This is a genomic window from Pseudomonas sp. Choline-02u-1 (assembly GCF_002836515.1).
GTDB lineage: Bacteria > Pseudomonadota > Gammaproteobacteria > Pseudomonadales > Pseudomonadaceae > Aquipseudomonas.
This window is the reverse complement of record NZ_PJBC01000001.1, coordinates 168,112-223,775: the sequence shown is the minus strand read 5'-3', so window position 1 is coordinate 223,775 and position 55,664 is coordinate 168,112. Positions and strand designations below refer to the sequence as shown.

The 55,664-nt window shown below is 61.4% G+C and carries 56 protein-coding genes (1 of these 56 running past the window's edge); 31 read left to right on the top strand and 25 right to left on the bottom strand.

The annotated features are described in order from the left end of the window. Positions 1-81 precede the first annotated feature (81 nt). From CXF97_RS01125 to CXF97_RS01065, 13 genes are all read left to right on the top strand, one after another. Entirely contained in the window at positions 82-1,023 is a 942-nt protein-coding gene (locus tag CXF97_RS01125; protein WP_101155365.1) for a VOC family protein, read from the top strand. 9 nt (positions 1,024-1,032) lie between these two features. Beyond that, entirely contained in the window at positions 1,033-1,395 is a 363-nt protein-coding gene (locus tag CXF97_RS01120) for a Rieske (2Fe-2S) protein (protein ID WP_101155363.1), read from the top strand. Positions 1,396-1,529: 134 nt separating this feature from the next. Then, entirely contained in the window at positions 1,530-2,663 is a 1,134-nt protein-coding gene (locus CXF97_RS01115; RefSeq protein WP_101155361.1) for an FAD-dependent oxidoreductase, read from the top strand. A gap of 56 nt (positions 2,664-2,719) precedes the next feature. Further along, entirely contained in the window at positions 2,720-4,417 is a 1,698-nt protein-coding gene (locus CXF97_RS01110; RefSeq protein ID WP_101155359.1) for a DUF1302 domain-containing protein, read from the top strand. 12 nt (positions 4,418-4,429) lie between these two features. After that, on the top strand, positions 4,430-5,818 hold the full coding sequence (locus CXF97_RS01105; protein WP_101155357.1) for a DUF1329 domain-containing protein: 1,389 nt from the start codon (positions 4,430-4,432) through the stop codon (positions 5,816-5,818). Positions 5,819-5,877: 59 nt separating this feature from the next. Then, complete coding sequence (locus CXF97_RS01100; RefSeq protein ID WP_101155355.1) at positions 5,878-6,975, top strand: YCF48-related protein; 1,098 nt, start codon at positions 5,878-5,880, stop codon at positions 6,973-6,975. Between the two features lie 4 nt (positions 6,976-6,979). After that, positions 6,980-9,454, top strand: a complete 2,475-nt coding sequence (locus tag CXF97_RS01095) for an RND family transporter (RefSeq protein WP_101155353.1) — start codon at positions 6,980-6,982, stop codon at positions 9,452-9,454. After that, positions 9,444-10,691, top strand: coding sequence for an MFS transporter (locus tag CXF97_RS01090; protein WP_101155351.1), 1,248 nt, complete (start codon positions 9,444-9,446; stop codon positions 10,689-10,691). Before CXF97_RS01095 ends, CXF97_RS01090 begins: the two co-directional genes overlap by 11 nt. 13 nt (positions 10,692-10,704) lie before the next feature. Beyond that, positions 10,705-11,286 (top strand): cupin domain-containing protein, encoded by a 582-nt coding sequence (locus CXF97_RS01085; RefSeq protein WP_101155349.1) that lies wholly within the window; start codon positions 10,705-10,707, stop codon positions 11,284-11,286. After that, positions 11,283-12,266: a fumarylacetoacetate hydrolase family protein gene (locus CXF97_RS01080; protein ID WP_101155347.1), complete on the top strand. Its 984-nt coding sequence runs from the start codon at positions 11,283-11,285 to the stop codon at positions 12,264-12,266. The genes CXF97_RS01085 and CXF97_RS01080 overlap by 4 nt, the downstream gene beginning before the upstream one ends. A gap of 9 nt (positions 12,267-12,275) precedes the next feature. Beyond that, on the top strand, positions 12,276-13,277 hold the full coding sequence (locus CXF97_RS01075) for an NAD-dependent epimerase/dehydratase family protein (protein WP_101155345.1): 1,002 nt from the start codon (positions 12,276-12,278) through the stop codon (positions 13,275-13,277). Continuing rightward, positions 13,255-14,049 (top strand): cyclase family protein, encoded by a 795-nt coding sequence (locus CXF97_RS01070; RefSeq protein ID WP_101155343.1) that lies wholly within the window; start codon positions 13,255-13,257, stop codon positions 14,047-14,049. The genes CXF97_RS01075 and CXF97_RS01070 overlap by 23 nt, the downstream gene beginning before the upstream one ends. 20 nt (positions 14,050-14,069) lie before the next feature. Beyond that, positions 14,070-15,716, top strand: coding sequence for an arylsulfatase (locus tag CXF97_RS01065; protein WP_101155341.1), 1,647 nt, complete (start codon positions 14,070-14,072; stop codon positions 15,714-15,716). Between the two features lie 62 nt (positions 15,717-15,778). On the opposite strand, the gene CXF97_RS01060 is transcribed toward CXF97_RS01065, so the two are convergent. Continuing rightward, entirely contained in the window at positions 15,779-16,405 is a 627-nt protein-coding gene (locus CXF97_RS01060) for a helix-turn-helix domain-containing protein (protein WP_101155339.1), read from the bottom strand. A 46-nt stretch (positions 16,406-16,451) separates the two neighbouring features. Here CXF97_RS01060 and CXF97_RS01055 point away from each other — a divergent pair, with 46 nt between their 5' ends. Continuing rightward, the gene (locus CXF97_RS01055) at positions 16,452-17,147 is read left to right on the top strand and encodes a B3/4 domain-containing protein (RefSeq protein ID WP_101155337.1); all 696 of its coding nucleotides are present in this window, start codon (positions 16,452-16,454) and stop codon (positions 17,145-17,147) included. Between the two features lie 163 nt (positions 17,148-17,310). Here CXF97_RS01055 and CXF97_RS28340 read toward each other — a convergent pair whose 3' ends face one another. The 4 genes from CXF97_RS28340 to CXF97_RS01020 form a co-directional block, all read right to left on the bottom strand. Continuing rightward, complete coding sequence (locus CXF97_RS28340; RefSeq protein ID WP_157830848.1) at positions 17,311-18,261, bottom strand: hypothetical protein; 951 nt, start codon at positions 18,259-18,261, stop codon at positions 17,311-17,313. Continuing rightward, complete coding sequence (locus CXF97_RS27875; RefSeq protein ID WP_157830847.1) at positions 18,230-18,919, bottom strand: hypothetical protein; 690 nt, start codon at positions 18,917-18,919, stop codon at positions 18,230-18,232. Before CXF97_RS27875 ends, CXF97_RS28340 begins: the two co-directional genes overlap by 32 nt. 45 nt (positions 18,920-18,964) lie before the next feature. Beyond that, the gene (locus CXF97_RS01025; protein WP_101155331.1) at positions 18,965-19,702 is read right to left on the bottom strand and encodes an SDR family oxidoreductase; all 738 of its coding nucleotides are present in this window, start codon (positions 19,700-19,702) and stop codon (positions 18,965-18,967) included. A 127-nt stretch (positions 19,703-19,829) separates the two neighbouring features. Then, entirely contained in the window at positions 19,830-20,711 is an 882-nt protein-coding gene (locus tag CXF97_RS01020) for an AraC family transcriptional regulator (protein WP_101155381.1), read from the bottom strand. Between the two features lie 258 nt (positions 20,712-20,969). Here CXF97_RS01020 and CXF97_RS01015 point away from each other — a divergent pair, with 258 nt between their 5' ends. Together CXF97_RS01015 and CXF97_RS01010 are read left to right on the top strand one after the other, a co-directional pair. Beyond that, positions 20,970-21,734 (top strand): SDR family NAD(P)-dependent oxidoreductase, encoded by a 765-nt coding sequence (locus CXF97_RS01015; protein ID WP_101155329.1) that lies wholly within the window; start codon positions 20,970-20,972, stop codon positions 21,732-21,734. Between the two features lie 174 nt (positions 21,735-21,908). Beyond that, complete coding sequence (locus tag CXF97_RS01010) at positions 21,909-22,823, top strand: AraC family transcriptional regulator (protein WP_101155327.1); 915 nt, start codon at positions 21,909-21,911, stop codon at positions 22,821-22,823. 6 nt (positions 22,824-22,829) lie between these two features. On the opposite strand, the gene CXF97_RS01005 is transcribed toward CXF97_RS01010, so the two are convergent. Next, positions 22,830-23,900 (bottom strand): aromatic ring-hydroxylating dioxygenase subunit alpha, encoded by a 1,071-nt coding sequence (locus CXF97_RS01005; RefSeq protein WP_101155325.1) that lies wholly within the window; start codon positions 23,898-23,900, stop codon positions 22,830-22,832. Between the two features lie 34 nt (positions 23,901-23,934). After that, positions 23,935-24,888, bottom strand: a complete 954-nt coding sequence (locus CXF97_RS01000) for a PDR/VanB family oxidoreductase (RefSeq protein WP_101155323.1) — start codon at positions 24,886-24,888, stop codon at positions 23,935-23,937. A gap of 290 nt (positions 24,889-25,178) precedes the next feature. Here CXF97_RS01000 and CXF97_RS00995 point away from each other — a divergent pair, with 290 nt between their 5' ends. Then, positions 25,179-25,646, top strand: a complete 468-nt coding sequence (locus CXF97_RS00995) for a MarR family winged helix-turn-helix transcriptional regulator (protein ID WP_101155322.1) — start codon at positions 25,179-25,181, stop codon at positions 25,644-25,646. Here the strand turns inward: CXF97_RS00995 and CXF97_RS00990 are convergent. Together CXF97_RS00990 and CXF97_RS00985 are read right to left on the bottom strand one after the other, a co-directional pair. Continuing rightward, positions 25,621-26,583 carry a LysR family transcriptional regulator gene (locus tag CXF97_RS00990; RefSeq protein WP_101155320.1) on the bottom strand — a complete coding sequence of 321 codons (963 nt, stop codon included), beginning with the start codon at positions 26,581-26,583 and terminating at the stop codon, positions 25,621-25,623. The genes CXF97_RS00995 and CXF97_RS00990 overlap by 26 nt on opposite strands. A 93-nt stretch (positions 26,584-26,676) precedes the next feature. Continuing rightward, positions 26,677-27,387, bottom strand: a complete 711-nt coding sequence (locus tag CXF97_RS00985; protein WP_101155318.1) for an SDR family NAD(P)-dependent oxidoreductase — start codon at positions 27,385-27,387, stop codon at positions 26,677-26,679. A 266-nt stretch (positions 27,388-27,653) separates the two neighbouring features. Between CXF97_RS00985 and ycaC the strand changes: the two genes are divergently transcribed. Beyond that, positions 27,654-28,283 carry an isochorismate family cysteine hydrolase YcaC gene (gene ycaC / locus CXF97_RS00980; protein WP_016774235.1) on the top strand — a complete coding sequence of 210 codons (630 nt, stop codon included), beginning with the start codon at positions 27,654-27,656 and terminating at the stop codon, positions 28,281-28,283. A 570-nt stretch (positions 28,284-28,853) separates the two neighbouring features. Here ycaC and CXF97_RS00970 read toward each other — a convergent pair. The 3 genes from CXF97_RS00970 to CXF97_RS00960 all read right to left on the bottom strand — a co-directional run bounded on the left by CXF97_RS00970 (position 28,854) and on the right by CXF97_RS00960 (position 31,106). Further along, on the bottom strand, positions 28,854-29,552 hold the full coding sequence (locus CXF97_RS00970) for a tRNA (adenine(22)-N(1))-methyltransferase TrmK (RefSeq protein WP_305881863.1): 699 nt from the start codon (positions 29,550-29,552) through the stop codon (positions 28,854-28,856). A gap of 130 nt (positions 29,553-29,682) precedes the next feature. Beyond that, entirely contained in the window at positions 29,683-30,732 is a 1,050-nt protein-coding gene (locus CXF97_RS00965; protein ID WP_101155312.1) for an NAD(P)-dependent alcohol dehydrogenase, read from the bottom strand. A gap of 146 nt (positions 30,733-30,878) precedes the next feature. After that, positions 30,879-31,106, bottom strand: coding sequence for a hypothetical protein (locus tag CXF97_RS00960; protein ID WP_101155310.1), 228 nt, complete (start codon positions 31,104-31,106; stop codon positions 30,879-30,881). 163 nt (positions 31,107-31,269) lie between these two features. Here CXF97_RS00960 and CXF97_RS00955 point away from each other — a divergent pair, with 163 nt between their 5' ends. Then, entirely contained in the window at positions 31,270-31,479 is a 210-nt protein-coding gene (locus tag CXF97_RS00955; RefSeq protein WP_076563378.1) for a DUF2945 domain-containing protein, read from the top strand. Here CXF97_RS00955 and CXF97_RS00950 read toward each other — a convergent pair. The 5 genes from CXF97_RS00950 to CXF97_RS00930 form a co-directional block, all read right to left on the bottom strand. Then, positions 31,476-32,729 carry an FAD-binding oxidoreductase gene (locus CXF97_RS00950; protein ID WP_101155308.1) on the bottom strand — a complete coding sequence of 418 codons (1,254 nt, stop codon included), beginning with the start codon at positions 32,727-32,729 and terminating at the stop codon, positions 31,476-31,478. The two genes, CXF97_RS00955 and CXF97_RS00950, sit on opposite strands and share 4 nt — an antisense overlap. Beyond that, the gene (locus tag CXF97_RS00945; protein ID WP_101155306.1) at positions 32,719-34,311 is read right to left on the bottom strand and encodes an aldehyde dehydrogenase (NADP(+)); all 1,593 of its coding nucleotides are present in this window, start codon (positions 34,309-34,311) and stop codon (positions 32,719-32,721) included. Before CXF97_RS00945 ends, CXF97_RS00950 begins: the two co-directional genes overlap by 11 nt. 64 nt (positions 34,312-34,375) lie before the next feature. Further along, on the bottom strand, positions 34,376-35,323 hold the full coding sequence (locus tag CXF97_RS00940; protein ID WP_101155305.1) for a dihydrodipicolinate synthase family protein: 948 nt from the start codon (positions 35,321-35,323) through the stop codon (positions 34,376-34,378). Positions 35,324-35,377: 54 nt separating this feature from the next. Next, positions 35,378-36,304, bottom strand: a complete 927-nt coding sequence (locus tag CXF97_RS00935; RefSeq protein WP_101155303.1) for a 4-hydroxyproline epimerase — start codon at positions 36,302-36,304, stop codon at positions 35,378-35,380. Between the two features lie 22 nt (positions 36,305-36,326). Then, positions 36,327-37,952, bottom strand: a complete 1,626-nt coding sequence (locus tag CXF97_RS00930; protein ID WP_101155301.1) for an APC family permease — start codon at positions 37,950-37,952, stop codon at positions 36,327-36,329. A 220-nt stretch (positions 37,953-38,172) separates the two neighbouring features. Between CXF97_RS00930 and CXF97_RS00925 the strand changes: the two genes are divergently transcribed. Continuing rightward, the gene (locus CXF97_RS00925) at positions 38,173-38,943 is read left to right on the top strand and encodes an AraC family transcriptional regulator (protein WP_101155299.1); all 771 of its coding nucleotides are present in this window, start codon (positions 38,173-38,175) and stop codon (positions 38,941-38,943) included. Here CXF97_RS00925 and CXF97_RS00920 read toward each other — a convergent pair. Then, entirely contained in the window at positions 38,940-39,536 is a 597-nt protein-coding gene (locus CXF97_RS00920) for a LysE family translocator (protein WP_101155297.1), read from the bottom strand. The two genes, CXF97_RS00925 and CXF97_RS00920, sit on opposite strands and share 4 nt — an antisense overlap. A 54-nt stretch (positions 39,537-39,590) precedes the next feature. Beyond that, entirely contained in the window at positions 39,591-40,427 is an 837-nt protein-coding gene (locus CXF97_RS00915; RefSeq protein WP_101155295.1) for an AraC family transcriptional regulator, read from the bottom strand. 682 nt (positions 40,428-41,109) lie between these two features. Here CXF97_RS00915 and CXF97_RS00905 point away from each other — a divergent pair. Next, the gene (locus CXF97_RS00905) at positions 41,110-41,328 is read left to right on the top strand and encodes a hypothetical protein (protein ID WP_101155291.1); all 219 of its coding nucleotides are present in this window, start codon (positions 41,110-41,112) and stop codon (positions 41,326-41,328) included. Positions 41,329-41,407: 79 nt separating this feature from the next. Here the strand turns inward: CXF97_RS00905 and CXF97_RS00900 are convergent, their stop codons facing one another. From CXF97_RS00900 to CXF97_RS00890, 3 genes are read right to left on the bottom strand one after another with little or no spacing between them, the layout of a single operon-like run. After that, positions 41,408-42,646: a nucleoside permease gene (locus CXF97_RS00900; RefSeq protein WP_101155289.1), complete on the bottom strand. Its 1,239-nt coding sequence runs from the start codon at positions 42,644-42,646 to the stop codon at positions 41,408-41,410. Positions 42,647-42,689: 43 nt separating this feature from the next. Next, a complete protein-coding gene (locus CXF97_RS00895; protein ID WP_371918355.1) occupies positions 42,690-43,772 on the bottom strand; it encodes a sugar phosphate isomerase/epimerase family protein in 1,083 nt (360 codons plus the stop codon). Continuing rightward, positions 43,762-44,952: a Gfo/Idh/MocA family protein gene (locus CXF97_RS00890; RefSeq protein WP_101155287.1), complete on the bottom strand. Its 1,191-nt coding sequence runs from the start codon at positions 44,950-44,952 to the stop codon at positions 43,762-43,764. The genes CXF97_RS00895 and CXF97_RS00890 overlap by 11 nt, the downstream gene beginning before the upstream one ends. Positions 44,953-45,132: 180 nt before the next feature. Between CXF97_RS00890 and CXF97_RS00885 the strand changes: the two genes are divergently transcribed. Next, complete coding sequence (locus CXF97_RS00885; protein WP_101155285.1) at positions 45,133-46,146, top strand: LacI family DNA-binding transcriptional regulator; 1,014 nt, start codon at positions 45,133-45,135, stop codon at positions 46,144-46,146. Between the two features lie 5 nt (positions 46,147-46,151). Here the strand turns inward: CXF97_RS00885 and CXF97_RS00880 are convergent, their stop codons facing one another. Then, positions 46,152-48,533: a DUF3772 domain-containing protein gene (locus CXF97_RS00880; protein ID WP_101155283.1), complete on the bottom strand. Its 2,382-nt coding sequence runs from the start codon at positions 48,531-48,533 to the stop codon at positions 46,152-46,154. 164 nt (positions 48,534-48,697) lie between these two features. Here CXF97_RS00880 and CXF97_RS00875 point away from each other — a divergent pair, with 164 nt between their 5' ends. The 6 genes from CXF97_RS00875 to CXF97_RS28145 all read left to right on the top strand — a co-directional run bounded on the left by CXF97_RS00875 (position 48,698) and on the right by CXF97_RS28145 (position 51,852). Continuing rightward, the gene (locus CXF97_RS00875; protein WP_101155281.1) at positions 48,698-49,207 is read left to right on the top strand and encodes a CinA family protein; all 510 of its coding nucleotides are present in this window, start codon (positions 48,698-48,700) and stop codon (positions 49,205-49,207) included. Continuing rightward, the gene (locus CXF97_RS00870) at positions 49,204-49,722 is read left to right on the top strand and encodes a hypothetical protein (protein WP_101155279.1); all 519 of its coding nucleotides are present in this window, start codon (positions 49,204-49,206) and stop codon (positions 49,720-49,722) included. Before CXF97_RS00875 ends, CXF97_RS00870 begins: the two co-directional genes overlap by 4 nt. 7 nt (positions 49,723-49,729) lie before the next feature. Beyond that, a complete protein-coding gene (locus CXF97_RS00865) occupies positions 49,730-50,185 on the top strand; it encodes a DUF421 domain-containing protein (RefSeq protein WP_101155277.1) in 456 nt (151 codons plus the stop codon). An 86-nt stretch (positions 50,186-50,271) separates the two neighbouring features. Beyond that, positions 50,272-50,499, top strand: a complete 228-nt coding sequence (locus CXF97_RS00860) for a PLD nuclease N-terminal domain-containing protein (RefSeq protein ID WP_024012535.1) — start codon at positions 50,272-50,274, stop codon at positions 50,497-50,499. Between the two features lie 40 nt (positions 50,500-50,539). Next, the gene (locus CXF97_RS00855; RefSeq protein WP_101155275.1) at positions 50,540-51,709 is read left to right on the top strand and encodes a zinc-dependent alcohol dehydrogenase; all 1,170 of its coding nucleotides are present in this window, start codon (positions 50,540-50,542) and stop codon (positions 51,707-51,709) included. Next, positions 51,706-51,852 (top strand): hypothetical protein, encoded by a 147-nt coding sequence (locus tag CXF97_RS28145; RefSeq protein ID WP_178081127.1) that lies wholly within the window; start codon positions 51,706-51,708, stop codon positions 51,850-51,852. The genes CXF97_RS00855 and CXF97_RS28145 overlap by 4 nt, the downstream gene beginning before the upstream one ends. Positions 51,853-51,902: 50 nt before the next feature. On the opposite strand, the gene CXF97_RS00850 is transcribed toward CXF97_RS28145, so the two are convergent. Continuing rightward, the gene (locus tag CXF97_RS00850) at positions 51,903-53,075 is read right to left on the bottom strand and encodes an MFS transporter (RefSeq protein ID WP_256589659.1); all 1,173 of its coding nucleotides are present in this window, start codon (positions 53,073-53,075) and stop codon (positions 51,903-51,905) included. Positions 53,076-53,233: 158 nt separating this feature from the next. Between CXF97_RS00850 and CXF97_RS00845 the strand changes: the two genes are divergently transcribed. Beyond that, positions 53,234-53,689, top strand: coding sequence for a helix-turn-helix domain-containing protein (locus CXF97_RS00845; RefSeq protein ID WP_101155272.1), 456 nt, complete (start codon positions 53,234-53,236; stop codon positions 53,687-53,689). A 25-nt stretch (positions 53,690-53,714) separates the two neighbouring features. Here CXF97_RS00845 and CXF97_RS00840 read toward each other — a convergent pair whose 3' ends face one another. After that, entirely contained in the window at positions 53,715-54,578 is an 864-nt protein-coding gene (locus tag CXF97_RS00840; RefSeq protein WP_101155270.1) for an MBL fold metallo-hydrolase, read from the bottom strand. A 92-nt stretch (positions 54,579-54,670) separates the two neighbouring features. Here CXF97_RS00840 and CXF97_RS00835 point away from each other — a divergent pair, with 92 nt between their 5' ends. Together CXF97_RS00835 and CXF97_RS00830 are read left to right on the top strand one after the other, a co-directional pair. Further along, complete coding sequence (locus tag CXF97_RS00835; protein WP_101155268.1) at positions 54,671-55,012, top strand: helix-turn-helix transcriptional regulator; 342 nt, start codon at positions 54,671-54,673, stop codon at positions 55,010-55,012. A gap of 167 nt (positions 55,013-55,179) precedes the next feature. Then, positions 55,180-55,664: the start of an FAD/NAD(P)-binding oxidoreductase gene (locus CXF97_RS00830; protein ID WP_101155266.1), read on the top strand. Its footprint extends 760 nt past the window's final position; 485 of the gene's 1,245 nt are visible here — the first part of the coding sequence; the start codon lies at positions 55,180-55,182; its stop codon lies off the right edge, out of view.

Sequence of the window (55,664 nt, the reverse complement as noted above, 5' to 3'; positions counted from 1 at the left end):
ACCGGGTTGCAGCCTGGCCCGACGCACTTTGGCGTCTGCGGCGGCGGTGACCGGATCATAATTTCAATGGAGTGGTAAGCCATGAACATCATTGGCCTTGATGCCCTGATCTTTGGCGTCGATGACATCCAAGCCTGCACCGATTGTTTACGCGATTACGGCTTGGCGCCGATCGGCGTCGACAGTCACGGCGGGCGTTTCGAAGCACTCGACGGCACCGCCGTGATTCTGCGCCGCGCCGACGACCCCGATCTTCCGGCGGCTATCGGCCCCGCGCCGTCGATTCGCGAAACCGTTTATGGCGTCGGCGCGCTCAGCGACCTGGACGCCATCGAAGACGAACTGGCCCGCGACCGCCCCGTCAGCCGCGACGCCCAGGGCGTGCTGCACAGCGTCGATGACATGGGCTTTGCGATTGCCTTTCAAGTCAGTGTGCGCAAGGCCTACAGCGCCCCGGCTGATCTGACCAACGCTGCCGGCCATGCGCCACAGCGTCCGCTCAATCAGCCCGGCATCAGTCCAGAGATGAGCGCCATCCCGCGCACCCTGTCGCATGTGGTGTATTTCGTCCCTGACGCGGCCAAGGCCGAGGCGTTCTACGCCCAGCGTCTGGGCTTTCGCACCACCGACACCTTCATCGGCGCCGGACCGTTCATGCGTCCGGCCGGCTCTGATGATCACCACTGCCTGTTCATGATCCAGACACCGCCGCACATGAAAGGCTGCGAGCACTTCACCTTTCACATGGGCAGTGGCACCGAAGTGCTGTTGGCCGGCACGCGCTTCGAGCAGAAGGGCTGGACCAGTTTCTGGGGCCCGGGGCGTCACCTGTTTGGTTCGAACTGGTTCTGGTACTTCAACAGCCCGCTGGGCTGTCATATCGAATACGACGCCGATATGGACAAGCACGATGACGCCTGGGAGGCCCGGCGTGCGCCGCTGTCGGCGGACAATTCGCAGCTGTTCCTGTTCGGCAGCAAGGAAAAGTGGGCACCCGGCGGCCCGCCACCGAAGCTTGGTTGAGGCCGTGCCATGAGTGAGCGCGAGTGGCCGTTGTGTCGCCTGGATGAATTGCTGGAAGGGCAGGCGCGTGGCTTCGATCCGTTGCAGCAGGGCCGCGACAGTCTGTTTGCTCTGCGCCATGACGGTCAGGTGCGGATCTATCGCAACCGTTGCCCACATCTGGACGTGCGCATGGAGTACCGCAAGGACCGTTTTCTGTCGGCCGATGGCCAGTTGATCGTCTGCTATGCCCACGGCGCGCAGTTCCTGCCGAGTACCGGCGAATGCGTCTACGGCCCGTGTCTGGGGCAGTCGCTGGAGGCATTGGCCTCGCGCGAAGAGGACGGTTGGTTGTGGGTGTTGCTGCCCGAGCCGAGGCCAGTGTCGGGGTAAATCGAGGTATCGCGTACGGCGATACATCGCATCCCCACTCGCGATTAGTCAAATCCCTGCTTTGCCGGGAAGCTTCACCCAACGACGCAGTGCCCGACGCTGCTTCGATCACAAGAATAAAAAGAGAGTGAGCCATGAGTGCAGTGAACAACGTTCTGATCGTGGGCGGTGGTATTGGCGGCTTGTGCGCGGCCATCGCGTTGCGGCGCAAAGGCATCGAGGTCGACCTGATCGAGCTCAAGTCCAAGTGGACGGTCTACGGCGTCGGGATTATTCAGCAGAGCAACGTGGTACGCGAGATGGCCAAACTGGGCGTGCTCGACGGTTATCTCGATGCGGCTTACGCCTTTGAAGATGTGGCCATCTACGGCCCGGGCGGGCAGCAACTGGCGCGTATTGCGGGGCAGCGTCTAGCCGGCCCGCAGTACCCGGCCAACGTCGGTATTTCGCGACTGGCACTGCACAAGGTGCTCAGCGAAACTGCCCTTGGGCTTGGCGCGAAAGTGCGTCTTGGCCTGAGCGTCGAAACGCTGGACGACAACGGCCAGCAGGTCGACGTGCTGTTCACCGACGGCAGTCGCGGTGTCTACGACCTGGTTGTCGGGGCCGACGGTCTGTTCTCGAAAGTGCGCAGCCTGGTCTTCGGCGACACCTACACCCCGCGTTTCACCGGCCAATCGGTATGGCGCTACAACTTCCCCCGCGCACCACAGATCGATCACTTGGCCAACTACCAGAGCGCCGAAGGCAACGCCGGGCTGGTGCCGCTGGCCGGTGATCTGATGTACCTGTTTCTGACTTCGCACGAGCCGTCCAACCCATGGATGGACCCGGCCGATCTCGCCCCGCAGATGCGCCAACGCCTGCAAGGCTTTACCGGCCTGATTGGCGAACTGCGCGAGCAAATCACCGACAGCGGCCAAGTCGTTTACAAGCCGATGGAAGTGGTGTTCGTCGATGAGCCGTGGCATCGCGGGCGGGTGCTACTGATTGGCGATGCCGCTCACGCCACGACTCCGCACCTGGGCCAGGGTGCTGGCATGGCCATCGAAGATGCAATCGTGCTCAGCGAAGAACTCACCCGCGATTCGTCCGCCATGAGTGTCGAGGCGCAGTTGCAGCGCTTCATGGCGCGGCGATTCGAACGTTGCAAATACATCAGCGACAGCTCGGTGCTGGCCGGCGACAAGGAGATGCAGCACGACCGCAGCTTCGATCGCATCGGTCTGGTCAAGCAGATGCTCGCGCGTACGGCGGAGCCCATCTAGCCGTTCAAACGCCCCACCCACAGCAGTTACCACTATAAAAACAAGAGGTTAACGCGATGGTTAGTTCTACGACTGCGGCGCTTGCGCGTCGCCGGGTCTGCTCGTCTGCACCCTTCGGTTTGAGTATCGCTGCCGTGCTGGTGCTGTGCAGCCAGGCGGCGCAGGCGTTCGACATCGATACCGGCAACCCGGATTTCAAATTGCGCTGGGACAACACGGTGAAGTACAGCGCCGCGTGGCGCACGCAAAACCCGAGCAGCAAATTGTCCGAAGGTCAGGTTGCGCTGAATCAGGACGACGGCGATCGCGCATTCAAGAAAGGCCTGATCTCCAACCGTACCGACATCCTGTCCGAACTCGATCTGTCGTATCGGGATTTCGGCGCACGCTTGAGTGGCGCGGGGTGGTACGACACTGAGTATCAAGGCAGCAACGACAACAACGATCCGTCTCGTGCCAACGCGCGCTCGGTGGATTACGACGAGTTCACCGATGACACCCGTCACCTGCACGGTGGCGACGCGGAAATTCTCGATGCTTTTGTGTACTGGAACGGCGAACTGGCCGACCGCGCGACCTCGGTGCGCGCCGGGCGTCACGGCCTGATCTGGGGCGAGAGCCTGTTTTTCGGCGCCAACGGCATTGCCGGCGGCATGGCCCCGGTCGACGTGGTCAAGGCGCAGTCGGTGCCGAACACACAGTTCAAGGAAATCACCCGACCGGTCAATCAACTGTCGGGTACGTTCCAGCTGACCGACGACGTCTCGCTCGGTGGCTACTATCAGCTCGAATGGGAAGAGACACGCCTGCCGGCGGCGGGAAGCTATTTCTCCACCAGCGACACCATCGGCGAGGGTACCGAGCGGCTGATTGTCGGCGCACCGTTTCCGGCGTTTCTCGGCGGCAATCCAGCCAGCCCGGCGGCGTTTTTCCATGGCAATGACAAGGAAGCACGCAGTTCGGGGCAGGGCGGTCTGCAGCTCAAATACAGCGCCGAAAGTGTCGAATACGGCCTCTACGCGATCCAGTATCACGACAAGACGCCCAAGCTGTACCTGAAGCCCTCGGCCGGCGCGCCCAACTTCAGCAGCGGTCAGATTGGCGAGTATTACTGGGTCTACCCGGAAGACATTCGCGCCCTCGGCGCCAGTTTTGCCACAACCATGGACGAGTACAGCTTCGCTGGTGAGGCGTCGATGCGCTGGAACATGCCGCTGATCTCCAACGGCCAGACCGTGTTGCCAGGCGTCGTCGCCGACAACGATGACGACGCGCTCTACGCGGTGGGTCGCACGGCCCACGTCAATCTCAACGTGATCGCCTCGTTCGGCCCGAACTTTCTTGCGCGCGAATCCGGACTGGTCGGCGAAGTGGCGTGGAACCGCCTGCTCAGCGTGACCAAAAACCGCGCCGCACTCGACCCCAACGCTACCGACGATGGCCTTGGTTTCAAAGTGGTGTACACGCCGACCTACCGGCAGTTCTTCTCCGGCATCGATATCAGCATCCCGGTGGGCGTCAGCTACTTCCCCTTGGGCAAATCGGCGGTGGTCAGCTCGTTCGGCCCGGACAACGGCGGCGACATCAACCTCGGCATCACCGCCACTTACCTTGACCGCGTCACCGCCGGCCTGACCTACACCCATTACTACGGGGCCGAGGACACCAACCTCAACGGCCTCAGCCAGTTCAATTACAAACAATCGCTGAAGGATCGGGATTACCTGGCCTTTTCCGTCAAGACCACGTTTTAAGAGGACTTGCGCATGACTGTTCATCACCATCACCGCGCCTTTCGACTCAAGGCTGTGTGCTTTGCACTGCTGGGTTCGCTCGTTGTTCTGAGCCAATGCGCAACCGCCGCCACTGCCGAGGAAGCGGCGAAACTGTCGACGACCCTGACGCCGATGGGCGCCGAGCGTGCCGGCAACGCTGACGGCAGCATTCCGGCATGGCAGGGCGGTTACACCAGGGTCGATCCGTCGTACAAACCGGGCGGCAAGCGCAGTGACCCCTTCGCGGCGGACAAACCGCTGTTCAGCATCACCTCGAAAAACCTCGCGCAGTACGCCAGCAAACTCAGCGATGGCAGCAAGGAAATGTTCAAGCGTTACCCTGAAACCTATCGCATCGACATCTATCCGACCCGGCGCTCGGCCGCCGCACCGCAGTGGGTGTATGACAACACGCTGAAAAACGCGACCCGCGCCAGACTGGTCGAAAGCAGCGCCGGGCCAGTGCCGGAAGGCGCATTTGGCGGCATTCCGTTCCCGATCCCGCGCAACGGCGCCGAGGCCATGTGGAACCATGTGCTGAACTGGCGCGGCACCTCGCTGGCCATGCATTTTCGCCATTACCTGATGACCGCTGACGGCAAGTCGGTAATGACCACCGATGGCCAGGCGATTCAGGACATGCCGTATTACTACCAGGACGGCTCACCCGAGACATTCGCTGGTGATTACTGGCTGTTCCGTCTGCTCAACGTCGGTCCGCCGCTGCGTGCCGGTGAGCAGATCATGGGCCGCACCAACATCAACGGCGACAAGTCACAGGCTCACGTTTACCTGACTGGCCAGCGCCGAGTGCGCAAATTGCCCAACGCCTGCTGCGACACGCCGACCCCGGCTACCGCTGGCGTGATGTCGTTCGATGAGTTGAGCGTGTTTCAGGGGCGCATGGATCGCTTCGACTGGAAACTGGTCGGCAAGCAGGAAATGTACATCCCTTACAACACCAACAAGGTTCTCACCGCCAACAAGCCCGAAGACCTGTTTTCGGCGCATCACATGAATCCTGATTACGTGCGCTGGGAGCTGCATCGCGTGTGGGTGATTGATGCCGAACTGGCACCGGGCAAGCGTCATCAGTTGCCGAAGGGCCGCTACTACCTCGACGAAGACACCTGGCAAGCGATGCTCGGTGATCGCTGGGACGCCAACGGCCAACTGGCCAAGACCCTGTGGTCGCTGCCGGCAGTGTTGCCGGATCTGCCGGCGCAGGCGCAACTGTCTTCGGGGTTCTATGACCTGACATCCGGCGCCTGGTTTATCCAGAACGTCTACACCGGCCTGCCCGAGCAGTACGGCGTGGTCGATCGCTACAAGCCTTCGGAGTTCTCGCCGGCGGCGATGGCGGGTGCGGGCGTTCGCTGAATCGGGCCAGATCGCGGCGCAGGTCGCGGTCCGGTTTCACACAGGTTTTCGAGGTGGGTATGAACAGAATCTGTCAGCTGATGGGCTTGCTGACGTTGGCGTTGCCTTGGGCGTTGCCCTTGAGCGCCGCCGAGGCGGCGGTCGGCGATGTGTTGAGCACGCCGGCAATGCATGCGCCGCAGGCTGAACGCGCGGTATTGCTCGACCTGGCGCGTGCCGGCGCGCGGCTGGTGGCGGTCGGCGAACGCGGCATTGTCTTGCTCTCCGATGACAATGGCGCCACCTGGCGCCAGGCATCAGTGCCAGTGTCGGTGAGCCTGACGGCGGTGCAATTCGTCGATGCCGATCATGGCTGGGCGGTCGGCCATGGCGCAGCAGTGCTGATGTCCGCTGACGGCGGTGAAACCTGGTCGCTCCAACTGGACGGCCGTCGCGCCGCGCAGCTCGAACTGGACGCCGCCCGCACAGAAATGGCCAATGCCAGCGACACCGATGCCGCTGCCGTGCGGCTGCAAAACGCTGAACGCCTGATCGCGGAAGGTGCGGACAAACCGTTTCTGGCGCTGACATTCACCGATGCCCGCCACGGCTTGATCGTTGGCGCCTATGGCCTTGCGTTCAGAACCGAGGACGGCGGGGCGAGCTGGCAGTCGCTGATCGGCCAGATCGACAACCCGGCAGGCGCGCATTTGTATGCGCTCGCCGCGCACGGTGCGCAGTGGTTCATCGCCGGCGAACAGGGTTATCTGGCGCGCTCCAATGATGGCGGACATTCTTTCGCTGCTCTGGACAGTCCTTACAGCGGCAGTTTCTTTGCTGTTCAGGTGCGCGACGACGGCACCTTGCTCGCGGCGGGTTTGAAGGGCAACGCCTTCGTGTCCCGCGACAACGGCAGCAGTTTTGTTCCGGCGCCAGTGCCGATGCCAGTGTCCTTCAGTGACGCGATCCGCACCGTCGACGGCCAGTTGCTGTTGGTCAATCAGGGCGGCGCACTTTTCCGCACTCAAGCCGATGCGCAGGCACAGCTAAAGCCTTACGGCGCGCCGTTGGGCAAACCGGTCGCCAGCGTTGTGCAGGCCGCCGACGGCAGTCTGGTGCTGGCCGGGTTCACCGGGTTGACGCGCTTGGCAGCGCCCACCGTTATTGCTTCGGAGTGAGGTTATGAATTCATTCGACAACGCCACGGCCAGCCTGGCGAGTTTCGATCCGCGCTCCGGTTCGCTGGTGGAACGCACGCTGTTCAACCATCGGCTGTGGGTCTTGCTGGTGTGTCTGGTCACTACGCTGCTGCTGGGTTATCAGGCCATGCGCATCGAACTGAATGCCAGTTTCGAAAAGATGATTCCGACGCAACAGCCGTACATTGCCAATTACCTTGAGCACCAGAAACAGCTCAGCGGTCTGGGCAATTCGCTGCGCATCGTCGTCGCCAATCGTCAGGGCGATATCTATGACGCCGACTACCTGAAAGCCCTGCAGGCCTTGAGCGACAAGCTGTACCTGCTGCCTGGTGTCGATCGCGCCTATATGAAGTCGTTGTGGACACCCGCGACCCGCTGGGTCGCGGTGACCGAAGACGGGCTGGATGGCGGCCCGGTGATCCCCGACGATTACGCTGGCACTCAGGCGAATCTCGATGCCTTGCGCCGCAACGTGCAACGCTCCAACGAACTCGGGCAACTGGTAGCGTTCGACCAGACCTCAAGCATCATTTACGTGCCGCTGCTGGCAACCACCAGCGATGGCCAGGCGCTGAATTATTCGCTGTTGTCCGAGCAACTCGAAGCGCTGCGCAGCGAATACCAGAGCGACAAAATTGGTATCCACATCACCGGTTTCGCCAAGAAAGTCGGCGACCTGATTGAAGGGCTCAAGCAGATTCTGTTGTTTTTCGCCGTGGCGATTCTGATCACCACCGCTGTGCTGTTCTGGTACACCCGCTGTCTGCGCAGCACCGTGCTGGTGGTGTTCTGCTCGCTGGTGGCGGTGGTCTGGCAGCTCGGCCTGTTGCCGCTGCTCGACTATCAGCTCGATCCCTATTCGGTGCTGGTGCCGTTTCTGGTGTTCGCCATCGGCATGAGCCACGGCGCGCAGAAAATGAACGGCATCATGCAGGACATCGGCCGTGGCATGCACCGCGTGGTCGCCGCGCGTTTCACCTTTCGCCGGTTGTTCCTGGCCGGGCTGACCGCGCTGCTGTGTGATGCCGTGGGGTTTGCGGTGCTGATGCTGATCAAGATCCAGGTGATTCAGGATCTGGCAGTGATCGCCAGTATTGGCGTGGCGGTGCTGATTTTCACCAACCTGATCCTGCTGCCGGTGTTGCTGTCCTATGTCGGCGTCACGCCACGCGCCGCGCAACTGAGCCTGAAAAGCGAGCAGGGCGAACAGGCCGGCCAGCGCCGCCATGGCTTCTGGCGTTTTCTCGATCTGTTCACTCGGCGGCGCTGGGCCAGCCTGTGCATCGCGGTCAGCCTGGCGCTGGCGGCGCTTGGATTTATCGTCAGCCTGCAACTGAAAATCGGCGACCTCAATGCCGGTGCCCCGGAGCTGCGCGCCGACTCGCGCTACAACCAGGACGACGCTTTTCTGACCCGGCACTACGGTGCCAGCAGCGACCTGTTCGCAGTGATGGTCAAGACGCCGCCCGGGCAATGTGCGCGCTACGACATTCTGGCCAAGGTCGATGCACTGGACTGGCAACTGCGTGCGCTGCCGGGGGTGGATTCGACCAACTCGCTGGCGTTGCTCAACCGACGCATGCTGGTCGGCCTGAGCGAAGGCAGCGCCAAGTGGTACGAACTGCAGAACAATCAGGCGATGCTCAACATGATCACCGCCAGTGCCCCGCGCGGTTTGTACAACGAGGATTGCAGCCTGCTGACGTTGTACGCCTACCTGACCGACCACAAGGCCGAAACTCTCACGCGGCTGGTCGAGCACGTCGAGCAATTCGCCGCTGCGAACAACAATCAGGATGTGCAGTTTCTCCTCGCCGCCGGCAATGCCGGCATCGAAGCGGCGACCAACATCGTCGTCAAACAGGCCAACCGCGAGATGCTGTTCTGGGTCTATGGCGCGGTGATCATCCTGTGCCTGATTACCTTCCGTTCCTGGCGCGCGACGCTGTGCGCGGTGATTCCGCTGATGGTTACCTCGATCCTCTGCGAGGCGCTGATGGTCTGGCTGAACATCGGGGTCAAGGTGGCGACTTTGCCGGTGATTGCCCTCGGCGTGGGTATCGGCGTCGATTACGCGCTGTACGTGATGAGCATTCTGCTCGGCCATTTGCGCCAGGGGGCGAGCCTGTCCGAGGCCTATTACCGAGCGCTGGTGTCGACTGGCAAAGTGGTGATGCTCACCGGAATTACCCTCGCGATTGGTGTGGCGACGTGGATTTTTTCACCGATCAAGTTCCAGGCCGACATGGGCGTGCTGCTGGCATTCATGTTCGTCTGGAACATGGTCGGCGCATTGGTGCTGCTGCCAGCGCTGGCGTATTTCCTGCTACCGGCTCAGCGCACTCAACGCGGCGCCGAAGCTTCGGTCGAGGTGATCAGCGTGGCGCAACCGCCCAGTGCTGTGGTCGCCAACGTTCATCCATCGCGACAACGGGAGATCTGTCATGGCCGTTGAATCTGCAGTGCCAGACCACCGCCGTGAAGCCGGCCTGATGCAATCGCTGCTGTTGCTGCTCGGCAGCTGTCTGCCGGTGCTTGGCGCGGTGTTGCTCGCGCCGGTATTGCCGCGCATGCAGGCGCATTTCGCCGAGGTATCGGGGAGTGCGGTGCTGGTGCCGATCGTGCTGACCCTGCCCGCGTTGATGATTGCCTTGCTCGCGCCGTTTGCCGGGATGATCGCTGATCGCCTCGGGCGCAAGCCGCTGTTGCTGGCCAGCATGGCGCTCTATGTGCTGTGCGGCGTCTTGCCATTGTGGCTCGAGTCGTTGCCGGCGATCGTCGCCAGCCGCGCCGGCATCGGTCTGGCCGAGGCGGGAATCATGACTTGCTGCACGACATTGATGGGTGATTACTACAGCGGCGCGCGACGTGAACGCCTGTTCGCTTTGCAAATGGTCGCGACCTCGTTGTCAGCAGCGGTGTTCATCGCCCTCGGCGGTTTTCTCGGCCAGAACGATTGGCGCACGCCGTTCGCGCTGTACGCGGTGGGGCTGATCTTTCTGCCGCTGATGGCCTGGCAACTCTGGGAGCCGCAACCGCGTGTGCCCATGGCGGCAACCCTGGCGCAGCCGGTGAAACGTGCTTTCCCCTGGCGCGCGCTGACGCCGATGTATGCGCTGGCCCTGCTGGCCGGGCTGAGCCTGTTCATCGTGCCGGTGCAGGCCGGTTATCTGCTCAACCTGCTGCACGTCGATGCGCCGCAGCAGATCGGCATGACCATGGGCGCCAACCAGCTCGGCGTGCTTGTCGGGGCCTTGAGTTTTCGCCTGCTCAGCGGCTTGCGCAGTCAGCATTTGCTGCTGATTGCCTTTGGGCTGGCCGGTGCTGGCGGCTTGCTGATGGCCGGCGCGAACAGCCATGTGCAAGTGGTGGTTGCGGTGCTGGTAAACGGTTTGGGCATCGGTTTGATGTTGCCAACGCTGATCACCTGGATCATGGCGCAAGTCGGTTTCGAGCAGCGCGGGCGCGCTGCCGGTTGGTTTACTGCAGCGATTTTCGCCGGTGAATTCGTCAGCCCGTTGGTGGTGCTCGCCATCACCGCCGGCGCTGTTTCCGTTTTGCCACAAGCCTTGGCCGTCATCGGTTGGCTGCAATTGGTGGTGGCGCTGTTTTGTCTGTCCGTACCGAGGCTCGGCGGTTTGTTGCCGGGTGCGGCTGTCAGCAGTCAAGACTCCATCGGCAACGGCCATTGAACGAGGAATTTCCATGCAAGCGCTTCCCCCCTTCAAACGCGTGGTCACCGGGCATGATGCCGATGGCCGCGCAGTGATCGCCAGTTGCGGCCCGACCGCCAGCGTATTCGCCCTGCAAGCGGTGCCCGGCACGGTGTTTCATGAACTGTGGAACAGCAGCGCCAGCCCGGCTGTCCTCGACAACGGCGGCGACCCGACGGACAAACCGTTGCAACTGAGCCCCGACCCGCACGGCAGCGTGATCCGCGTGGTCGACATTCCGCCGGACAGCATGCAGAACCAGATCAGCGCCGTGGATGCAGCGGCAGTGTTCGCCGAGATGGGTCAGTCCGAGGCCGGCACTGGCGATGCCAGCGTCCGGCACAGGTTGATGCATCGCACTGAAACCCTCGATTACGGCATCGTTACCGAGGGCGAAGTGTGGCTGGTGCTCGACGATCAGGAAGTCCAGCTCAAACGCGGCGACGTGGTGGTCCAGCGCGGCACCAACCACGCGTGGAGCAACCGCACCGAGGCCATGGCTCGCATGGTTTTCATTCTTCTCGACGGGCGCTTTGCCGCCCAACTGCAACAACGCCAGGGAGCCTGGGCATGAAACTCGCCACAGTAAAAAACAACACCCGCGACGGTCGGCTGGTCGTCGTTTCGCCCGATATGATTCACGCGCTGGACGCCAGCGCTGTCGCGCCGACCCTGCAATACGCCATTGAAAACTGGCCGCTTGTCGAGCCGCGCTTGCAGGCCCTGGCACGGCAGCTGGAAGCGGGCGACGCCCGCCACGCAACGGACTTCGATCCCGCCCAGGCCATGGCGCCGTTACCGCGTGCCTATCAGTGGTGCGACGGTTCGGCGTTTCTCAGCCACGGCGCGCTGATGCAGAAGGCGTTCAACCTTGAGCCCATTGAAGGCGCCGATCGCACGCCGCTGATGTATCAGGGCGCCGGCGATGATTTCATCGGCCCGCGCGATGACATCGAGTTGCCCAGTGAAAGCCAGGGCATCGATTTCGAAGGTGAGTTTGTCGTGCTGGTTGACGACGTGCCGATGGGCTGCTCGGCTGAAGACGCTTTGGCGCACATCAAACTGATTCTGCAGATCAATGACATCAGCTTGCGGGCCCTGGCGCCACGGGAAATGCGCACCGGTTTCGGCTTCCTGCAGGCCAAGCCATCGTCGAGTTTTGCGCCGCTGGCGATCACCCCGGACGAACTTGGTGAGGCGTGGCGCGACGGCCGGGTGCATTTGCCGCTGCAGGTCGAGTGGAACGGCGAACGCTTCGGCCAGCCCCACGGCGGGCAGATGGATTTTCACTTCGGTGAACTGATCGCTCACGCCGCACTGACACGGCGTCTGCGCGCCGGCACGCTGATCGGGTCAGGGACCGTCTCTAACGCTGAGCGCAGCGCCGGCTCGGCATGCATCGCCGAGCGGCGCGCCATTGAAATGATCGAGCAGGGCGCTGCGCAAACCGGCTTCATGCGCTTCGGTGATCGGGTGCGCATGGACGTTACGGGCAGCACTGGTCGCTCGCTGTTCGGTGCCATCGACCAGCGCGTCGTCAAAGCCCATGGCTGAGGAACGCCCATGCGTTTATTGATCACCGGCGCCAATGGTTTCGTCGGCCGTGAACTGCTGCGCTGTTTGCTCTCGCGGGGCAGTTTGCGTGGGCAAGTCATTCGTTCGTTACTGGTGCTGGACACCGAAGTGCAGGGCTTGCCGGACGATCCGCGCCTGCGTCGGCACACCGGCAGCGTGACCGACGCGGCATTGATGCGCCGGGTGCTCGCCGATGGCATCGACGTGGTGTTTCATCTGGTGAGCATTCCCGGCGGCGCGGCGGAACACGATTATGAGGCGGGCTATCAGGTCAACCTGCTGGCGAGCCTGGAACTTCTCGACCAATTGCGCAACAAGGCGCGCCCGCCGGTGCTGGTGTATGCCAGCAGCGTCGCGGTGTACGGCGCCGACCTGCCAGCGAGGATGAACGAGCAGGCCGCGCTGCGCCCGCAATTGTCGTACGGCACGCATAAGGCGATGGTCGAGCAGGCGTTGATCGATCTGGCCCGGCGCGGCGAAGTGGATGGCCGCGCGGTGCGCCTGCCGGGAATTGTCGCGCGGCCGCGTGAGCCCAACGGTTTGCGCTCGGCCTTCATGAGCGACCTGCTGCGCGCCTTTGCCGAAGGCGTCGACTACTGCTGCCCGGTGTCACCGGAAGCAACCGCGTGGTGGATGTCGGCGCGTTGCTGCGTGAACAACCTGATCCACGCCGCCGAACTGCAGAGCCATGCCGCGCAACAGCGAGTCTGGCAACTGCCGGTGCTGCAGTTGTCGATTGCGCAAGTGATCGATGCGCTGGCGGCGGCCTATGGCGAGCAACGCCGCTCGTTGATCAATTTTGCGCCCGACGCTGACCTGCAAGCGCTGTTCGGACGTCTGCCGCCATTGAAAACCCCCCAGGCCCGCGCGGCGGGCTTCAGCCATGACGGCAATGTCGCCGCACTGCTGCGCAACGCTTTGAATCCCGCCCCTTATCGGCATTTGCCCCTGCCCGGAGAGACTTCCCATGTCACAGCCCATCGCGCGTAAACGTCGTCTTGTCGATCTTTCGGTGACGCTCGACAACAACCCTTACACGGACCCGCCGCCGCTGCTGCCGAAGATCGATTACATGGATCACCAGCAAGGCTGGCCGGAAATGGCCGCGATGTTCCCTGGCCTGCAACTGGAGCAGATGCCCGGCAACGAATCCTGGGCTGCCGAGCGCCTGAGCATTACCACTCACAGCGGCACGCACATGGACGCGCCGTGGCATTACGCCTCGACCACCGACGGCGGTGCGCCAGCCTTCGGCATCGACGAACTGCCGCTGGAGTGGTGCCTGCAGCCGGGGGTGAAACTGGATTTTCGCGACCTGCCTGACGGCCATGTGGTCACTGCCGCCGAGGTGGAAGCCGAGCTGGCGCGCATCGGGCATGACCTGCAAGCGCTGGATATCGTGCTGATCAACACCCGCGCCGGCGCGCTGTTCGGCCAGTCGGGTTATCTGGATGCCGGCGTCGGCATTGGCCGCGAGGCGACGCTGTATCTGCTCGAACGTGGGGTGCGGGTGGTTGGCACCGATGCCTGGAGCTGGGACGCACCGTTCAAATACACCCGCGAACGGTTCGCCGCCAGCGGCGACGCCTCGATCATCTGGGAAGGGCACAAGGCCGGGCGCGATATTGGTTACGGGCAGATGGAGAAACTGGCCAACCTCGAGCAACTGCCGGCCAGCGGTTTTACCGTGTCGTGCTTCCCGTACAAGATCAAACATGCTTCGGCAGGGTTTGTCCGCGCGGTGGCGATCTTCGAAGACTGACCAATAACAAGAGAGTCCCTATGCCTGTTTTGCGAACGTTGTGGCCCGTGCTCTGCGCGGCGCTGACCCTCGGCAGCGGTGCCGCGCTGGCCGCTGCCGGTGCTGCGGCCAAGCCGAATATTCTGCTGATCGTTGCCGACGATCTGGGGTACTCCGACCTCGGCAGTTACGGCGGCGAGATCCAGACGCCAAGCCTCGATCAACTGGCCCGCGAAGGCTTGCAGTTCACCAGCCTGTACGCGACGCCGACCTGTTCGATCACCCGCTCCATGTTGTTGTCCGGTACCGACAATCATCTGGTCGGCCTCGGTACCATGGCCGAAGCATTACAGCCGTTTCAGCGCGGCAAACCAGGATATGAGGGTTATCTGAATGAGCGCGCCTGGTCGGTCGCCGAGCTGTTGCAGCGTGGCGGTTACCACACGCTGATGGCCGGCAAATGGCATTTGGGCCTGGACGCGAACCAGGGCCCGGATCAGCGCGGTTTCGCCCAGTCGTTCAGCTTGCTTGAAGGCGGCGCGCCGCACTTCAAACCGGCGACTGACGACCCGGCGAAGATCGAGCAGGTGCATTACCGCGAGAACGGTCGGGCCGTGCAGGTGCCGGAGAATTTTTACTCCACGGATTTCTACACCGACAAGCTGATCGGCTATCTGCAGAACGTCAGACAGGACGGCAAGCCGTTCTTTGCCTACGCCGCCTACACCGCGCCGCATTGGCCGTTGCAGGCACCGCAAGCGTATCTGGACAAATACCATGGGCGGTTCGACGACGGTTACGACAGCGTGCGCCTGTCACGGCTCGAGCGCATGAAAAAGCTCGGCCTGCTCGCTGCGGATGCGCAGCCGGCACAACCGCTGCCGGTCAACTCGAAACTGCCGGGTTGGGAACAATTGAGTCCGGAACAGCGCAAGATCGCCGCGCGCAAAATGGAGATCTACGCGGCCATGGTCGACAACCTTGATGACAACATCGGCCGCTTGCTTGACTACCTGCGCAAAAGCGGCCAATACGACAACACCTTGATCGTGTTCATGTCCGACAACGGCGCGGCGGGCGAGAACCACGCGCAGTTCTATCCACCGGGGCCGCGTACCGATAACAGCCTGGCCAACCTGGGACGTGTGGGATCACAAGCCGACTATGGCTTGCGTTGGGCCGAGGTCAGCGCCGCGCCGTTCCATCTGTTCAAAGGCACCACGGCCGAGGGCGGCATCAGCGTGCCGGCGATCATTCAGCTGCCCAAGGCGTTGCGCCGCCAAGGGATCGAGCGCGGCGTGGCACGGGTTGACGACCTGGCGCCGACCTTTCTCGAGATCGCCGGCATTGCCGTGCCGAATGATGCTGGCAAGCAGCCGATTACCGGACGGTCATTGATGCCGATGCTGGCGGGCGAGGGCAGCCCGCATGACAAAGGAGCGCTGGCGGGTGAGCTGTTTGGCAATGCCTATTACCGTGAGGGTGATCTGAAGTTGCTGGGGATGCGTCCGCAAGTGGGAATGGGCGACACCGCGCAGCCGGTGCAGTGGCAGTTGTTTGATCTGGCACGGGATCGCGGGGAGACGACTGATCTGGCGGGGGCGCAGCCGCAGACAGTTGAGCGGTTGAAGGCAGCGTGGATGGTGTATGCGCGGCGGGTCGGGGTGGTGTTTCCGGCGCGCAATTGATGGACGTTTCTCGGGGCTGAGTGGTGCCGGGACCGTGCCCTGCCTGGCCCGGCTTACAGAGGCTAGGGCGAGGCAGTTTCGCGGGCACCCTGATGCAGCTCAGTCACCGACATGGTGAAAACCAGTTTCGACCGCCCATGGTTGGCGTACCCATGCGCCACGTCCGTACGCGCTACCGCCGAACACCCAGGCCCGACGACCAGTTCGACATTGCCAACCGTCAGATGCAACGTGCCTTTCTCGACGTGAAAAAGTTCTGTGGTGCCGTTCGGGTGCCCGGCGGAAGAAAACGACTCGCCGGGAAACAACTCCCAGCGCCACAATTCGAGCATGTTCGGGCCGCTGGTTCCGGCCAGCAATCGCGCCGATCCGCCCAGCTCACCGGTCCACAGCGTTGGGATGTCCTGGCTGCCGATCAGGTGCGCCGCTGGTGTATCTGCGACGTTGACGAAGTCCGCCACTGACAAGCCCAGCGCGGCAGCGATCTTGCACAGGGTCGCGATGCTCGGGTTGGCCGAGCCTTTCTCGATTTCCACTACCATGCCTTTGCTCACGCCGGAGCGCCGGGACAGTTCGTCAAGGGTGATGCTCTGTTGTTTGCGCGCCTGTTTGAGCGTGCGGGAAACCGCTGCGCTGACAGTCTGGACGTCGGCGCCGGCCTCGGTCGGTATATTGACTTTCTTGGTCATTGGTCGCTAGCATCGCCTGAAATTCGGGTGTGAGGGGGATTCTGGGATGCTGTCTGTCGTGCCGTCAATCGATCCGGCTGTTGCGCAACTGGCGCCGGGCTTCAGAGCGCTGAGTATTGTCGTGCGAGCGGCGCCGATTACTCAGGCTTACGTGGCCGGTGAAGCACTGGCCAAAGCCTGTCAAATCGTCGCTGCCGGTGGTCCGGCGTGGGCGCCTGCGCATTTGCAGGCCTGGGCCGATGTCTTTCGTTTGTTCGGCGCCAAACCGCAGCGCACGCCTTGTTCCGCCGAGGCTCTGCGCAAACGTGTGTTGCGCGACGGCGACTTGCCGAGCATCGATCCGGTGGTCGACCTGTACAACGCCATCAGCCTTGAATACGCAATCCCCGTCGGTGGCGAAAATGCCGAAGCCTATGTTGGTTCGCCACGTCTGGTCGTCGCCGATGGCAGCGAACCGTTCGACACGATGAAAGAGGGCGTGTCCGCGCATGAATTTCCGGACGCTGGTGAAGTGGTCTGGCGCGATGACCAAGGCGTGACCTGCCGGCGCTGGAACTGGCGCCAGGGCGTGCGAACCCGCCTCGATGCGCAGGCCCGGCATATGTGGTTCATCCTCGAAAGCCTGCCGGCGATGCCGCTGGAGGCGCTGACCGAGGCGGGCGACAAACTCATCGAAGGTTTGCAACAGATGATGCCCGGCGCCGAGATTGAAAGCATGTTGATCGGGCCGGGCGCGCGGTAGGTTGGATGTAAAGGCGAACCCGCTTGGCCAGCAGCACCGCGATTCCCTGTGGGAGCGGGCTTGCCCGCGAAGGCGGCGGCAGGTTCAGCGTCATCATCGCCTGACACTCCGCTTTCGCGAGCAAGCCCGCTTCCACAATGATTCAGCGGCCAATCGACCATCTTCAGCGCCACCCGAATCCCTGTGGGAGCGGGCTTGCCCGCGAAGGCGGCGGCAGGTTCAAGATCATCATTGCCTGACACTCCGCTTTCGCGAGCAAGCCCGCTCCCACACTGGTCCGGAGGCAAATCGACCATCTCCAGTGCAACCCGAATCCCTGTGGGAGCGGCAAATCGACCATCTTCAGCGCCACCCGAATCCCTGTGGGAGCGGGCTTGCCCGCGAAGGCGGCGGCAGGTTCAAGATCATCATTGCCTGACACACCGCTTTCGCGAGCAAGCCCGCTCCCACAATGATCCGGAGGCAATTCGACCATCTCCAGTGCAACCCGAATCTCTGTCGGAGCGGGCTTGCCCGCGAAGGCGACGGCACGTTCAAGATCATATTTGCCTGACCCGGCGCTTTCGCGAGCAAGCCCGCTCCCACAATGATTCAGCGGCCAATCGACCATCTTCAGCGCCACCCGAATCCCTGTGGGAGCGGGCTTGCCCGCGAAAGCGGCGGCAGGTTCAAGATCATCATTGCCTGACACACCGCTTTCGCGAGCAAGCCCGCTCCCACAATGATTCAGCGGCAAATCGACCATCTTCAGCGGCACCCGAATCTCTGTGGGAGCGGGCTTGCCCGCGAAAGCGGCGGCAGGTTCAAGATCATCATTGCCTGACACACCGCTTTCGCGAGCAAGCCCGGTCCCACAATGATCCGGAGCCAATTCGACCATCTCCAGTGCAACCCGAATCTCTGTGGGAGCGGGCTTGCCCGCGAAGGCGGCGGCACGTTCAAGATCATATTTGCCTGACCCGGCGCTTTCGCGAGCAAGCCCGCTCCTACAATGATTCAGCGGCAAATCGACCATCTTCAGCGCCACCCGAATCCCTGTGGGAGGGGGCTTGCCCGCGAAGGCGGCGGCAGGTTCAAGATCATCATTGCCCTGACACACCGCTTTCGCGAGCAAGCCCGCTCCCACAATGATTCAGCGGCAAATCAACCATCTTCAGCGCCACCCGAATCTCTCTGGGAGCGGGCTTGCCCGCGAAGGCGGCGGCAGGTTCAAGATCATCATTGCCTGATGCACCGCTTTCGCGAGCAAGCCCGCTCCCACAATGATCCGGAGGCAATTCGACCATCTTCAGTGCAACCAAAATTCCTGTGGGAGTGGGCTTGCCCGCGAAGGCGACGGCACGTTCAAGATCATATTTACCTGACCCGGCGCTTTCGCGAGCAAGCCCGCTCCCACACTGGTCCGGAGGCAATTCGACCATCTCCAGTGCAACCCGAATCTCTGTGGGAGCGGGCTTGCCCGCGAAGGCGGCGGCACATTCAGCATCATCATTGCCTGACACACCGCTTTCGCGAGCAAGCCCGCTCCCACACTGGTCCGGAGGCAATTCGACCATCTTCAGCGCTACCCGATTCCCTGTGGGAGCGGGCTTGCCCGCGAAAGCGGCGGCAGGTTCAAGATCATCATTGCCTGACACACCGCTTTCGCGAGCAAGCCCGCTCCCACAATGATCCGGAGGCAATTCGACCATCTCCAGTGCAACCCGAATCTCTGTGGGAGCGGGCTTGCCCGCGAAGGCGGCGGCAGGTTCAAGATCATCATTGCCTGACACACCGCTTTCGCGAGCAAGCCCGCTCCCACAGGTTTGTTGCTGGTCTCAGTAAGGGCTTGCCGTTGGACGCACGATCAGTTCGCTGACGTCGACTTCTGCCGGTTGTTCGACGGCGTAGGCAATCGCGCGGGCGATGGCTTCGGCGGGGATGGCGATCTTGCGGAATGACTTCATCTCGGCGCGGCCGCCTTCGTCGGAAATGCTCTCGGCCAGTTCCGATTCAGTCACGCCCGGTGCGATGACGGTGACGCGGATATCGCCGCCCACTTCCTGACGCAAGCCTTCGGAAATCGCCCGTACGGCATATTTGGTCGCGCAGTACACCGCCGCAGTAGGGCTGACCGCGTAGGCGCCGATCGAAGCGATGTTGATGATCTGCCCGGCGCGCTGGCGCTGCATCAATGGCAGGCTGGCGGCGATGCCGTGAAGTACGCCACGGATGTTGACGTCGATCATGCGGTTCCACTCATCGACCTTCAGCGCGTCCAGCCGCGACAACGGCATGACCCCGGCGTTGTTGACCAGCACATCGACGCGGCCGTAATGCTCGACGGCGAAATCAACGAAGCGCTGCACATCCTGCTGATCGGTGACGTCCAGTGCGCGAAATTGCGCGTGGCCACCGGCGGCGTTGATGTCATCGGCGATCACTGCCAGACGCTCGGTGCGCCGTGCGCCCAATACCACTTTGGCGCCACGCTCGGCGAGCAGGCGTGCGGTGGCTTCGCCGATGCCGCTGCTGGCGCCGGTAATCGCGATTACTTTGTCTTGAATGTTCAGCATGATGTCGTCCTCTTCGCTGTGCCCGGGAGTGGGCCTGGAAGAAGATTAAGCGCGGCAGCGCATAGGCAATTAACCGATTCCTCCTCGGCATTTGCCCAATTCTGCTGCGTCGTTTTTCAACCGAACTTCAACCGCCACGAGGCGTATCGCGGTAGGTGCTCGGCGTAACTCCAACTTCGCGGCGAAAAATCTGGGAAAAGTGGCTTGGGCTGGAGTAGCCGACTTCCAGGCCAATGTCGATCACGCTGCGCGTCGTCTCCAGCAACAACTGACGCGCGCGGCTCATGCGCAGGCGGATGAAGTATTGCGAGGGCGATAAACCGGTGGCGCGCTTGAAGGTGCGGCTGAAGTGGTAGTCGCTCAGCTCGGCGATGACGGCCAGTTGACTGAGGCCGAAATCCTCCGCCAGATTCGCATTCATGGCTTCGATTACCCGGCGCAGTTTGTAGGCGGGCAGGGCGTTGTCGCGACGCGGGTTGCTGTCCGGGTCGAGATAGTGACGCAGCAGATGGATCGCTAAAGCCTGAGCCAGGCAGTGCACCAACAGTGCGCTGGGCTGGCGTTGTTCTGTAAGTTCGACTCGCAGTTGCTCAAGGATGAAGCTGACGTGTTCATCACGCGCACCGGAAACGTCAGCGAAGGTCACCGCTCCGGCCTGTTCGCCGAAAGCTTCGCGCGCCGCTTCTTTGATCAGGCCCAGGCCGAGATAAAGGTGCATCACTTCGAACACTTCACAGCCTTCGGTCTGCCAGCGCATTTCGTAGGGTTCGCGGGTGTTGGTCAGGAAGAAATCGCCCGCCGTGACCTGGCTCGCCTGCCAATCGCCACCCAATGAACGCTCCTCGACCCGCGCAGTGCCGGCCAGAACCAGGACCAGCAGCGGTTCGGCCACGCAGGGCACGCGAATCGGCTCGAGCAGAGTCTGATGGCGGAACAACTGCACCACGGCATCCTTGAGTTGCGGCCGGGGCGGCGCCGTTTCCGCGACACCGGGCAAATGCTTCGGCATGGCTTCGGCGGCGATGCGCGCGGGTTGGCTGATTGTCGGTGTAGCAGAGCTGGCAGAGGGCACAGGACGCTCCATCAAAAGCTTCGGCTGCGAATGATTTTGAAGGTTAGGGCGGGTAAACGAGAAACTCCAGCGCAAAACTCCGACAGTCCCGGCAATCGCCCGAAAGCCCGGCGGCGGACAGTGCGCGACAGTGAAGCCGTGTTCACGACTGCGCCATCAGGTGCAACACCGATTCGCTATCGAGGAGTCAAGACCATGACTGATTTCAATCACACCCTGCCACAAGAAGTTGCCGGTAAAGTTGCACTGGTCACGGGGGCAGCCAGTGGCATCGGCAAGGCGATTGCGTTGATGCTGCATGCCCGCGGCGCCAAGGTGATTGCCGAAGACCTCAACCCGGCTGTCGAGGAATTGGCCCGTCCCGATCTGGTGCCGCTGGTGGCAGACATCACCGAGGACGGCGCGGCCGAACGCGCGGTGGGCCTTGCCGTTGAGCACTTCGGCCGCCTCGATATTCTGGTCAACAACGCCGGAATCATCATCAACAAAGCGGTGATCGACATGAGCCGCGACGACTGGGAGAAAATCCAGGCGGTGAATGCCACGGCAGCCTTCCTGCACTGCCGCGAAGCGGTCAGGGCAATGATCCCGAACAAGTCCGGTGCGATCGTCAATATCGCTTCCTATGCCTCGTACTTCGCCTTCCCCACGATTGCCGCCTACACCGCCTCGAAAGGCGCGCTGGCACAACTGACCCGCACGCTGGCGCTGGAGGTCATCGAGCACGGCATTCGCGTCAACGCCATCGGCGTCGGCGATGTGGTGACCAATATCCTCAATGATGTAGTCGAGGACGGACCGGGCTTCCTCGCGCAGCACGGCGAGGCGGCGCCGATCGGCCGTGCGGCGCAGCCGAAGGAAATTGCCGAGATCGTGGCCTTTCTCGCCTCCGACCGTGCCAGTTTCATGGTCGGCGCGGTGGTCATGGCTGATGGCGGCATGACGGTCACGGCGGGCTGACAGTTATGCGGTAAACCCTGGGCGCGCGGGATCACGCGCCCAAGGTTTACCCTGTTCTGACTAACGCAGAATCAGGCAAATCTGCAGCATCTTTGATCTAGCCGCCCTTTGCTGAAACTGGCTAATCTTCATCCGCAGTTGACCCACCTTTCGTCTGCTTGCGAGGCCTTTTGCATGGACAACGACGCTTCCATCCTCCACGACACGGCGGTCTATCGCGCCGAGCTGGTGCGCCTGCTGACTCAGCGCTTCGATGCGCCGGGCACCTACGAAACCGCGATTGCGCCGCTGCACGTGATCCGTCTCGATGGCCCGTCCGAGCTGATTCACGTTGTGCACCGGCCAGCGCTGTGCCTGATCGTGCAGGGGCGCAAGGAAGTCGGGCTGGGTGACGAACGTTTCCTCTACGACCCGCTGAATTATCTTGTGGTCTCGGTGACATTGCCGGTGTCTGGCCGAGTGATCGAAGCCTCGCCCGAAGCACCCTACTTTTGCGTACGGCTGGATTTCGACCCGGCGCAACTGACGCAACTGATTGCCGAGTCGCCGCCGACCGGGGTGCCGCAGGAAACCGGGCGCGGGATGTTTCTCGACAAGATCGACGTGACTCTGCTCGACACCATGCTGCGTCTGGTGCGTCTGCTGGATAATCCGCGCGACATCGGCATGCTCGCGCCGATGGCGTTGCGCGAGCTGTATTACCGCCTGCTGCGCGGCAAGCACGGGCATCTGCTGTATGAAATCGCCGTCAGCGATTCGCAGACGCACCGGGTCACGCGGGCCATCGACTGGCTGAACAGACATTTTACCGAACCGCTGCGCATCGACGCGCTGGCGCAGGTGGCCAACCTGAGCAATTCGGCGCTGCACCATCGCTTCAAAGCCGTCACCGCGATGAGCCCGCTGCAATATCAAAAACAGCTGCGCCTGCAGGAGGCGCGGCGGCTGATCATCAATGAAGGGCTGGACGTATCCAGCGCCTGTTACCGCGTTGGCTACGAAAGCGCTTCGCAGTTCAGCCGCGAATACAACCGCCAGTTCGGCTGCCCGCCGTCGAAGGAACTCAGTCGCCTGCGCCAGACTGGCTGAAGGGGCTCACGCCTGACGCAGTTGCTCGATGATTCTCCGGGCGCGGTTGGCGCCGACGTCGACGTGAATGTCGATCATCGGTCGTGCACCGAACCGGCAGAGGTTGCGGTACTGCGCTTCGATCACTTGCTTGTCCTCATCGAAGGTCAGGATGGTCTGCTCGACGACTTTGTCCTTGATCGCCTGCGGATCGCTCGCCGGATTGGTGGCGATGGTCCAGAAATAATGACTGGTGGTCGCGGTTTCCGGTGTCACGCCATGAAAGCCGCGCATATGAAAACCACCGCGCTCGGGATCGTCCAGCGAGCCGCTGCCGGCATCTACCGCACCGGTCCAGATGCGCAGATGACTGACGTGGAATTCGATTTCCTGCCAACGGTCGACGGTGCCTTTGAACGGGTAGGCGGCGGTATAGGTCGGCGGTGGCACCGAATCCGGCATATGGCGCACCACGCGGACCACGTTGCCTTCACTTTCCACTGTCATCCGCGCGTTCATATGGATGCTGGCGTTGCCGCCGATGGTGCGCAGATGCACATAGCCCAAGTGACTCAAGTCCATCAGGTTGTCGTGAATCAGCTGATACGGCGCCTCGTAGTGATAGACGCTGCCGTCGAACAGGTATTGGCCGCTGCTGTGCACGGCGTAGGGCGGCGGTTCGCAATCGGGCTCGGGCTGCGCCGCGCTGCCGAACCAGATCCAGACGATCTGGTCCTGTTCGCGCACATGATAGGCCGGCACCTTGGCCTTGCTGGGGATCTTGTCCTGCCCGGGTATTTCCACGCACCTGCCGGCGTCGTCGAACAGCAGGCCGTGGTAGCCGCAACGGATGCCGGAGGCTTCAAGCGTGCCGTTGGATAACGGTAGGGCGCGATGACAGCAACGGTCTTCGAGGGCAGCGACGGTTCCGTCGGATTTGCGAAACAGCACCACCGGGTGGTTCAGCAAGGTCCGACCCAGCGGTTTGTCTTCAAGCTCCCAACCGAGGGCGGCGACGTACCATTGATTCAGCGCATACTCGGGCAGAGCAGGGGCTGCAAGTTCGCTGGCGAGTGATTCGGGCGTGGACGTGATCATGAGCTTCTCCTGTCGAGCCAATTGTTTTAGTTGTTCAAAGATCGAGCACCAGGCGCGTCGTCCTGGCCCGCGAGCAGCACGGGGTGAATTGATCGTTGGCGGCCTGTTGGGCGGCGCTGAGGAACTGGTCGCGATGCTCGGGGATGCCGCTGAGCACGCGGGTCATGCAGCTTCCGCAAATGCCTTGCTCGCAGGATGAGTCGATGGCCACACCGGCCTCGTCGAGCACTTCGAACACGCTGCGGTCGGCCGGGATCTGGAAGATCTGCCCGCTGCGGGCGAGTTCGACTTCGAAGGCCGTATCGGCCCTGTGATCGATGGGCGCGGCGGCGAAGAACTCCCGATGGACTCTGTGTGCAGGCCAGCCTGCATGCTGCGCGGTGTCGATGATGTGACTCATGAATCCGCCTGGGCCGCAGACGTACAGGTGACTGCCTGCGTCGGACAAGGCGAGCAGCGCCGCGGCGTCGAGCTTCTGCGCCTGCGTGCCACTGTCGTCATGCAGGATGACCCGCTCAGCGAACGGGGCTTGTGCCAGCAGCGGCAGAAACGCTGCGCGATCGCTGGAGCGAAAGCAGTAATGCAGCTCGAAAGGCACGTCTTGCGGAGCCAGGGCATAAGCCATCGCCAGCATCGGGGTGATGCCGATGCCGCCGGCAAACAGCAAATGTCGCGAGGCGGTGGGCTCAAGCGCGAACAGGTTGCGCGGGGCGCTGATCGTCAGCATTTGCCCGGTGAGGATCTGCTCGTGCATGGCCTGTGAGCCGCCACGGGATTGCGGGTCCTTGAGCACGCTGATCAGATAGCGCTGGCGCTCTCTGGGGTCATTGCACAAGGAATATTGGCGGACCATGCCGCCGGCCAGATGAACATCGATGTGCGCGCCCGCTTCAAACGGCGGCAACACGGTGCCATCCGCGGCGCTTAATTCAAAACTGCAGATGCCTTCGGCTTCGCAGGTTTTGCCGGTGACGATGACGTTGAGCATGACCTGTCCCTCCACACTGAAGTGGCTGCTGAAAAAAGACTCGTGGGATTAGCGGGGGGAAGGATCAGCCGGGGGCGGGCGGCGGCAAGGTGATCGCCGAATTTGGCCAATCGACGCCCGCGCAAATGAAAGGATTCATGACCAAAACCTGATAATTATTTTTATGACGCGAGCGACGGCCTATCATTCAGCCAGAATCGCCCGCAACGTTCGGCAGGGAAATCCTCTGATTATTTAGTTGCGGTGTCAACCAATAATCTGGCGTTTCGTCGTTTTCGGGTAAATCTTCGATGTCTGCAGAACCGCAATTGAACCTGTCTCGTTATGTTCCCGCGTTGTTGAATTTCCTTTCCAACAAGCTCTCGGCGGGCGCTTCGCAGTGCTATCGCAAGCACTTCGGTATTGGCGTGGTCGAGTGGCGCATGCTCTCGATGCTGGCGGTGGAAAACGACATCACCGCCAACCGCATTTCGCAAACCATCGGCCTCGACAAGAGCGCGGTCAGCCGCTCATTGCAGGCGCTGGAGAAAGCCGGGCATATCCGCAGTCAGGTCGACACGAAGGATGCGCGGCGCAATACGGTCAGCCTCACCGCCAGCGGCAAGGCACTGCATGCACGTGTGCTGAAAGTGGCATTGGAGCGTGAGCGGCGTTTGCTCAGCGGCTTGTCGGAAGCGGAAGTCGATACGCTGATCGAACTGCTGGGGCGCCTGCATGCGCAGGTGCCGAACGTTAACGAGTACGATCCGGCGCAGTGAGCAACGACGCACTGTAAGAGCCAGCCCATTCATCACGAAATCCCAGCAGAAAATCCATAAACGCCCGCACCCGCTGCGGCACATAGCGGCCGTGCGGGTAGAGCAGGGTATACGGCCGTGAACGCCCGGCGTACGGCTGCAGCACTTCAATCAGGCGGCCATCGGCGAGTTCCTGCTCGACGATGAATCGATAAGTCTGAAACAGCCCGGCGCCGTGTTTGGCCAGCGTCACACCGCCGAGCACATCGTCGGAGCAGGAATAGCCGCCGTCGGAAATCACTTCCAGGTCTCGGCCGTTTTCCTGAAACAGCCAGGAAATCCGCCGACCACTGCTGGGCAATTCGAACTGGATGCACTCGTGCCCGATGAGATCCTTTAGCGTCTGTGGCGTGCCGGCTCTTTGCAAATATTCGGGGGTGGCGACCACCACCAGGCTGGCATCTTCCAGCAGGCGAGCGATCAGGGTCGAGTCCGGTTGCGCGCGAACGCGTATCGCCAGGTCGTAGCCCTCTTCGACGAAGTCGATATTGCGATTGCCCAAATGCACGTCGACCGTGACCTCGGGGTACAGCGCACGAAACTTCGGCAGCAGCGGCAGGATGCGGTGATGTCCGTAGGTGGTTGGCAGGCTGATGCGCAGTCGCCCCGACGGCGAGGTCTGCGCGCCCATGACTTCCTGCTGCGCTTCGACCAGTTGCGTCAAGGCCTGGCTGCATTGTTCGAAGAAGCTGCGCCCGGCGTCGGTGAGGCGGATGCTGCGCGTGGTGCGGGTGAACAGTCGCGAACCGAGGCGTTGTTCCAGACGCAAAATCGACCGGCTGACAGCCGCCGGCGTGACCCCGGCCCGTTGCGCGGCAGCCGTGAAGCTGCCGGCTTCGGCAGCCAGGCAGAACAGTTCGATACTGCCTAACTGCAAGTCTTCAAAATGGCGTTTCATTGTGGCTCGCACCGAGGTTCGACGGACGTTCATCCTCTGTGTACCACAACCAGCGACACCGCCGGTATCCACCGGCGGCATTGCCGGTTTCGCTCAATGGCCGGCGCTCTGACCACCGTCGACATGCAGGATCTCGCCCGTGACGAAATTTGCGCCGTCGAGGTAGAGGATCGCTTGCACGATGTCGTCGATTTCCCCCATGTGGCCGACCGGATGCAGGCTGCCCAGGGCCTGATGGGTGTCCTCGGCGTGCATCGGCGTCTTGATGATGCCCGGCGACACCGCGTTGACCCGAATGCCGCGCTTGGCGTACTCGATCGCCAGGGATTTGGTCGCGGCGTTGATGCCGCCCTTGGTCAGCGACGCCAATACCGAAGGCACGCCATCGATTGCATGATCAACCAGGCTGGTGGTCACGCTGACGACGTGGCCGCTGCCGTGTTTTTCCATCTCGGCGATGGCCAGTTGCGATATGTAGAAGAAGCCGCTCATGTTGGTCGCCACGACTTGGGCATAGTCCGCCTGGCTGTAAGCGGTGAACGGCTTGGCCAGAAAGATTCCGGCATTGTTGACCAGCGTATCGACACGACCAAACCGGGCTACTGCAGCGCGAATCACTCGCTCGGCGGTTTGCGGATCGGCGATGTCGCCAGCGACCGTCAGAACATCCGGGTCACTCGACTCTTTGATCGAGCGCGAGGTTGCGACCACTTGATGGCCAAGGGCGCGAAAGCCTTCGACCAGACCTGCGCCGATGCCTTGCGAGGCGCCGGTGATGACAACTACTTTTTTCGATGTGCTCATGATGGTTTCCTCTGTCGCCGGCCCCGTCGGGATGGCGGGTGGCTGTTGGAGGCGACTTTAGGAAGTTGCGCGGAGTTGATAAATGGGGGCGGAGGTACATCATTTGTACTGCGGTGTATCGAATCGGGTCGGGGCGGTAGTGATTGTCCTGTTCAAGTAGACGGTGAAACGCTTTTCAGCCGATTTATCCCTTTGCTGTGCGTCAGTAATCTGTACCCAACTTGAACGCAACAACAAAACTTCAAACTTGAAAAGGGACGTACACCATGACCACTCCAACCTACAACCGCCTGAACAAAGACGACGCTATCGTGCTGCTGGTTGATCACCAGACCGGTCTGATCTCACTGGTGCAGGACTTCTCGCCGAACGAGTTCAAGAACAACGTGCTGGCACTGGCGGATCTGGCCAAGTTTTTCGACCTGCCGACCATCCTCACCACCAGTTTCGAACAAGGCCCGAACGGCCCGCTGGTGCCAGAGTTGAAAGAGATGTTCCCGGACGCGCCGTACATCGCTCGCCCTGGCCAGATCAACGCCTGGGACAACGAAGATTTCGTCAAGGCGATCAAGGCTACCGGCCGCAAGCAGATCATCATTGCCGGTGTGGTGACGGATGTGTGTGTCGCGTTCCCGACCCTGTCGGCACTGGCAGAAGGGTTTGACGTGTTTGTGGTGACCGATGCCTCCGGCACGTTCAATACCACCGTGCAGCAAGCCGCGTGGAGCCGCATGACTCAGGCCGGCGCGCAGATGATGAACTGGTTCTCGGTGGCCTGTGAGCTGCACCGCGACTGGCGCAACGACATCGAAGGCCTGGGCAACCTGCTGTCGCAGCGGATCCCCAACTACCGCAACCTGATGAACAGCTACTCGGCGTTGACGCAGCAGAAGTAAGTTCACCGCCCACGAAAAAGCCTGCTTTCAACAGCAGGCTTTTCATTTTTCAAACGGAAACCAGAGTTCGACTAGCCCTGTGGAAGCGAGCAGGTGCTGCAACAAAATTTCACGCCAATCCCGAAACCCCTATGGGAGCGGGCTTGCGCGCGAAGACGGCGGCACAGTCACCAACGATGACAACTGACAGATTGCCTTCGCGAGCAAGCCCGCTCCCACAGTTGGCAGGTGCTGCAGCAAAATTTCACGCCAATCCCGAAACCCCTGTGGGAGCGGGCTTGCCCGCTAAGTCGGCGGTACAGTCACCAACGATGACAACTGACATTGCCTTCGCGAGCAAGCCCGCCCCCACAGTTGGCAGGTGCTGCAGCAAAATTTCACGCCAACCCCGAAACCCCTGTGGGAGCGGGCTTGCCCGCGAAGACGGCGGCACAGTCACCAACGATGACAACTGACAGATTGCCTTCGCGAGCAAGCCCGCTCCCACAGTTGGCAGGCGCTGCAGCAAAATTTCACGCCAATCCCGAAACCCCTGTGGGAGCGGGCTTGCCCGCGCAGACGGCGGCACAGTCACCCAAGCAATTCGCTGATCCACTGCACCTCTTGCCTCAGCGCCCCGATTTTGTCCTCGGGTAACGCCTGTTGCGCTTGCGTGAACTGCCCCAGCGTCTTCTGCCGCTGACTCAGCCTGCGTTGCCACTTTCGCACAAAGGCAGGGGTGCGCATCTGCAGCTGCAGGGGGCCGAAAAACAGTTCCCTGGCATCGTAATTCACCGGATCAGAGGCACGCTCGGCAACGATGATTTCGTAGTCGAAGCGGTTCTCGTGCAGCACCTCCTCACAGACGATGCGGTAGCCGTTATTCATCAACCACTGACGCAACGCTTGCTCGCCGCCGTTGGGCTGCAGGATCAGCCGTTCGTGGCCATTGAGGTGAGCTTTACCGCTCTGGAAAATATCGCGAATGGTTTCGCCGCCCATGCCGCACAGGGTGATGGCGGTGATCGCATCTTCAGGGCTGATCGCTGCCAGACCATCAGCCAGGCGCACACTGATGTGGCTGTGCAGGTCGCTGTCATTGACGGTGCGTTGCGCTGCATGGAACGGCGTGCGCGCGACCTCACCAGCCACCGCCGCTGTAATCAGGCCCCGGCGCATCAGGGCTACCGGCAGATAAGCGTGATCGGAGCCGATATCGGCCAGCCGTGCGCCGACCGGCACATGGGCAGCGACGCGTTCAAGGCGCATGGACAATGTCTGTTGGTTCAACGGCGACCCCTGTTCACCCAACGGTGGAAAAAGGGGTGCGACTCTGGCGAGCAACGCTGGCGCTGTCAAATCGCGCCGATGGAATCCCTTAAGCCATCGGCAGCACGTCGCTGCCGATGGACGTTGGCGATTAGCCGGCGAGGGTTGCGTTGTCGATGACGAAGCGATATTTCACATCGCCCCTGAGCATACGCTCGTAGGACTCATTGATCTGGTCGGCACGGATCAATTCGATGTCGGAAACGATGCCGTGCTCGGCGCAGAAATCGAGCATCTCCTGAGTCTCGGGAATGCCGCCGATCATCGAGCCGGCAATGGTCCGCCGCTTGGTGATCAGGTTGAACACGTTTGGCGAAGGATGCGGCGAAGCAGGCGCACCGACCAGGGTCAAGGCACCATCACGCTTGAGCAGAACCAGGAACGCGTCAAGATCGTGTGGCGCGGCGACGGTGTTGAGGATGAAGTCGAAGCTCTTGGCGTGTGCTGCCATTTCCTCGGCATTGCGCGACACCACCACTTCGTCCGCGCCCAGTGCCTTGGCGGCTTCACGCTTGGATTCGGAAGTGGTGAATGCGACGACGTGGGCGCCCATGGCGTGGGCCAGTTTGATGCCCATGTGCCCCAAACCACCGATGCCGACCACGCCGACTTTCTTGCCGGGGCCGGCGTTCCACTGGCGTAGCGGCGAATAAGTGGTGATGCCAGCGCAGAGCAGTGGCGCGACGGCGGCCAGTTGCGTTTCGGGATGACGAATACGCAACACGTAGCGCTCGTGCACGACAATGTTTTGCGAGTATCCGCCGAGGGTCCAGCCTGGTGCGTCGGGGGTCGGAAAGTTGTAAGTGCCGATCATGCCGTCGCAGTAGTTTTCCAGGCCGGAGTCGCAGTCGTCGCAGTGCTGGCAGCTGTCGACGATGCAACCGACACCGACCAGATCGCCGACCTTGTAGTCTTTGACGTGATTGCCAACCGCTGAGACGCGGCCGACGATTTCATGGCCGGGGACGCAGGGGAATTGCGTGCCTGCCCATTCCGCGCGCACCTGATGCAGGTCGGAATGGCAGATGCCGCAGAAGGCGATATCGATCTGCACGTCATGCGCCGCCGGGGCTCGGCGGTTGATCTGCATCGGCTCAAGAGGTTTGTCGCCAGCGTGGGCGCCGTAAGCTTGTACCAGCATGTGAGCATCCTCCATGGGTTGTCGGACGCTCATTGTTGCGCGGGGGTCCGAGCGCGAGGTAGTGCATTTCTGTGAAATGCTTGCCTGATTCTGCCGTTGACGCATAAGCCAAAGGCAGCCGTAGGGCGACGGCTGCGATTGAAGGCTCACCGCGGATTGGGCTGATCGTCCATCTCGGCGTTATCGGTTTCCTGCCGCACCTGCTCGGGGTCCAATCCGGCATCGTCATTATCCAGCGGGATTTCACCTTCGTTGTCGGGCAGTTCGTCGATGCCGCGCTCCTTCATCGGATCCACCTCGGTACGCCCCGGACTCAGCGGATCCGGTGTGGTTGGGAGTGGATCGTCACCTTGCTTGCCTTGATCATTATTCATCTCACACCTCCTCGTTACGGTTTTACGGCTCGTGCACGTTGGAGGTGCGGACAATTTTCGCCGTTCGATTTTTTTGCCTGCCGATGGTCGCCTCGCAGAAATGCGGAATTTCTCCAGCGCGCACGGCTCCATAAACCAACAAGCCAGAGGCGAGGACGCAATGATGAGCAGCTCATTCAAGGTCGGCGATGCGGTGCGCTGGAATTCCGAGGCCGGCGAGATTCACGGCAAAGTGGTCAAGGTGCACACCCGCGACACCGAGTTCATGGGCCGCCACCGCCCGGCCTCGAAAGACGCGCCGCAGTACGAGGTCAAGAGCGACAAGACCGGCCATCTGGCCATGCATCACGGCGACGCGCTGAAGCACGTTTAGAAACGCGCCAGTCGGTAGGGCTCGGTATTGGGCAACGCGAGGGTGGCGCCTGAAACCATTTTCCCGATCATCTCAGCTGTGACCGCCGCCTGGGTCAGCCCAAGATGCTGATGACCGAAGGCAAGCAAGACCTTGCCGTCGCAGACCTGATCGATCACTGGCAGCGAATCCGGGAGTGATGGTCGAAACCCCATCCACGGCGTCGCGCCATCAGCGTTCAGATCCTTGCGGAACAGGCCTTGGCTCAAGCGCTGCAACTGCCAGGCGCGCGCCATGTTTGCCGGTCGCTCCAGCCCGGCGAACTCGACCGTGCCGGCCAGGCGCAGGCCTTCGCCCATCGGCGTCATGATGAACTTGCGTTCCAGTGAGGTGACGGGGAAGGGCAGGCGATCATGCTCGTGTGGCAGCATCAGGTGATAGCCTCGCTCGGTGTCCAGCGGTACCTGCTTGCCGGTCAGCGCGGTGGTGAGTTTCGCCGAATGCGCACCGCAAGCCAGTAACACGTGGCTGGCCGTTACACCGCCGTTGCCGGTCACCAGTAGAACGCCGTTTTCCTGCACGTAGCCGCCCTGAACCCGTTGCTTGAGAAAACTCACGCCGCTGCTGCGAGCCGTCTCGACCAGCGCACACACCACCCGATACGGGTCGAGAAAGTGCCCGGTGCGCGGGAAAAACAGTCCGCCCTGAATCTGTTCGCTGAGCTGCGGCGCCGTTTCGCGGATCGCCCCGGCCTGCCAGTAATCGACCGGTACCTGCTGCTGATGCAGTCGTGCCTGCAAGGCTTCGATGGCTTGCCGGGATTCGGGTTTTTCAAAGACCAGTAACGAGCCGTCAACCCTGAGCAGATCCGCGCGCTGGATATCACCGAGCAAGCGCTGCCACGCATCCAGGCTGCTGTCATTGAGCGCGCGCAGGCCTGCAACGGTTTTCTGGAAAGGCTCAGGCCGCAGATTCAGCAGCAACCGGGTGAACCACGGCAGGGCGCGCGGCAGATATTTCCAGTCCAGGCGCAGCGGCCCCATCGGGTCCATCAGCATGGCCGGCAAGCGTTTGAGGATCGACGCGTCAGCAATCGGGAACACCTGCTCGGTGGCCAGATGCCCGGCATTGCCGAACGAAGCGCCATGCCCCGGTTCCTGCTGATCGATGACCACCACGCGCAAACCCTGACGCGCCAGGCGCAGTGCGCAAGCCACACCAATGATTCCAGCGCCGACCACGGCGACGTCGTGCGAAGGGTTATTCGCCATGGCGTGTCGCTTCCCGATGGCCATCAAGCAGACGTCGCAGGTGCAGTGGATTGGTCTGTTGCAGCGCCGTCGGCAGCAAGCTGTCGGGGAAGTCCTGATAGCACACCGGCCGCAGGAAACGCAGGATCGCCGCAGTGCCGACCGAGGTGCTGCGCGCATCCGAGGTCGCCGGGTAAGGCCCGCCATGAACCATCGCCTCGCAGACTTCCACGCCGGTCGGCCAGCCATTGACCAGCAAGCGCCCGGCCTTGCGCTCGAGGGTTGGCAGCAACGTGCGCGCCAAAGCAAGGTCGGCGTCATCCATGTGTAACGTCGCCGTCAGTTGGCCTTCAAGGTGTGCGCAGACCTGACGAATTTCTTCCTCGCTGCTGCATTGCACGATCAGCGATGCAGCGCCGAAGACCTCGGCTTGCAAACGCTGATCGGCAAGAAAATCCGCCGCGTCGGTACTGAAGACTTGCGCTTGACACTGATTCGGGCCGTTGCCGGGTTGGCCAGCCGCTACCGCGCGTGCACCAGGATTGTCTTGCAAAGCCGTCACGCCTGCTTGATAGGCGCCGAAAATGCCGGGTGTGAGCATGGTTTGCGCCGGGCTGCGGGGGATCAGATCAGCCACCGCGCTGAGAAACTTATCGAGCGCTGGGCCGTGACGGGCAATCAGCAATCCCGGGTTGGTGCAGAACTGCCCGGCGCCGAGTGTCAGCGACGCGACAAATCCTTCGGCCAACGCCTGCGGCCGATTTTCCAGCGCGGCAGGAAACAGCACTACCGGGTTGATCGAGCTCATTTCCGCATACACCGGAATCGGCTCCGGCCGCGCTTGCGCGGCTTTCATCAAGGCCAGCCCGCCGCTGCGCGAGCCGGTGAAACCGGCGGCTTTGATGCGCCAGTCGCCGACCAGCGCAATACCCACTTCGTACCCGCAATCGAACAACAAGGAAAACACGCCCTCGGGCAAACCGCAGGCCTTGACCGCTTGAGCCACTGCGCGGCCGACCAGTTCACTGGTGCCGGGATGGGCGCTGTGCGCCTTGACGATCACCGGGCAACCGGCCGCCAGTGCTGCAGCGGTATCGCCACCGGCCACGGAAAACGCCAGCGGAAAGTTGCTCGCGCCAAATACCGCCACAGGCCCCAGGGCAATCTGCCGTTGCCGCAAGTCAGAACGGGGCAACGGTTGGCGTTGCGGTTGCGCGTTGTCGATGCGCACGTCGAGCCATTCACCGGCGCGCACCGTGCGAGCGAACAGGCGCAATTGCTGGCAAGTGCGCCCGCGTTCACCCTCAAGGCGTGCGCGCGGCAAACCGGTTTCGGCGTGGGCGCGTTCGATCAGTTCGTCGCCAAGGTTTTCGATGTGCTCGGCAATGCTGTCGAGGAATGCGCCACGGGTGCTCAGGCTGGTTTCGCGATAGGCGTCTTGCGCCGCCCAGGCCAGGGCGCTGGCCTGTTCGACCTGTTCGGCTGACGCCCCGGCGTACTGCGGTTCGAGTGCCTGGTTAGTCGCCGGATTGATCCCGCAAAAGGCTGGACGATTGCCCGCCACGGCTTGCTGGCCGATCAGCATATTGCCCGTCAGAGTCATGGTGTCTTCCTGTGAAAATCAACGAGGCCTGCCGCGAATCGTGTTGACTCGCGGCAGGTAGTAGTCAGGCGAAGTTCTGCTCGGCCGACCAGTTTTCGTACCAATGACGGAACAGCGAATATTGCTTCTCGGCATAGCGCCGTTGCGAGTCGCTCAGCACGTCAGTTTCGTTGAAGTGCAGGGTGTATTCCTTGTCGCCGTTGAGCACCATCAAATGCTTGTAATACAGCACCAGATCGCAACCTTCGTCGAACGACGACAGTACCGCCAGCGCCGACTCCAGCTCCCGCGCCTGGCGCCGGGCCTTGGCATCGCCTTGCGCGGCCTGCTTGCTCAGCGCAACCAGTTGCAGCACTTCGCGGGGCAGGGCGTTGCCGATGCCGGTGATGGCGCCGGTGGCGTTGCAGTTGACGAAACCGTGCACCACTTGCGTGTCGACGCCGACCATCAGCGTCACGTCGTCATCCTTGGAAGTGATGTTCTCAGCTGCGTAGCGCAGGTCCGCGCCGCCGCCGAATTCCTTGAAACCGATGAGGTTCGGGTACTCACGGCGCAGTTCGAAAAACAGGTCGGCGCGGGTGGCGAAGCCGTAATAAGGGCTGTTGTAGATCACCGCCGGCAAGTTCGGTGCGGCTTGCAGGATGGCGGCGAAGTGAGCCTTTTGCGCCGTCGCCGAAGCGCCACGGGACAGCACGCGCGGGATGACCATCAAGCCTTGCGCGCCGACTTTCGCCGCATGCGCTGCGTGGGAAACCGCTTCACGGGTATTCACCGCACCGGTACCGACGATGGTCGGCACCCCGGCAGCCACCAGCCGTGCCACGCCTTCCTGGCGCTCGGCTTCGGTGAGCAGCGGCCAGTCGCCCATCGAGCCGCAATAGACTACGGCGCTCATGCCGACATCGATCAGCTCGCGTCCCTTGGTCACCAGCGCGTCGAAGTCCGGTTTGCGCTCGGTGGTGCACGGGGTCATCAGGGCCGGCATGCAACCGGTGAAGATGTTGTCGCTCATGATTCAACTCCTTGGCATTTCGTTTGATTCGAGGTGAAAGGTCGGCGCGGCGGCTCAGATGCCCCACGCGAACGGGTCGCTGTCGTCGATCAGCAAGGTGCTGTCGGCGGTCATAAAGGCGCGGCCGGTGATGAACGGGCGAATGCGTTCGCCCTCCCATTCGAAACGGCCTTCGAACTGGCTGCCAGTGATGCTCGCCTGCACCCACGGCGCGCCCGGTTGCAGTTTGTCGTCGGCCGCCAGGCAGGCGAGTTTGGCGCTGGTGCCGGTGCCGCACGGCGAGCGGTCGTAGGCTTTGCCGGGGCACATGACGAAGTTGCGACTGTCGGCCTGATCGTCATCGGCGAACAGTTCGATGTGGTCGATGACCGCGCCGTCTTCCCCAGAGATGCCCTGATCTTCCAGCGCCTTGAGCATCGCCCACGTGTACGCCGTCAGGTGCTCGACGTTGTCCATGGTCAATGTCTGGCCATGCTCGGAAACGAGGAAAAACCAGTTGCCGCCGTAAGCGATATCGCCGACTACGCGGCCAAAACCGGGGACGTCCACTGGCACCTGTTTGCGATGACGGTAAGCCGGCACGTTGCCCACGGTGACCGAGCCATCGTCGTGCAGCGTCGCGCTGACTTGCCCCACCGGCGTGTCGATCTTGTGCAGGCCCGGCTGGATTTTCCCCAAATGCTGCAACGAGTTGACCAGGCCGATGGTGCCGTGGCCGCACATGCCCAGGTAGCCGGCGTTGTTGAAGAAAATCACCCCGCAGGTCGCGTCCGCCGAGGCGGGCGGGCAATACAGCGCGCCGACCAGCACATCGTTGCCGCGTGGTTCCAGCAGACAGGCGCGGCGCCACTGATCGTGCTGGCTGCGCAGGGCGTCGCGTTTCTCGACCATGCTCTTGCCGGGCAACTCGGGGAAGCCGCTCATGACCAGCCGCGTCGGTTCGCCGCCGGTGTGGGAATCAATGACGTGTACTCGTTTCATGAAGAGATCCCGTTGGATGATTTCAGTAGGCACCGGCAGGTCGGGCGTTGACGGTGGGCGAGGGCGCGGGGCTTTCGCTTTCTTCGTCCTCGTCGTCCAGACGCAGCAGATGGGCAGGCACGCCGGTCGCTGCGCCCCAGTAGTAAATACCGGTGGCGCAAGCGGCGACGACGATGGTGTCGAACGGATGGGCGAGGATGCCCAGACCACCGAAGGTGCCGAGTTTCGACAGCACGATGGTCACCGCGTAGAAGGCGATCAGCCACGCCGATGAACGCACCTGACTCGCCAGACTCAAGTGCGAGGTGGGCACAAAGCGGCCACAGAACAGGTAGATGACAAACATCAGGATTTGCAGGCCGAGCAGCCACGACACGGTGTTCCAGCCCGACCAGTAGACGATCAGCGCCGCGATGATGAACGACACTGGCCCGAGCAGGCCCATGCTTCTGACCCGGAAGGGGCGCGGCATGTCCGGCGCATTGCGGCGCAGCGCCGCCACCGACACCGGCGCTACCGCATAGCTCAGCACCAACGCGGCGGAGACCACGTTGATCAGCGCTTCCCACGATGGAAACGGCAGGGTCCAGAACACCGACAGGGCGAAGGTCAGCCACAGCGCCGGACGCGGGATGCCGGACTTTTCATCGATGTGGGTGAAGACCTTGAAGAAGGTGCCGGTCTGCGCCCAGCCATAGATCACGCGCGGCGTGGCGTTCATGTAGATGTTGCCGCAGCCGCTCGGCGAAATCACCGCATCGGCGACCACCAGATACGCCAGCCAGCCGACACCAAGCGCCAGGGCGATGTCGCGATAAGGCAGGGCGAATTCCTTGCTGATGCCGGCCCAGCCGTTGGCAAGCATTTCTGTCGGAATGCTGCCGAGGAAGGCCATTTGCAGCAGCACGTAGATCAGGGTCGACAGCAGCACCGACAGAATCAGCGCGATGGGAATGGTGCGCTGGGGATTTTTCACTTCGCTGGCCACTGAAATGATCGGCGTCAGGCCAAGGTAGGCAAAGATGATCCCGCCAGCGGAGACGGCCATTTCCACGCCGGACAGTCCGAACGGAGCGAAGCCCTGAACGTGGAAATTCTCCGGTTTGAAAAAGGTGAACAGCACGCCGATCACCAGCAGCGGCACAATGAATTTGAACACGCTGACCAGATTGTTGGCCTTGGCGAAGGTTTTCACGCTGCGGTAGTTGAGCAGGAAAAACACGCAAAGCAGGCCGAACTGCACCAGCCAGCCAAGGATCGTCGGGTCGCCACTGCCAGCCTTGGTCAGGCCGGGAAACCACGCCGCCGCATATTGGCGCGAGGCGACCACTTCGATCGCTACCAGACTGGAAAACGCAATCAGGGTAATGAAGCCCATCAGGTAGCCGAGCAGCGGGCCGTGGGAGTAAACCGGGTAGCGCACCACGCCACCGGCACGGGGCAATGCGGCGCCCAGTTCGCAGTAGACGATGCCCAGCAGCAACACGGCGAAACCGCCCAGCAGCCAGGAGAAAATCCCCGCCGGCCCGGCAATCGCCGAGACATGGCTGGCGGCGAACAACCAGCCGGAGCCGAAGATCGCGCCGAGTCCGATAAAGGTGAGGTCGATCAATGAAAGCTGTTTTTTGAACTTGCCTTGGCCTGACATGGCATCGCCTTCTTGTGAGTTATTGGATAGGCAGTTGTGTCACGGGGACGAGCAGACTTTGCACCGGTCGACGGCAGCGGCGATTGATGTTTTATGCAGGGATCGATGACGAATTCAGCACAGTGGCAGCGATGAATGCGCGGCCTCGACAGGGCGGCGACGTTGCTGCAATCTGCTGGCGAGTGGCGTCTGTGGTGGTTCAGTTCGAGGAGAGTCTTTGATGCAGTCAGCGTTTTCGATCCTGTGCCAGGGCACTGACGGCTTGCGTGCGCAGACTCTCGAAGAGATGGTCGCGGGTGTCGCGCAACTGTTGCCGATACTCGATGTGATCCCCAATGCGGCGATCTTCATCAAGGATCTGCAAGCGCGCTATGTGCTGGCCAACCGCACGCTGGTGCAGCGTTGTGGCTTGAAGGACCTGCGCCCGTTGCTCGGCAAAACCAGTGCGCAGGTTTTCCCGGCGCAGTTGGGCCCGGGATACACCGAACAGGATCGCAAAGTGCTGGAGGAAGGTTTCGTGTTGGAGGATCAGCTCGAACTGCACCTGTATGGCAGTCGCGAGCCGGGCTGGTGCCTGACCCACAAGCGGCCGATCTACAGCCGTGACGGGACGATCATCGGCCTGGTGGGGATCTCGGTGGATCTGCAGTCAGCCAGCGAAACCCATCCGGCTTTCGAGCGCCTGGCGGCTGTCGATGAATACATTCGCGGCAACTTCAACCGGCGGGTGACGCTGGGTGAACTGACGCGCATCGCCGGGATTTCCGTGGCGCAACTGGAGCGCTACTGCAAACGCGTTTTTCACCTGACGCCACGGCAGATGATTCAGAAAGTCCGGCTGGAGCATGCGCATCGCTTGCTGCACAGCGACTTGCCGATCACGGAGGTTGCGCTGCAATGCGGCTACACCGATCACAGCGCTTTTACCCGTCAGTTCAAGGCCTCGACCGGGTTTACACCGCGCGAATACCGGCAGGCGACCGGGCATTAGACCAACACGGCCAACCAGGCCGAAAGCAGCAGAAGAAAGGCCAGTGCCGCGTTCATTCGCTTGAACGCTTGCGGTGAACCGAGCAACCGCGCGCTGCCGACTCCAAGCAGCGCCCAGAGCGTCATGCACGGCAGCGATACCAGCAGAAATGCCAGCGACAACACCAGCAGGCGTAGCGTCTTGTCGCCGCCGCCAACGAATACGCTGACCACGGCCACAGCCATCATCCACACCTTCGGGTTGACCAGTTGCAGCAGCGCCGCGCCGAATACGCTCAAGCCTTGTTCCTGGGCGGCATTCGGGTCCAGCGATGGCGGCTGGCTGCGAAAGATCTGCCACGCCAGCCAGCTCAACCAGAGCACGCCAGCCCAAGCCATGGCTTGCTGCACGCGCGGAAAGCGCAACAGGGTTTCGCCAGCGCCGAGCCCGACCACCAGCACAATGAGCGCCGCCGCCGCACAGGCGCCGAAAATGATCGGCAACGTGGCAATCAATCCGCGCCGGGAACTGTGGCTCAGCACCAGAATATTGGTCGGCCCCGGGGTGATCGAGGCAACGAAAGCAAACAGCAGAAAGGGCAGTAAAGACGCCATGGTGCAGATTCCTGAATGTCGAAACAGGACACCATGATCGTCAGCGCGAAGGCCTCAGTCTGGAAGATTTGAGCAGCGTCTGCGGTAGTCCGCCGGGGTCAGTTGATAGGCGCGGCGGAACCAGCGACCGAGGTGACTCTGGTCGGCAAAACTAAGCACGCTGGCCACCTGCGCTGGCGTCTCGCCGCGCGCGAGCAATTGCCGCGCCTTGGCCAGTCGCAGTTGGATCAGGTAGGCGTGAGGTGCCAGACCGAAAGCGGCCTTGAACGCGCGGGTCAGGCGAAAACGATCGACACCACAGGCTTGCGCTAGGTCGTCGAGGCCGATTTCTTCATAGGTGTGGGCATGCAGATAGTCGCGCGCAACCTGCGCAACCAGTGGCAGGCGCGGATCGAAGTCCTGACGCTTGCGCCAGTCGAGATGGCGGGTGAGGGACGCCAGCAGGCCATCCAGCGCAGTCTGCCGGACGATGCGCAAGTCACCGTCGTGCAAGGCGTGGAAGGCTTGCACGATTGCCATCGACAGACGCGGATCGTGGCTCAGGGTATCGGCAAAGCCCGGGTGGCTGTCGGCGGGTGCCTCTTCGAACAGCGCGTGCAGTTCGCGCTCCAGCCAGTGCGGATCGAGGTACAGCATCGAGTAGGTGAAGCCGTCCTCGGTCGGCGCATGGCCATCGTGGATTTCACCCGGCTCAAGCAAAAACACATGCCCCGGCGTACTGCGATGACGCACACGTCGACAATTGAACTGCTGCACGCCTTGCTCGGTAACGCCGACGAGAAAACTGTCGTGCCAGTGCGGATCGTAAGCATGCCCACGGAAATGCGCACGAATCGACTCGATCCCGGTATCGACATCCTGGGACAGGGAGATCCAGTTGCGTTTGTCCATGGGAGTACTCCAGGGGCGGTTGAGCAGGGGCGTTTTTACGATACCGCGTGGAGCTGGAGAGTGTTTAGAAGATTTGTGCAGGTGAGGAGGGGAACTCGAGCTGGGAGATGTGATGGGAGAAGGGTTTCGCAAGAAAATGCAGACGAAAAAAAACCGCCTTCGCGGGGCGGTTTTTGGTTGGCCTCGATTTGCGATCGAAGCCATGTGCTTCACCAGCCCCCTTAACCAGTCGGCTGAAGGCACGCATGGTCCGGTAAGTTTGCTGCAGGTTTGGCCGCCAGCCCTGGAGGCCTAAACGTTTGAAGCTTTTGCTGCGAACGCTGAGCCTTGTAATGGGGATTGTTGAAAGCCTTGCGCTTTTACGAGTTCCTGCGAGATCACTTTGACGACTTGCAAAGGTTGTCTGAGTGAGAAAGACCCGTTTCGGTTTCGACTGGTACGGGTCTTTTTCGTGTGCATAAGGCTGTCAAATATAAGATTTTCGGTTTTATGCTTTTCGACTTTGTAAGGCGTTTCGCTTGGAGACGTAAGCAATATCACGAATATCGGCCCGATGGTGGCTCATGCTCGACCAGCTATTGATTGCGTCAATGACAACCATTAAGTCAATGAAGTTCTCATATCCACGATGCGGCGTAAGATCGGTTCCATTCCCAACCACTGCACCTCGGAGCACACCATCATGAAACGCCAGACTATCCTCGGTATCGCTTTCTCGGTTTTTGCACTGAATGCCTTCGCTGCCACTGAAACCGATCCACTGTTCAGTGACGCCGTAGCCGCGACCGAAACCGATCCATTGTTCAGCGATGCAGTCGCTGCCGACGGCTCCGATCGCCTGAAAGGTAACCTGGTCGCTGAAGGCGGTGCCGACCGCCTGCTCGAACGCCGTACAGCTTGAGTGCAACAATGAGCATCGACAGCGAATGCCGCCTCAAACACAAGCGGCATTCGTTTGGCTCAAGCGCCACGATCTTCAGTTAAATCGTCGTCGGCAGTACGGCCTTGTCGCGATTGCGACCCTTGAACGTTGCCCAGAAACACAGCAATACCGCCACGGAAAAACCGGCAGGGAACAGCCAGATGCTTCTCCAGTCATGGCCCGCACTCGAAGTGAAGTGGTCAGTGATCCGCCCCGCAATCCAGAAACCCATCAACATGCCCAACCCGTACGTGGCCAAGGTGATCAAGCCTTGCGCTGAGCTGCGGAAGCGTTCCGGTGCCTTTGCGTTGGTGTAGATCTGCCCGGAAACGAAAAAGAAGTCGTAGCACACGCCGTGCAGGGCAATGCCGATCAACAACATGAATGCCTGATCGTCGTTATTGCCGAAAGCAAACAGCACATAACGCAACGCCCATGCCGCCATGCCCACCAGCAGGGCGATCTTGATACCAAAACGATGGATGAACAGCGGCAACAGCAGCATGAACAGCACTTCCGACACCTGACCGATGGTCATCTTTGCCGTTGGGTTGGGCACGCCGATCTCGGCCAGAAACGGATTGGCATTCTGGTAATAGAACGCCAGTGGGATGCAGATCAGGATTGAGGCAAGGAAGAACACCAGATAACTGCGATCTTTGAGCAAACCCAGCGCATCGACGCCGAGCATCTGCTTGAGGCTTGATGCGCCTGCGGCGTTCTTCAGCGGCGCAGTGTTCGGCAGGCTGAAGCTGTAAAGCCCCAACAGCAGCGACGCCACGGCGGACATCAGGAAAGTATTGCGCAAGCCTCCCGCCACGATGCTTTGTTGCGAGTCCCAGGCGAATACGAAGCTGATAACCACGCCGGCGACAATCCAGCCCACCGTGCCCCACACGCGAATGCGCGAGAACTCCAGCGCCGGATCTTTGATCTGGCGGAACGCCACGGCGTTGACCAGTGCCAGCGTTGGCATGTAGACCATCATGTAGGCGAGTACGTAGGGATAAAACACGCTGAAGTCCGCTGCGCGATAGAGCTGATAGAGCAGCACCGCACCGAGCAGATGCAGCACCGCAAGAATGCGTTCGGCATTGAAAAACCGATCGGCAATCAGGCCGATGACAAACGGCGCCACAATCGCGCCCCAGGATTGCGTAGCAAACGCCATGCCGACCTGCGCACCGCTGGCAGCGAGCGTCGTAGCCAGAAAAGTGCCGAGGGTGACGAACCAGCCACCCCAGATAAAAAACTGCAAAAACATCATCACGCTGAGTCGCGCATTCATTACGTTCATTTCAGATCACCGTATTGTTTTTATGTCGGTAAACGCGGCTGAATCAGTCGTCGGCCAGGCCGAGCAGGCGCCGATTGGAAGCGGCGTCAGCGCTGACCCCGGCGAAATCGTCGAACGCCTTGGCGGTCTTGCGGATCATGTGCCGCTCGATGAAAGCCGCACCCTCAGCCGCACCCTGCGCGGAATCTTTCAGACAGCATTCCCACTCCAGCACCGCCCAGCCGTTGAAGTCGTATTGGCACAATTTGCTGAAGATCGATTTGAAATCGATCTGGCCATCGCCCAGCGAACGGAAGCGCCCGGGGCGTTCGACCCAGCCCTGATAACCGCCGTAGACGCCGGAACGCGCATCGGGGCGAAATTCGGCATCCTTGACGTGGAACATGCGGATGCGGTCGTGGTAGCGATCGATGAAGCCGAGGTAGTCCATCTGCTGCAGCAACAGATGGCTCGGGTCATACAAAATCGCAGCGCGAGGATGATGATTCACCGCTTCGAGAAACTGCTCGAACGACGCGCCGTCATGCAGGTCCTCGCCAGGATGGATTTCGTAGCACAGATCAACGCCAGCCTCTTCGAAGCAGTCGAGTATCGGCAGCCAGCGTTTGCCCAGTTCAGCGAAGCCTTGCTCGACCAATCCAGCCGGGCGTTGCGGCCACGGATAGACGTAGGGCCAGAGCAGGGCGCCGGAAAAAGTTGCGTGGGCGGTGAGTCCCAAGCGCTGACTGGCACGGGCAGCCAGTTTCAGCTGTTCGATGGCCCACTCGGTGCGCTCGCCGGGTTTGCCGCGCAGTGCCGCTGGGGCGAAGTCGTCGAACAGGCTGTCGAATGCCGGATGTACCGCGACCAGTTGCCCTTGCAGGTGCGTCGATAACTCGCTGATGACTACACCGGCGCGGGCGCAGACGCCGATAAGTTCGTCGCAGTAATCCTGACTTTCAGCAGCGCACTGCAAATCGATGAACCGTGTGCCGAGGGTCGGTACCTGGATGGCTTTGTAACCTTGCGACGCCGCCCATTTGGCGATGTTGGCGAGCGAGTCGAAGGGCGCTTCATCAGCGATGAACTGTGCGAGGAAGATGCCCGGGCCTTTCAGGCCCGTAGCGGTCTGCTGATCATTCATCATTGTTCGTGGCTCCTGTCAGTTGGCCCGGGATCTCGCTCCACTTTGCGTTGCCCAGGTGATTGGCAATGGCGGTTTCGATGAAAGCCATGCCGCGCAGGCCTGTCTCGATACCCGGTACACCCGGCGCCTGATGGCGTCCGGTGTCGTGAAGAATTGCCTCTGCGAGATCGCCGTACAGATTGGCCATGGCCTCCAGATAACCTTCAGGATGCCCGGCAGGCAGGCGCATGCGTTGGTTTGCGGCGGCACACAACCACGGCTGACCGACCCCGGATCGCAGCACGCGCATCGATTCATTCAATGGCCGATGAATCAGACTGGCCGGCTCTTCCTGCCGCCACTCCAGCCCACCCTTGTCCCCGTAGACGCGGATCTTCAGCGGATTTTCTTCACCGGCGCAAACCTGACTGGCAAGCAATGCGCCGCTGGCGCCGTCGCTCATCTTGAAGAGCATCGCCACATCGTCATCCAGCTGCCGGCCCTCGACATGCGAACCAAGCATTGCACTGATGAACTGGATCGGCTGACCGGCAACAAATTCGGCCAGGGAAAATGCGTGGGTGCCGATGTCGCCGATGCAGCCGCCGATCCCGGATTGCGCCGGGTCGTCGCGCCAGCCGGCCTGTTTGTTGCCTTGCCCGGCGACATCGGTGCTGAGCCAGCCTTGCGGGTATTCGACGATGACTTTGCGCACGCGCCCGAGCACGCCGCTGGCGACCATCTCGCGGGCCTGCCAGACCATCGCATAGCCGAGGTAGGTGTGCGCCAGCGCGTAAATGCGCTGGCTATTGATGACCACCGAATGCAGCGCTTGCACCTCGGCCAGGTTAAGCGCCGCGGGTTTCTCACTGAACACGTGAAAACCGGCGCTCAATGCTTCACGGGCAATCGGTGCGTGCAGATGATTGGGCGTGACGATGATCAGCAGTTGCATGCGTTGTTCGGCGGGCAGTGCGGCCTCGCCGGTGAGCAGTGTTTGCCAATCGTCGTAACAACGCTCGGCGGGCACACCCAGTGCAGCAGCGGTGCGCTGATTATTCTCGCAGTCGCGGCTGAACGCGCCGCAGACCAGTTCGAAGCGTCCATCCAGGCCGGCAGCTTGCCGGTGGGCGCGGGCGATGAAGGCGCCTTCACCGCCTCCGACAAAACCCATTCTTATTTTTGTTGCGGCAGCGTACATGGCAGTCGTCTCGGTAGCTGGATGCGATTCTGATCAATGATGTAACCGGTTACATCGTGGAGCAAAATCTAGGCGCGAAACAGCCGGGTGTCAAACGAGAGCGGATGATTGACAGCATTTCGATCGGTCGTCGCCTGCGGTAAGCTCCGCGCCTGATCGGTGTTAAACAACGAGGTGGTTTTGTCCAATATTCGCGAAGTGGCTCGGCTGGCAGGCGTTTCCGTGGCGACGGTGTCGAGGACGCTGAAATCGCCCGAGCGCGTCCTCGCGCCAACCCGTGAGCGCGTGATGGCCGCGGTGGAGCAGGCGGGCTATCGGCCGAACCTCATGGCGGTGCAATTCCGCTCGCGGCGCACCGGCAATCTGGTGATTCTGGTGCCGACCATCGCCAACACCTTTTTCGCCCGGGTGATCAGCGGCGCGCAGCAAGCGGCGCAGGCCGCCGGCTATCGCTTGCTGCTCTGCGACACCCAAGGGCGGGAAGAGCTGGAGCGGCAGTTCGCCGAGCTGGTGTACGCCCATCAAGCCGACGGTGTGATCCAGTTGCGCGCCTACGATCCATTTGAAAACGCGCCGGCAGACGTCGATCTGCCGCCGCTCGTCAACGCTTGTGAAGTGATCAAGGCAGGGCGTTATCCGACCATCAGCCTGGACAACGTCGCCGCTGCCAAAGCCATGACCGAGCACCTGATCACTTTGGGGCATCGACGCATCGGCCTGATCAAAGGCTCGAAGAACAGCCCGCTGACGCGTGATCGTCTGGAGGGCTACGAAGCGGCATTGCGTGAAGGCGCTATCGCCTTCGACGAGGCACTGATCTGTCACGGCAACTTCAGCCTTGAAGCCGGTTTCGCCGGAGCGGAAAAGATGCTTGCGCTGACCAACAGACCCACTGCGCTGTTCTGTGAAAACGATGAAATGGCCATCGGTGCGCTCAAGCGCATTCGGCAAGCGGGGCTGCGGGTACCCGAGGACATTTCACTGGTCGGCTTCGACGACATTCCCATGGCCGCGTACTGCGATCCGCCGCTGACCACCATCTCGCAACCGGCCGAGGCCTTTGGAACAAAAGCGGTCGAGATGCTGATTGCCCTGATCGAAAAACAGCCGCTGCCAGACAGGCACGTGATCCTGCCGTTCGAGCTGACGCCACGCACCAGCACGATCGGCATCGACAGTTCGGGCGAGCGGTAACCGAATCACGTCGCTGGCGGCTTCGCCAGAACAATTCCAGCGGCGCCCAGGCGCTTGAGCACTTCGAACAACAGGTCGCTTTTGGTCAGCCCGACGATCCTTGGGCTGCCGACATAACCGGTGACCGTCAACGTGATGCCGTCGGGGGACAATTTGCTGAAGCGCACGAACGGCCCGGGTTTGTCGAGGATGGTTTCGTTCTCGTGATAGATGTCGAGCAGCAGTTGTTTGACCTCCTCAGGATCGATATCCAGTGGAAACACCAGCTCCAGCGACGCCACGCCCTGAGCGCTGCCGCCGAGGGTAACGTTGCGCAGATTCTGCGAGATCAGTTGTGAGTTGGGCACGATCACGATGGAGCGGTCGCTGAGCTGGATTTCCGTGGCGCGCACGTTGATCCGCCGGATATCGCCCTCGACGCCGCTGATGCTGATCAGGTCGCCGACCTTGACCGGGCGCTCGGTGAGCAGAATCAGGCCGGAAACGAAGTTCTTGACGATCTCCTGCAAGCCAAAGCCGATGCCCACCGAAAGCGCACTGACAATCCACGCCAGGTTGGTCCACTGCACACCCAACGACGACAGCGTCAGCAGAATCACAAAGGCGTAGCCGATGTTGGAAAACAACGTGCTCAGCGACGCGCACATGCCCGGGTCCATGTCGGTCTTGGGCAAAAATTCATTGTCGAGCCAGCGGCTCAATGCGCGGATCAGCCAGATGCCGATCAGCAGCGCCAGCAGCGCGTTGAGCAGATGCCCCGGCACGATGTTCAGCTTGCGCAAACCCGCGCCGCCGAGGATCGACATGATGTTGGTCAGCAACTGGCCGAGCGTGGTGCCGATGCCGCCGACGAACAATGAAATCAGGGCCATCAACATCAGTCCGGCGCGACTGAATCCGGACAGCAGAATCGAAATCTGATCGAGGCGCCGATCGCTGATGCCGAGCAGTTGCTTGAGTGCTTTGCCGCTCGCGTGTTTGGGCGAAAAAAGGTGTTCGCAGGCGTCCTTGACCAGCTGAATCAGCAGGTAGAAACCCGACAGCACGATGTAGCCCCACACCAGTTCATAACTGATGAACCGCGCCAGCGAGACATACCCCGCCAGCAGCGCGATGGCCGAGACAAACATCGAGACGCTGGCGACGCTGTAGATCAGCCCGGCGAACACGCTGTTGACCGCCGTGGCGTCATTGGCCGCGACCAGCGCCTTGCGCACGTTGCCGACGCGCAACAACATCGTGCCGATGATCGCCAGTACCACCATCGAAATAACGCCGCGCCCGGCCATGACGATGTGGCTGCTCATGCCCGTGGCGTTGCCAACCTGTACCAGCGTCACCAAGACCAGTAAAGAGCAGGCGAGGATTCGCGGATAAGGCTTGAGGGCGAGCGCCACCGGATCGGCAATGGCCGGCAGGCGCCACGACGGATGCTCGGTCGACAGCAGCGCGCGGCTGAGCCCGGTGATCAGTACGCAGGCATACACGACTTTTTCGAACTCTTCGGAAAACGTTTCCAGCACCGGCGGCAGGGCTTCGTGGCGAGTGCAGGCGTAGAACAGCAGTTTCAGGGCGATGGCGGTGGTGATGAAGGTCGCGATGGCTGAGGCGAATGCCAAGGCACTGCGGCGCAGGCGGCCTTCCGCCACCCGGTGAATGCAGAACCAGGTCAGCCCGCGCTCAGCCAAACGCCGGCCGAGCGTCCAGACCAGCAGCGCCAACAGCACCAGTACGCAGGTAAAAAAACGTTCGCCCGGCGCCCAGACCGTGGCCCAGACGTCACTCACCTGCGCAACGAACAGTCGCAGCCGCTGGCGGTCGTCCTCGCTTGGACTGGCCAGTGGCGCCCAGAAATTCGGGCTCAATACGCTGCGGGTACTCAAGGTCAGTTCGCTTTCCAGCAGCGTGCGACGGATGCCCGCGATTTGCGTGATCAGATCGGCGGCATTCTGTTTCAGTGCGGCGAGGCTTTTGAGCGTGCCATCGACCTTGCTTTTCTGCTCCGCCAGTGCCGCCCGCTGCGCGACGATATCGGCTTGCTCGGCGGCCACCTCGGCGTCTGGCGCCGTGCCGAGCACGCCCAGTTGCACGGCCAGTTGCGCCTGCTGCGGCAACAGCGCAGCCGACAATCGGTCGACATCAAGAATGAACGCCTGGACCCGATCCTGCGGACCTTCGAGCTGGTTGTAATTGTTTGCCGCCGAAATCTGCTGCTTGAGCCCATCGAGGCGTTGTTGCAGGGCTTGCAGATCGCTTTGCGAAATCACCGGCAACGGCGCTGCGCCTGAGTTGGCCGGCGCTGCAAGGTCCGCCGCCCACAGCGCAGCGCTGCCCGGTATCAGCAGCAGGAACAGGATGAAAAACAGTGGCTTGAATGAACAGCGCATGGGGACGGCGGACTCAAGTGGTTCACACAGTCTATGAGGGTAGGTGATCGCGCTGGACAGGGCGGAAAACTTTCTCTGCAAGAGGCTTCATACGCTCATCCAATCCAGCGGAATGATCAGCGCAGCGCACGGTCAACCGGCAATAACAGCTTCGAGAGCACGCCATGTCCATTGCCAAGGAAACGATTGAATACCTGCGTCAACAGTCGTTGATGATCACCACCGCCGAGTCCTGTACGGCGGGGGAAATCGTCATGCTGCTGTCAGAAGTGCCCGGCAGCGGCAAACTGATCGAATGCGGTTACGTGGTCTATTCGCCGCAGGCCAAGCAGCGCTTGCTGCACGTCAGCCCGGCGACCATGGAAACCTTCAACCTGACCAGCGTTGAAGTCGCCAGTGAAATGGCCATCGGTGCGCTGCGCGACAGCACGGCCAATGTAGCAGTCGCCACCACCGGCATTCTCGGTCCCGACGATATGGATGGGATCAAAGCGGGAACGGTATGTTTCGCCTGGGCATTTCAGTTCGATCAGCGACATTTTCTGTTCAGCACCCAGCAATGGTTTCCCGGGTCACGCAGCGAAGTGCAGACCCGAGCCTCGGAATTCGCCTTGCAGCAACTGCCGGATTTTCACCGTCGTGCCTTGCGCGGTGAAGGAGGGTGGCGCCAATGAAGGATGATACTGACCATCCCGATCTGCGTAGCAGGCAGTTCCCGGTACAGGAGGACATGGCTTATCAACTGAAGGTCTGGCGCTTCGAACACATCGGTTGGTACCTGTTGGTGGTGTGCATGCTCTTGGGCCTGTTGGGGCTGTTTTCCCGTGGTGTGCTGAGTTCGCAGGACGCCCGCAGCGCCGATGGCAGGGTTCAGGTCGAATACGAGATGTTCCACCGCAACGGCTCGACCAATCCGCTGAAACTCAGCGTGCATGTGGCGCCTGAAGCCACCGTCGAACTGGACATCGGCGGCGAACTGCTCGATGGCTTCAGCATTGAAACGCTGCAGCCGGCGCCGGTGCGCATGCGTAGCTCAAAACAGGGCATGCGCCTGTGGTTGCAGGCGGATGCGCAGGGCCAGGCAACGCTTTACCTGACGCTGCGCGGCGACGGACTGGGCCTGTTTCGCAGCCATATCCGCATGCCCGGCTCGAGCGACGTGAAGCTCAATCAATTCATTTATCCATAGGTGACCCATGGATTCGGTCTTGCGCGCACTCGCGATGTATCTGGCACTGATGGTGCTGTTCAAAATTGCCGGCCGGCGTTCGCTGGCCGAGCTGACGACGTTTGATTTCGTCTTGCTGATGATCATCGGCGAAGCCACCCAGCAAGCATTGCTGGGCGATGATTTCTCGCTGACCAACGCGTTTCTGGTGATCATCACGCTGATCGCCGTGGATGTCGGTTTTTCCCTGCTCAAGCAACGTTCCGGCTGGGTGTCGCGGCTAATCGATGGCGAGCCGACGATCATTGTCGAGAATGGCAAGCTGTTGCACCGACGGCTGCGCCATGCGCGGCTGGTCGAGGCGGATATCATGGAGGCGGCCCGCTCCAGCCAAGGCATTGAAACGATTGAGCAGATCAAATTCGCAATCATCGAACGCAACGGCAAGATTTCGGTGATCCCGCAGGATTCAGGAAAAGGTTGAGCCGCCAGTGATGTTCGCCGGCAATTTTTTTGAACGCTCAATCGCCCCTAAAGCCCAATCCTTACCACTCATTGGAGGATCGCGAAATGAACGAGGCAGCGAGTTATTTTTCCATCGCCGTGGCGGTGATCATTCTGCTGGTCGACCTGTGGGCGATTGTCAGCGTGTTTCGCAGCAACAAGAGCGTCGGCGTCAAAGCCGCCTGGGCGATCGGCTTGATCGTGTTCCCGGTGCTCGGCCTGATCGTGTGGGGCATCGCTGGCCCGCGCGGCGTCAAGGAAGGGCCTTCGTCGCCGGAGCACAGCAAGGGCTGAGAACGCGGATTAGCGCCATCCGGAAAATTGGAGGTGAACGATGAAAGCTGTTGTATTTCATGGCGTCGGTGATATTCGGCTGGACGATGTGCCCGAGCCAACCATTCAAGCGCCAACCGATGCCATTGTCAGGCTCACCGCATCGGCTATTTGCGGCACCGATCTGCATTTCATTCGTGGCAGCGCGCCGGACATGCAGCCCGGTACGATTCTCGGACATGAAGGCGTGGGCATCGTCGAAGCGCTTGGCGAAGACGTGCGTAATCTCAAGATTGGCGACCGCGTGCTGATTCCTTCGACCATTGCCTGCGGCAATTGCTCGTACTGCCGTGCCGGCTATTTCGCCCAGTGCGATGTGGCCAACCCCAACGGAAAAACCGCTGGCACTTCATTCTTCGGCGGGCCGAAAACCACCGGGCCGTTCGATGGCCTGCAAGCCGAAAAAGCGCGAATTCCCTTTGCCAACATCGGCCTGATCAAACTGCCGGATGCCATCACCGACGACCAGGCCATCGCCATGTCGGATATATTTCCTACAGCCTGGTTTGGCGCCGACATGGCGCGAATCAAGGACGGCGACACGGTGGCAGTGTTCGGCTGTGGGCCGGTCGGACTGTTTGCGATTATCAGCGCGAAGCTGATGGGCGCGGGTCGCGTGTTCGCCATTGACGGGCTGGATGATCGCCTCGCTCGCGCTCAAGCGCTGGGTGCCGAGTGCATCAACTTCGAAAAAGAAGATCCAGTTGAAACCATCGCTCGCTTGACGGCGGAAATTGGCGTGGATCGCGTGATCGAAGCCGTGGGCATCGACGCTAACCATTGCCATCACGGCCATCATCACCCTGCGCAGTGGCAACCCGGAGACGCGCCGTCGCAAGCGCTGGAATGGGCGGTGAAGGCTGTGGCCAAGGCCGGCACGATTTCCATCATCGGGGTCTATCCCGCCGGGTTCGACAGCTTCCCGATCGGCGAGGCGATGAACAAGAACGTACGCATCAACATGGGCAACTGTCATCACCGCAAATACATTCCCAAGCTGATCGAAATGACCCTGGCCGGGCGCGTCGATCCTGGGAAAGTGCTGACTCAGGATGAGCCGTTGACTGATGCGATTTCCGCATTCAAGGCGTTTGATCAACATCAATCCGGATGGATCAAGGTCAAGCTTGAACCGGGTAGCGATACCACTGCTGACAGGAGATCGTCATGAAAAAAATCTGTGCATGTCTGGGGCTCTGTTCAATGTTTCTGTTGAGCGGCTGCTTTGACTCCAACGACGCACCCAACAAGGACAGCGACAAGAGCAAGCCGTCGGTGCAAATGCAGACCGAAAAGCCCGAGGAGGGCAAGTAGCTCCCTTGGTAAAAACCTGTGGGGGCGAGCAGGCTCGCTCCCACAGGCGTTCAGTCGCGCAAACAACCCCGCGCCAGCCAGAGCCAATACACCAACGCAACAGTGCTGATCCCGGCGCCCAGTGTGCACACCCCCACCCAGCCAAACAGCGCGTAGCTATAGGTCGCCGCGATGGCGCCCAAGCCGCTGCCTACCGAGTAAAAACACATATAAGCGCCGACCAGTCGGCTCTGGGCGTCGGGTCGTGCGGCGAAGATCAGGCTCTGATTGGTCACATGCACTGCTTGCACGGCGAAGTCGAGCAGGATCACGCCAACGGCCATCGCCAGCAGCGAATGCTCGACAAGCGCGATAGGCAGCCAGGACAGGGTCAACACTGCCAAGGCGATGCCGGTGGTGCGATTGCCCAAACCCCGATCCGCCAGATGCCCGGCCCGCGCAGCGGCAAGCGCGCCCGCCACCCCGGCCAGACCAAACAGGCCGATCTGCGTATGCGACAGCGACAGTGGCGGCGCGCTGAGTGGCAGCACCATCGATGTCCACAGAACGCTGAATGCGGCGAAGATCAGCAGGGCGAACGTGCCTCTGATGCGTAATACGCGCTCAGTCAAAAACAATTGAAACACCGAGCGCAGCAATCGCCAGTAACCGCGCTGCGCGGGAGGTTTCGCCGTGGCGGGCAGGGTACGCCATAGCAGCAGCGCCATGCCGACCATCAGTGCTGCACAGACCAGATAGACAGCGCGCCAGCCCGCCAGATCGGCAACTACCCCGGAGGCGAAACGCGCCAGCAGGATGCCGAGCACCACGCCGCTGGTGACGGTGCCCACGGCTGCACCACGCTCAGCCGGGCTCGCCAGGCTGGCGGTGCAGGCGACCACTACTTGCACCACCACCGCCAGCAGACCTACCAACGCCATCGCACCGAGTAGCACGCCCCAGCTCTCGGCCAAGCCGACTGCACACAGCGCCACCGCCGACAACAGCAATTGGCTGACGATGAGTTTCTTGCGATCGAGCAGATCACCCAGCGGCACGATGAACAACAGGCCGAGGGCATACCCGGCTTGTGTGGCTGTAACGACAACGCCGATTGCACCGGATGAAACACCGAGGCTTTGCGCCATCGTTTCGAGCAACGGCTGAGCGAAGTAAACGTTGGCCACGGCCATGGCGCAGGTGATTGCAAAGAGAAACGTCTGTAGGCGACTCAGGCCAATCATTGTGCTGTCAGCTGCGGTGTGCGCAGTGATCAGGGTTTGCGTCTGGCAGGGCATCCTTGCATCCTCGTAATGTGGTTTTGAAACGAGACCGATGCATTGATCTTTATCCATTCGAGTTGTTAAATGCAACCACATTCAGCGACCACCCCAGGAGCAACATGGCCCGACAGCAATTACTGGCTCAGAGCGAATGCCCCGTCGCCCGGACCCTTGAAGCGATCGGCGATCGCTGGGCCTTGATGATCATTCGCGATGCGTTCGATGACGTACGCCGGTTCAGCGAATTCCAGAAGCGACTGGGCCTGGCGAAGAACATCCTCTCGGTCAAACTGAAAATGCTCGCCGAGCTCGGTGTATTGCAGATTCAACCGGCGTCCGACGGCAGTGCTTACAAGGAATACGTGCTCACCGACATGGGCCGCGCGGTGTTTCCGATCGTCGTCAGCCTGCGCCAGTGGGGCGAGCGCTTCCTGTTCGCGCAAGGCGAGGAGCATTCGGTGTTGCTCGACAACGAGCGGGCCGAGCCCGTCGAAACCATAGCGGTGCGTTCGGCGGCCGGCGCAGTGCTGACTCCGGCCGATTGCCACCGAAAGCTGGTGACACGCGGGGGATGAAGCGGACCGGCTGCGATGTCGTGTGTCAGAGTTTGTTGAGCGGGATTTTCAAGTACACAACGCCGTTGTCTTCGGCCGCTGGCAGGTTTCCCGCGCGCACATTTACCTGAATGGCCGGCAGCAGCAACGTCGGCATTCCAAGCCCGGCATCACGCTGGTTACGCATCTGGACAAACGCCGCTTCATCGATGCCGTCGTGTACATGAATATTGTTTTTGCGCTGTTCGCCGACCGTGGTCCGGCATTGTGAGGCGCGGCCCTCGGGCGGGTAATCGTGGCAGACGTAAAGCGTCACGCTGGCCGGGAAAGCCAACAGCTTCTGGATCGATTTGAACAATTGCTGCGCATTGCCGCCGGGGAAATCGCAGCGCGCGGTGCCGACATCGGGCATGAACAGGGTGTCGCCAACGAGGATCTGGTCACCGCCGATCAGATAGGCCATGTCCGCTGGGGTATGGCCGGGCACGTGCAGGGCAGTGGCCTTGAGATTGCCGATCATGAACGACTCATTCGGTGCAAACAGATGGTCGAATTGCGAGCCATCGACGCGAAATTCCGGCTCGAGATTGAACAGCGCCTTGAACACGTTCTGCACTTTGCTGATCGATTCGCCAATGGCGATCTTGCCGCCCAGCTCCCGACGCAAATAAGGCGCGGCTGACAGGTGATCGGCGTGAGCGTGAGTTTCCAGCAACCACTGCACCTGCAGGCGGTGTGCCCGCACGAACGCGACAATCTTGTCCGCCTGCACAGTGCCGGTGCGCCCGGCGGCTCCGTCGTAATCGAGCACCGGGTCGACGACTGCGCAATGCCCGCCGTCGGCTTCGTAGACCACATAGCTGTAGGTCGAGGAGGCGGGGTCGAGAAACGCTTCAATCAGGGCGGGCATGGCAGAAACCTGTGCTGGGGAATTTCGGGTTGCAACAGTTTATGTAAAAACATAATGTTCGCAGCTTAAGTGACCTTCAAGGCCTCGTGCAAATGCAATCCAGTCTGACCGAATGTGAAGTCGCCCAACTACGCGCCTCGGCGTCCAAAGCCTGCGCGCTGCTCAAAGCGCTGGCCAATGAGGATCGCTTGTTGATTCTCTGCCAACTGACTCAAGGCGAACGCAACGTCGGCGAGCTGGAAACGATGACCGGCGTACGCCAGCCGACGCTGTCCCAGCAACTGGGTATCTTGCGCGACGAAGGGCTGGTCGCGACTCGCCGGGAAGGCAAATACATTTTCTACGGCCTGGCCAGTCACGAAGTGATCCAGGTGATGAAGACCCTCTCGGGGCTTTATTGCGGAGCGGTGCTCAAAAGCTGGGAACAGCTATAAATGCCAGCTATCACACCCTTTCAGTTGTGGGAGCGGGCTTGCTCGCGAAAGCGGCGTGTCAGTCGAACATTCATTGCCTGACACGCCGCCTTCGCGAGCGAGCCCGCTCCCACACTGCTTTGGGGTGTGAAGACTGAAACCCTTGCGTGCAGCAAAAGGAACAAGCAATGAACGATCAACACTGGGGCCCATCCATCAGTGCAGACATCGTGGTCATCGGCGGCGGGACGGCCGGCATCGGTCTAGTCGCCAGCCTGCTCAAGCGTGACCCGCATCTCAACATCACCGTGATCGAACCGAGCTCACAGCACTACTACCAACCGGCATGGACGCTGGTCGGCGGCGGCGCTTTCGATGTGAAAGACACCGTCAGACCGATGAGCAAAGTCATGCCGCGACAGGCGACCTGGATTCAGGCCAGCGTCAGCGCCATCGACCCGCAAAGCCGCCAGCTCACCCTCGATGATCAACGCACCGTCAGCTATCAGAACCTGATCGTCTGTCCCGGCCTGCGCCTGGCCTGGGAGAAAATCGAAGGGTTGCAGGAAAGCCTCGGTCAGCACGGCGTCACTTCCAACTACAGCTATCAACACGCCCAATACACTTGGGATCAAGTGCAGAAACTGCGCGACGGCCGGGCGCTGTTCACCCA

Bases quoted from the DNA above. Each gene is read 5' to 3' on its own strand.
- CXF97_RS01020 (WP_101155381.1), bottom strand. From the start codon at position 20,711: ATGCCGAAGCATTTGCCCGGTGTCGCGGAAACGGCGCCGCCCCGGCCG.
- CXF97_RS01085 (WP_101155349.1), top strand. From the start codon at position 10,705: ATGCAAGCGCTTCCCCCCTTCAAACGCGTGGTCACCGGGCATGATGCC.
- CXF97_RS00890 (WP_101155287.1), bottom strand. From the start codon at position 44,952: ATGTACGCTGCCGCAACAAAAATAAGAATGGGTTTTGTCGGAGGCGGT.
- CXF97_RS00860 (WP_024012535.1), top strand. From the start codon at position 50,272: ATGAACGAGGCAGCGAGTTATTTTTCCATCGCCGTGGCGGTGATCATT.
- CXF97_RS01015 (WP_101155329.1), top strand. From the start codon at position 20,970: ATGACTGATTTCAATCACACCCTGCCACAAGAAGTTGCCGGTAAAGTT.
- CXF97_RS00940 (WP_101155305.1), bottom strand. From the start codon at position 35,323: ATGAGCGACAACATCTTCACCGGTTGCATGCCGGCCCTGATGACCCCG.
- CXF97_RS00855 (WP_101155275.1), top strand. From the start codon at position 50,540: ATGAAAGCTGTTGTATTTCATGGCGTCGGTGATATTCGGCTGGACGAT.
- CXF97_RS00945 (WP_101155306.1), bottom strand. From the start codon at position 34,311: ATGACTCTGACGGGCAATATGCTGATCGGCCAGCAAGCCGTGGCGGGC.
- CXF97_RS01065 (WP_101155341.1), top strand. From the start codon at position 14,070: ATGCCTGTTTTGCGAACGTTGTGGCCCGTGCTCTGCGCGGCGCTGACC.
- CXF97_RS01110 (WP_101155359.1), top strand. From the start codon at position 2,720: ATGGTTAGTTCTACGACTGCGGCGCTTGCGCGTCGCCGGGTCTGCTCG.
- CXF97_RS00880 (WP_101155283.1), bottom strand. From the start codon at position 48,533: ATGCGCTGTTCATTCAAGCCACTGTTTTTCATCCTGTTCCTGCTGCTG.
- CXF97_RS00930 (WP_101155301.1), bottom strand. From the start codon at position 37,952: ATGTCAGGCCAAGGCAAGTTCAAAAAACAGCTTTCATTGATCGACCTC.
- CXF97_RS00955 (WP_076563378.1), top strand. From the start codon at position 31,270: ATGAGCAGCTCATTCAAGGTCGGCGATGCGGTGCGCTGGAATTCCGAG.
- CXF97_RS00865 (WP_101155277.1), top strand. From the start codon at position 49,730: ATGGATTCGGTCTTGCGCGCACTCGCGATGTATCTGGCACTGATGGTG.
- CXF97_RS28145 (WP_178081127.1), top strand. From the start codon at position 51,706: ATGAAAAAAATCTGTGCATGTCTGGGGCTCTGTTCAATGTTTCTGTTG.
- CXF97_RS01060 (WP_101155339.1), bottom strand. From the start codon at position 16,405: ATGACCAAGAAAGTCAATATACCGACCGAGGCCGGCGCCGACGTCCAG.
- CXF97_RS00990 (WP_101155320.1), bottom strand. From the start codon at position 26,583: ATGAAACGCCATTTTGAAGACTTGCAGTTAGGCAGTATCGAACTGTTC.
- CXF97_RS01005 (WP_101155325.1), bottom strand. From the start codon at position 23,900: ATGATCACGTCCACGCCCGAATCACTCGCCAGCGAACTTGCAGCCCCT.
- CXF97_RS01075 (WP_101155345.1), top strand. From the start codon at position 12,276: ATGCGTTTATTGATCACCGGCGCCAATGGTTTCGTCGGCCGTGAACTG.
- CXF97_RS00965 (WP_101155312.1), bottom strand. From the start codon at position 30,732: ATGCTGGTACAAGCTTACGGCGCCCACGCTGGCGACAAACCTCTTGAG.
- CXF97_RS01120 (WP_101155363.1), top strand. From the start codon at position 1,033: ATGAGTGAGCGCGAGTGGCCGTTGTGTCGCCTGGATGAATTGCTGGAA.
- CXF97_RS01025 (WP_101155331.1), bottom strand. From the start codon at position 19,702: ATGCTGAACATTCAAGACAAAGTAATCGCGATTACCGGCGCCAGCAGC.
- CXF97_RS00995 (WP_101155322.1), top strand. From the start codon at position 25,179: ATGTCTGCAGAACCGCAATTGAACCTGTCTCGTTATGTTCCCGCGTTG.
- CXF97_RS01090 (WP_101155351.1), top strand. From the start codon at position 9,444: ATGGCCGTTGAATCTGCAGTGCCAGACCACCGCCGTGAAGCCGGCCTG.
- CXF97_RS00850 (WP_256589659.1), bottom strand. From the start codon at position 53,075: ATGATTGGCCTGAGTCGCCTACAGACGTTTCTCTTTGCAATCACCTGC.
- CXF97_RS01100 (WP_101155355.1), top strand. From the start codon at position 5,878: ATGAACAGAATCTGTCAGCTGATGGGCTTGCTGACGTTGGCGTTGCCT.
- CXF97_RS00875 (WP_101155281.1), top strand. From the start codon at position 48,698: ATGTCCATTGCCAAGGAAACGATTGAATACCTGCGTCAACAGTCGTTG.
- CXF97_RS00985 (WP_101155318.1), bottom strand. From the start codon at position 27,387: ATGAGCACATCGAAAAAAGTAGTTGTCATCACCGGCGCCTCGCAAGGC.
- CXF97_RS01070 (WP_101155343.1), top strand. From the start codon at position 13,255: ATGTCACAGCCCATCGCGCGTAAACGTCGTCTTGTCGATCTTTCGGTG.
- CXF97_RS01080 (WP_101155347.1), top strand. From the start codon at position 11,283: ATGAAACTCGCCACAGTAAAAAACAACACCCGCGACGGTCGGCTGGTC.
- CXF97_RS01055 (WP_101155337.1), top strand. From the start codon at position 16,452: ATGCTGTCTGTCGTGCCGTCAATCGATCCGGCTGTTGCGCAACTGGCG.
- CXF97_RS00870 (WP_101155279.1), top strand. From the start codon at position 49,204: ATGAAGGATGATACTGACCATCCCGATCTGCGTAGCAGGCAGTTCCCG.
- CXF97_RS01095 (WP_101155353.1), top strand. From the start codon at position 6,980: ATGAATTCATTCGACAACGCCACGGCCAGCCTGGCGAGTTTCGATCCG.
- CXF97_RS00925 (WP_101155299.1), top strand. From the start codon at position 38,173: ATGCAGTCAGCGTTTTCGATCCTGTGCCAGGGCACTGACGGCTTGCGT.
- CXF97_RS00835 (WP_101155268.1), top strand. From the start codon at position 54,671: ATGCAATCCAGTCTGACCGAATGTGAAGTCGCCCAACTACGCGCCTCG.
- CXF97_RS00960 (WP_101155310.1), bottom strand. From the start codon at position 31,106: ATGAATAATGATCAAGGCAAGCAAGGTGACGATCCACTCCCAACCACA.
- CXF97_RS01125 (WP_101155365.1), top strand. From the start codon at position 82: ATGAACATCATTGGCCTTGATGCCCTGATCTTTGGCGTCGATGACATC.
- CXF97_RS01105 (WP_101155357.1), top strand. From the start codon at position 4,430: ATGACTGTTCATCACCATCACCGCGCCTTTCGACTCAAGGCTGTGTGC.
- CXF97_RS00900 (WP_101155289.1), bottom strand. From the start codon at position 42,646: ATGAACGTAATGAATGCGCGACTCAGCGTGATGATGTTTTTGCAGTTT.
- CXF97_RS01010 (WP_101155327.1), top strand. From the start codon at position 21,909: ATGGACAACGACGCTTCCATCCTCCACGACACGGCGGTCTATCGCGCC.
- CXF97_RS01115 (WP_101155361.1), top strand. From the start codon at position 1,530: ATGAGTGCAGTGAACAACGTTCTGATCGTGGGCGGTGGTATTGGCGGC.
- CXF97_RS00935 (WP_101155303.1), bottom strand. From the start codon at position 36,304: ATGAAACGAGTACACGTCATTGATTCCCACACCGGCGGCGAACCGACG.
- CXF97_RS01000 (WP_101155323.1), bottom strand. From the start codon at position 24,888: ATGCTCAACGTCATCGTCACCGGCAAAACCTGCGAAGCCGAAGGCATC.
- CXF97_RS00905 (WP_101155291.1), top strand. From the start codon at position 41,110: ATGAAACGCCAGACTATCCTCGGTATCGCTTTCTCGGTTTTTGCACTG.
- CXF97_RS00920 (WP_101155297.1), bottom strand. From the start codon at position 39,536: ATGGCGTCTTTACTGCCCTTTCTGCTGTTTGCTTTCGTTGCCTCGATC.
- CXF97_RS00895 (WP_371918355.1), bottom strand. From the start codon at position 43,772: ATGATGAATGATCAGCAGACCGCTACGGGCCTGAAAGGCCCGGGCATC.
- CXF97_RS00915 (WP_101155295.1), bottom strand. From the start codon at position 40,427: ATGGACAAACGCAACTGGATCTCCCTGTCCCAGGATGTCGATACCGGG.
- CXF97_RS00840 (WP_101155270.1), bottom strand. From the start codon at position 54,578: ATGCCCGCCCTGATTGAAGCGTTTCTCGACCCCGCCTCCTCGACCTAC.
- CXF97_RS00950 (WP_101155308.1), bottom strand. From the start codon at position 32,729: ATGGCGAATAACCCTTCGCACGACGTCGCCGTGGTCGGCGCTGGAATC.
- ycaC (WP_016774235.1), top strand. From the start codon at position 27,654: ATGACCACTCCAACCTACAACCGCCTGAACAAAGACGACGCTATCGTG.
- CXF97_RS00845 (WP_101155272.1), top strand. From the start codon at position 53,234: ATGGCCCGACAGCAATTACTGGCTCAGAGCGAATGCCCCGTCGCCCGG.